A 57671-nucleotide genomic window follows, 5' to 3' on the forward strand; every position below is an offset into this window, starting at 1 on the left:
GAAAATCAAGTCTCGTACGAGCCTATGGCCCCTGTGATCACCGCCGCTACCGAAAACTTCACCTATTCTCGAGATACGGTCCACCTCGCTTCAGAGGAGGACAACTGTGGAGGGGCAGCAATGAGCAAGTCGACGAACAACGACAGCGGGCGTATCGAGAAGGTCCTCGTTTCCGTTCTCGACAACGGAAGCCGCCTGCAAGCGCCCGCAGTGGCCAAGTACGTCAACCATGTCCGTAAGGCTCACCCCGACGAGTCACCCGCTCAGATCGTCGAGCGGATGGAGAAGATGTTCATTCTCGCCGTCACCGGAAGCGGCAGTGCCGTCGGTGCCACGGCCGCGGTACCGGGAGTCGGAACGGTGGCGTCCATCGCTGCCGTCGGCGCGGAATCGGCCTTCTTCCTCGAGGCGTCGGCGCTGCTGACACTGGCAATCGCGTCGGTGCACGGCATCTCCGTGCAGGATCACCAGCAACGACGCGCCTTGGTCCTGGCAGTCGCCCTCGGCGAATCCGGCATGGAGATCGTCCAGAAGGCCACCGGCATCACGGCCAAGAACTGGGGGACGGCAATCACCAGCAAGATTCCCGGACCCACGATGAAGGGAATGAACAGCACCCTCGTGCGTAAGTTCGTGACCAAATACGCCGCGAAGCGCAGCGCACTGATCCTCGGCAAGCTCGTGCCCGCCGGGATCGGTGCCGTCATCGGTGGCGCAGGTAACCGAGCCATCGGCAAAGGCGTCGTCAAGAACGCACGTGAAGCCTTCGGGCCCGCTCCCGCCAGGTGGACCGATCACCTGATCGTGATGCCTGCCGACGAGCCCGCTCCGGCGCCCGCTTCCGAGACACGCCGGGCCATCCGCAGATAGCTGTCCGGGCCGTAGGCTCGCATCACGTATTCGCCGCCGACCCGGGAGCAGCATTGACGAACACCGCAATGGGATCCTTCTCTGCCCCCATCGAGATTCGTGGGTTGACGAAGACGTTCAAGGCGGCGCGCGCGGTCAACGACCTGAGCTTCGACGTTCAGGCGGGCTCGATCACCGGGTTTCTCGGCCCCAACGGTTCAGGCAAGACGACCACGTTGCGGATGCTCCTCGGGCTGGTGTCGCCGACTTCGGGATCGGCCACGATCAACGGCACTCCGATGCGTTTGCTGCCCAATCCGGCACGGACCGTCGGCGCAGTACTCGACGTCGGCAGTCTCCATCCGAAACGAACGGCGCTCGGACACCTCGAGATCTACGCGGCCGCTATCGGCATGCCGACTCAGCGCGCAGCGCAGGTTCTGGACATGGTCGGTCTGAGTTCGGTCGGAGCCCACAAGACCGGCACCTTTTCACTCGGGATGCGCCAACGCCTGATCCTTGCCACCGCGATGCTCGGTGATCCCGAGATCCTCGTCCTCGACGAACCCGCGAACGGACTCGACCCCGAAGGCATGGCGTGGCTACGTCAGTTCCTACAGACGTTTGCCGGTTCCGGCCGAACGGTTCTGATCTCGAGCCACGCGCTTCGTGAAGTGGAAGCGACCGTCGACAGCGTGGTCATCGTCAGCGCTGGCTCACTCGTCTACCAAGGGACCATGGACGAACTTCGTCGCTCCCAGCGCAGTCGACTGCTCGTCTCGTGTTCCAACCCAGCGCTCCTCGCCACGGCATTGGCCGCTCGGGGAATCATCGACGCCCAGATCACCCAGGACGGACGGCTCGCCGTGGGCGGCACCGACACGTCGGTGCTCCCACCGGTGGCATCCGCCGCCGGTGTCACGATCTTCGGTGTCGCGACCGAAGGCGCAGATCTCGAACAACTGTTCCTCGCGATGACAACACCGCAGTACGTGGTTCCCCAGGTCGGATACCACCGCCCACCCGGTCCCGGTTCCGGACCGGGCTATTACGGCCCTGCCGCATACGGACCTTCCGGAGGACACAGATGACCACGCTCGTGCGCTCGGAGACACTCAAAGTTCTCACCCTGCGCTACTGGTGGGCACTGGCCATCGCACCGGTGGTCGTGGCCGTGCTGATCGCTGCCTCGACTCGGACGTTCGTCGAAGTCGTAGCCGATTCGGCAGACACCACATTCGACGTCGATGTCGTGTCCACCGGCGTCAGCCTCGGTGTCTCCAACACGCTTGTCCTGGTGTTCGCGGCCGTCTTCGGAGCGCTCACCGCCGGATCCGAATTCGGCTACAAGACTCTCACCACAACGTTCCTCACAGCCCGCGGCCGCGACGGAGTTCTCGGCGCAAAACTTGCCGTCGTCGCTGTATTCGCCGTCGGCTACGCACTGGCGGTCGAAGTAGTCAGCATCGGCGCGATGTTGCTCTTCGGCCGGGACTTCAGCTTCACCACCGATCTCTTCTCCATCTGCGCCGCAGGCATTCTGGCGTGTGCGCTGTGGGCACTACTGGGCGCCGGGGTGGCCCTGCTCACCGGTTCGTCGATGGCCGGTGCCCTCTCGGTCATCCTGTGGTTCGTCTTCGGTGAATGGATCGTCCGCGCAGTGCTGCTCGCGATGGATCTCGGTGGGATCGGGGCCGCGCTTCCGGTATCGGCCACGATCGGCACGATCGTCAATGCGGCACCGTCGATCGACGTCAACGCTTTTGCGTCCTGGCCGAGCGGCCCGATGATGCTGGCGGCTTGGGTGGTCCTGTTCTGCGGGCTCGGTTGGCTGCGAACCCGGACCCGCGACATCACCTGAAAAAGCTGTCTGGGGCCGGGTCTACCGTGGATCTCGATGAACACGATCAACACGGACAGTCCGGTAGCTGGAGAGGTCGATCGAACTCCGGGCTGGATCCGCCGCTTGGCCCACGCATGCTGGTTGCACCGAAGAGTTGCGATCGGCGCGCTTCTCGTGACCGTCATCGCTTCGGCGATCGACATCTCGTTTCCGCTTCTGACCCGCTATGCGCTCGACGCCGCCGGACAGGAGAACCCTGGCAAGGTGATCGGCTTCGTGGCGTTGGCGATCGCAGTGCTCGCGATCGTGCGGTTCGCGTGCCAGTACGGCCGACGGATGCTGGCCGGCCGACTCTCGCTCGACGTTCAACACGACTTGCGACTCGCCCTGCTCGGCTCACTCCAACGTCTCGACGGACGCGGACAGGATCAGATCCGCACAGGCCAAGTGGTTTCCCGGTCCATCACCGATCTGCAGCTCGTCCAGGGTCTGCTCGCGATGGTGCCGATGTCGGCGGGCGCGCTCCTGCAATTCGTGCTCGCGATCGGCATCATGGCTTGGCTCTCGCCGTTGCTGACTCTCGTCGCCGTCGCCGTCATCCCCGCGGTGGGACTCGTGGTGTTCCTGATGCGACCGATGCTCTTCGCCGCCACGTGGTCCGCGCAGCAGCGGGCCGCCGATCTCGCCCAACACGTCGAGGAAACCGTCACGGGCGTTCGCGTAGTCAAGGGATTCGGGCAGGAACAACGAGCGGTCGACCAACTCGAAAAGCACAGCCGCACGCTGTATTCGGAGCGCCTTCGCGCCGCGTGGTTGAACGCGAAATTCGCGCCGACCATGGCCGCCTTGCCCCAGCTAGGGCAGGTGGGAGTGATCGCCCTCGGCGGGTATCTCGCATTGCACGACAAGATCACCGTGGGAACGTTTCTCGCATTCGCCACCTATATCGTGACAATGACCGGTGTCACCCGAACTTTGTCGTCTGTCATCGTCATGGCACAGCTGGCGCGCGCGGCTGTCGAGCGCGTCTACGACGTCATCAACGCTCAACCCGACATCGCCGATCCGGACCATCCGGTGGACCTTCCCGACGGTCCACTGGGCGTCACTTTCGACGACGTGGCATTCGGGTTCGACACCGAACGCGACGTCCTGACCGGACTGAACCTCCGCATAGAACCCGGCGAGACCGTCGCCGTCGTGGGTCCGGCCGCATCGGGCAAGACCGCGTTGTCCTTGCTTCTCCCCCGGTTCTACGCCCCGACTTCGGGTCAGGTCAGCGTCGACACCGGTGGCCAGAGCTTCCCCATCGGCGAACTGCGCAGTGAGCAGCTTCGTGCCGCCGTCAGCCTCGTCTTCGACGAACCTTTCCTGTTCTCCGACACCATCGCCGCCAACATCGCATTGGGTCGCGAGGACGCCTCCGACGAGGACATCCGCGCCGCGGCTGCATTGGCACAGGCAGACGCCTTCATCGAGGCACTTCCGGACGGATACGACACCATTGTCGGTGAGCGCGGACTGACGTTGTCCGGTGGACAACGTCAGCGCATCGCGCTTGCGAGAGCTCTGCTTGTCGACCCACGGATCCTGGTACTCGACGACGCCACCTCCGCCGTCGACGCGGCAACCGAAGCGGCGATCTTCGACGCTTTCCGCGCCCGACGACGGCAGACCACGCTGATCCTCGCTCACCGGCGATCCACCCTGACGCTGGCCGATCGGGTAGCAGTTCTCGACGGCGGACGGATCATCGACTCCGGCACCGTGGACGAGTTGGAAGGGCGATGTCCGCTCTTTCGCGCCCTGTTCTCCTCGCCTCCGGAACTCCCCGACCAACTCGACGAGGTCGGCCCCGATACCTTCGGACGCGACGACCGCGAACCGACAGCCGAGCAGTTGTGGCCGCAGGCACCGGAATCCGAAGCCGACAACACCGCGGCTTCGACGCAGGGTGCAGGCGGACCGATGGCCGGGGCACTCAGCGGAATCGCGGTGACGCCCTCCCTGAGGGCAGCAGTCGACGCGCTCCCGCCCGCGCGCGAAGATCCCGGAATCGCTCCCGAGAGCCTGCGCGAATCGAATCCACAGTTCTCCCTCGGACAGATATTGAGGCCCGTCCGCTGGGTCCTGCTGGCAGTTGTCGTCTGTCTTGCTCTGGACTCGGCCGCAGCGATCGCGTTCCCCTCGCTCGTCAGATACGCCATCGACCACGGTGTCGTGACCGCGGACAGCAGCACGCTGTGGATCGCGACGGCATTCGGAGCGCTCCTGGTTGCCGCCGACTGGGTCATCGTCGCGGTCATGACGGTCATCACCGCCAGGGCCGGCGAACGCGTGTTGTTCGGGCTCCGCGTACGCAGCTACGCACACCTGCAGCGCCTGGGTCTGGACTACTACGAACGTGAATTGTCCGGACGCATCATGACTCGCATGACCACCGACGTCGACGCGCTCTCGTCGTTCATCCAGACCGGCATGTCGACGGCGATCGTGAGTGTCCTGACGGTCGGCGGAATTTCGATCGCGCTCCTCGCGACCGACGTGACGCTCGGCCTGGTGGCGCTGGCCGTCATCCCACCGCTCGTGGTTGCGACCGTGATCTTCCGCAAGATCTCCTCGGTTGCCTACAGTCAGTCCCGCGAGCGGATCTCGCTCGTCAACGCCGACTTCCAGGAGAACATCGCCGGCCTGCGAGCGGCTCAGGCATACCGCCGCGAGGAAGGTGCCGCGCGCAGGTTCGCCGAACGCTCCGAAAGCTACCGCCGATCGCGGATGCGGTCACAGCGAGCCATCTCGATCTACTTCCCGTTCATCTCGTTCCTGTCCGATCTCGCGTTGGCCGCGGTCGTGTTCGTCGGTGCGCACCAGATCGCCAACGGATCGACGTCGCCCGGCGTACTGATCGCTTTCGTGCTCTACCTCGGCCTGCTGTTCGGACCGATTCAGCAACTCTCACAGGTCTTCGACGGTTACCAACAGGCAAACGTCGGATTGCAGCGAATCGGCGATCTGCTGCGCACTCGCAGTTCGATCGAGACCGCCGACAGCGAGGATCTGATCCCGATCTCCGGACGGCTGGACGGCGCCGTCCATCTCGACGGTGTCGGGTTCCGGTACTCGGGAGCGGACGTCGACGCGCTCTCCGAATTCGATCTGCAGATCCCGCCGGGCACGACGGTCGCTCTGGTCGGCCGAACCGGCGCCGGGAAGTCGACAGTGGTGAAATTGCTCGCCCGCTTCTACGACCCGACGTCCGGATCCGTCGACGTGGACGGCACCGATATCCGGAACTTCCATCTCTCGCAGTACCGCCGTCGCCTCGGCGTGGTCCCGCAGGAAGCACATCTGTTCACCGGCACGGTCGCCGACAACATCGCGTACGGCAGGCCGTCGGCTTCGCACGAGGAGATCGAGGAAGCGGCGCGTTCCGTCGGCGCACTGAATTCGATAGCCGACATGCGTGGAGGCATGAACCATCCCGTCGGCGAGCGTGGCCAGGGGCTCTCGGCGGGCCAGCGCCAACTGATCGCATTGGCCCGTGCCGAACTGGTCGACCCGGACCTACTTCTCCTCGACGAGGCGACCGCGACGCTGGATCCCGCGACCGAACGAATGGTGCTCGAAGCAAGTCGGTCGGTCACCCGGAAACGGACGTCGGTCGTCGTAGCTCACCGCCTCGCCACTGCCGCCCGAGCAGACCTCGTTGTCGTAGTTGACCGGGGACGTATCGTTGAATACGGCCCGCACGATGTTCTGCGGTATGCCGGTGGTCACTACTCGGGACTCTGGGATGCATCGCAGGCGCGTGAGGGGAATAATCTGACGTCGAGAACTGTCATCGAAGGCAACCCCGTCGCGTGACAGTCGGCACGGATTTGTACCGCCGAGAGGGAGTACGTGATCGCAAGATCACGGACTTCCGTGAGACAGCTCACAAATTGTGTGCCGCACAATTGCTCGTCACACGCTCGGGCTAATCTCATGTATATAGGCGCTCTGATCGGGTACCGAAATAGAAACGAGGCGAACACCTGCCGTGAGCAGCAGTTCTACATCCCAATTCGGACAGAACCAGTGGCTGGTTGACGAGATGTACCAACGCTTCCAGGACGACCCGTCGTCCGTGGATCCCAGTTGGCACGAATTCTTGACCGATTACTCGCCGGACTCGGCGAACACGGGAGGTGGAAACGGGACTGCCTCGAACGGCAACGCGGCTGCACCCGCCGCTGTTGTAGCTCCGCCTGCTGCTCCCAAGGCCACGCCTCCCGCCCCCAAGACCGCACCCCCTGCGCCGCCTGCCAAGGCTGCTGCACCGGCCCCCGCGAAGACGGCAGCGCCCGCCGCGAAGGCCGCCCCGGCCAAGCCCGCAGCAACAAAGCCCGCGGCCGCTCCCGCAAAGCCCGCCCCCGCCGGTGGAGCCGAGGAAACCAAGGTTCTGCGCGGCGCCGCAGCCGCGGTCGTCAAGAACATGTCGCTCTCGCTCGAGATCCCGACGGCAACCAGCGTGCGTGCCATCCCCGCGAAGCTGATGTTCGACAACCGCATCGTCATCAACAACCACCTCGCACGTACTCGCGGCGGCAAGATCTCGTTCACCCATCTCCTGGGTTACGCGATCGTCCAGGCAGTCAACGCGTTCCCCAACATGAACCGGCACTTCGCCGAAATCGACGGCAAGCCGAACGCGGTCACACCCGAGCACACCAATCTCGGACTCGCGATCGACCTTCCCGGTAAGGACGGCAACCGCTCACTGGTGGTTGCCGCCATCCGAAACACCGAGTCGATGAACTTCGTCCAGTTCCACGCGGCATACGAGGACATCGTCCGCCGCGCTCGTGAGGGCAAGCTCACCGGCGAAGACTTCACCGGCGTCACCATCTCGCTGACCAACCCGGGCGGCATCGGCACGGTTCACTCCGTTCCGCGCCTGATGAAGGGCCAGGGCGCCATCATCGGTGCCGGCGCGATGGAATACCCCGCCGAGTTCCAGGGCGCCAGCGACGAGAAGCTGGCCGAGATGGGCGTCGGCAAGCTGATGACCCTCACCTCGACCTACGACCACCGCATCATCCAGGGTGCCGAGTCGGGCGATTTCCTGCGCACGATCCACAACCTGCTGATCAGTGACGAGTTCTACGACGAGATCTTCCACGCGCTCGGCAACCCGTACGAGCCGGTGCGTTGGCGCAAGGACGTGCCGGAAGGCGCCGTCGACAAGAACACCCGCGTTCTCGAACTGATCGCTGCCTACCGCGACCGCGGCCACCTCATGGCCGACACGGACCCGTTGCAGTTCGTCAAGGACAAGTTCCACAGCCACCCCGACCTCGACGTCATCAGCCACGGCCTGACGCTGTGGGATCTGGACCGCGAGTTCAAGGTCGGCGGCTTCCACGGCCAAGAGAAGATGAAGCTGCGCGACGTGTTGAGCGTGCTGCGCGACGCGTACTGCCGCCACGTCGGTGTCGAGTACACGCACATCCTCGAGACGGATCAGCGTCAGTGGATCCAGGACCGCGTGGAGGGCCATCACGCCAAGCCTTCGGTCGCTCAGCAGAAGTACATCCTGAGCAAGCTCAACGCCGCCGAGGCTTTCGAGACGTTCCTGCAGACCAAGTACGTCGGCCAGAAGCGCTTCTCGCTCGAGGGCGCCGAAGCCGTCATCCCGATGATGGACGCCGTGATCGACCAGGCCGCCGAGCACCAGCTCGACGAGGTCGTCATCGGCATGCCGCACCGTGGTCGACTCAACGTGCTGGCCAACATCGTCGGCAAGCCCTACTCCAAGATCTTCACGGAGTTCGAGGGCAACATGAACCCGGCGGCCGCTCACGGCTCCGGTGACGTGAAGTACCACTTGGGTGCCAGCGGCACGTACATCCAGATGTTCGGTGACAACGACATCGCTGTATCGCTGACCGCCAACCCGTCGCATCTCGAGGCCGTCGACCCGGTTCTCGAAGGCCTGGTTCGCGCCAAGCAGGACATCCTCGACAAGGGTGAAGAAGGCTTCACCGTCCTGCCGCTCATGCTGCACGGCGACGCTGCATTCGCCGGTCAGGGTGTTGTCGCCGAGACGTTGAACCTCTCTCTGCTGCGCGGCTACCGCACCGGCGGCACCGTGCACATCGTCGTGAACAACCAGGTCGGTTTCACCACCGCCCCGGAACACTCACGTTCGTCCGAGTACTGCACCGACGTCGCGAAGATGATCGCCGCACCGGTCTTCCACGTCAACGGCGACGACCCCGAGGCGTGCGTCTGGGTTGCTCAGCTGGCCGTCGACTTCCGTGAGAAGTTCGGCAAGGACGTCGTCATCGACCTCATCTGCTACCGCCGCCGCGGTCACAACGAGGGCGACGACCCGTCGATGACCCAGCCGGCCATGTACGACGTCATCGACACCAAGCGCAGTGTTCGTAAGAGCTACACCGAGTCCCTCATCGGCCGCGGTGACATCTCGCTCAAGGAAGCCGAAGACGCACTTCGCGACTACCAGGGCCAGCTCGAACGGGTCTTCAACGAGGTCCGTGAACTCGAGAAGTTCCAGCCGGAACCGTCCGAGTCCGTCGAACTCGACCAGACTCCGCCGGCTCGCCTGACCACGGCTGTGGCTCCCGAGGTTCTCGAGCGCATCGGTGATGCGTTCGTCAACGTCCCCGACGGTTTCACCGTGCACCCGCGCGTCAAGCCGGTTGCCGAGAAGCGTCGTGAGATGGCTCGTGACGGGCATGTCGACTGGGCGTTCGCCGAGTTGCTCGCTTTCGGTTCGCTGGCCGAGCAGGGTGCCTTGATCCGCCTCGCGGGTCAGGACTCCAAGCGCGGAACGTTCACCCAGCGTCACTCGGTTCTCATCGACCGCAAGACCGGCAACGAGTACAGCCCGATCGCCAAGATCGCAGCCGACGCCGAAAACGGCGGCAAGTTCATGGTCTACGACTCCGCCCTCACCGAGTACGCGGGTCTGGGCTTCGAGTACGGCTACTCGGTCGGTAACCCCGACGCTCTGGTCCTGTGGGAAGCGCAGTTCGGTGACTTCGTCAACGGCGCGCAGACCATCATCGACGAGTTCATCTCTTCGGGCGAGGCCAAGTGGGGTCAGCTCTCCGACGTCGTGCTGCTCCTGCCGCACGGTCACGAGGGTCAGGGTCCGGACCACACCTCCGGTCGCATCGAGCGTTTCCTTCAGCTGTGCGCCGAAGGCTCGATGACCGTTGCGGTTCCGTCCACCCCGGCAAGCTACTTCCACTTGCTGCGTCGCCATCACCTCGACGGCATCCGCCGTCCGCTGGTGGTCTTCACGCCCAAGTCGATGCTGCGTAACAAGGCTGCAGTCAGCAACGTCGAGGACTTCACGACGGGCAAGTTCCGTTCGGTCTTCGAGGAGCCGGCATACGAGAGCGGCGAAAGCGCTCGCGAATCGGTCAAGCGGGTTCTGCTGGTCAGCGGCAAGCTGTACTGGGAGCTCCTGGCGAAGAAGCACAAGGACGAGCGTGACGACATCGCCATCGTGCGCATGGAGCAGCTCTACCCGGTGCCGAAGCGTCGCCTCAAGGAGACCCTGGACCGTTACCCGAATGCGGATCAGTTCCGTTGGGTCCAGGAAGAGCCCGCCAACCAGGGCGCGTGGCCGTTCCTCGGACTGGCACTGCCGGAGCTTCTGCCGGAGACCTTGACCGGCATCAAGCGCATCTCGCGTCGTCCGATGTCCGCTCCCTCTTCGGGATCGAGCAAGGTGCACGCGGTGGAGCAGCAGGAGATTCTGGACGAGGCGTTCCTGCCGACCAACTGAGCAGTGGCGTTCCTGCCGACCAATTGATCAGTGGCGTTCCTGCCGACCAAGTGATCTGACATAGCGTTACTCGAGGCCGGGCCCCACATTCCGCAAGGAGTGTGGGGCCCGGCCTTTCTGCGTTCACGTCAATTCGATTGCAGCAGACCCAGATCCGGCCCGGCGTCGAAGCCGACGGCAGCCAGCGCCAACGCAGGCAACGACTGAACCGTCAGGTCGATCAGTTCCTCGCGGGTGATGGCCGGCGCACGGAGCCAACTGATGGTGGCTTCCTCGACGAACGCGATCCAACCGCGAACGGCCAGCTCCACCTGAGGCGTTCGAGTCAGGCCGATCTTCGGGAGCTGATCGAGGGTTCTCTTGGCCATGATGTCGCGGGTCTGCTCGAACACCTCACGCATCTGCGGATCTCCACTGGCGGTCCCTCGGAGCAGTGAGACGTAGGTATTGCGGTTCTCGGTCACGTAGTCGACGTACGACGCCAGCACCGAGCGGAGGGTGAGCATCGGGTCGTCCGATTCACTCGGTTCGGTGCGTTGGAGCATCTGTTCACTGCTGTGTCGGACGATGGCCAGGTGGAATTCGCTTTTCGACGCGAAGTAGTGGAACAGAAGCCCCCGCGAGACACCGGCCTGATCGGCGATGTCCTCGACGGAAATCTGTTCGAGCGGCCGTTCGGCCAGCATGCGCGCGCCGAGGTCGATGAGTTGCGCTCGGCGTTGCGCAGGGTCGAGTCGCGTTCGCTTCACTGCGTCCATGCCAATAGACTACTGAATATTCGTCAATAAGCTATTGACCGTGACTCAATAAAGGCATATCGTTCCCTACATGAGTCTTCCAGTTACAGATACCTCAGCACCTGCCGCGGATACTCGCCACGTCGGCACACTGATCATCGGCAGTGGTTTCGCCGGTCTCGGTGCGGCGATCAAACTGGCACAGGCCGGCATCACCGACTACGTCGTTCTCGAGCGCGGCAACGACGTCGGCGGAACCTGGCGTGACAACAGCTACCCGGGCGCCGCGTGTGACGTGCCGTCGCATTTGTACTCGTACTCTTTTGCACTCAATCCGGAGTGGACGCGCTCCTTCTCCACTCAGCCCGAGATCTACAAGTACATTCAGTCGGTGGCCAACCGCCACAAGGTGCTCGACAAGCACATCTTCGACTGCGACGTTCTCTCCGCCCGGTGGGACGAGGCGTCTGCTCGGTGGCACGTCAGCACCAACAAGGGTGAATTCGTCGCAAAGATCGTCGTCTCGGCCGTCGGCGCACTGTGTGAGCCTTCACTTCCGGACATCAAGGGCATCGACGGATTCAAGGGCGAGATCTTCCACTCCTCGCGCTGGAACCACGACGCGGATCTGACCGGCAAGCGCGTGGCCGTCATCGGAACCGGCGCCTCCGCCATCCAGATCGTGCCGGCCATCGGCAAGAAGGTCTCGCATCTCGACGTGTACCAGCGCACGGCGCCGTGGATCCTGCCCCGCGCAGACCGCGAGTACACCAAGATCGAGCACCTCGCGTTCAAGTACCTTCCCGGCTTCCAGAAACTGTGCCGTACCGGCATCTACTGGATGCGAGAGACGCAGGTCGTAGGCCTGGCCAAGGCGCCGGTGTTCATGAAGCCGCTGCAGTTCGCCGCCGAGCGTCACCTGAAGGCTCAGATCAAGGACAAGGATCTTCGTAAGAAGGTCATGCCCAACTTCCAGATCGGCTGCAAGCGCATGCTGATCTCGAACAACTACTTCCCCACTCTCGCCCAGGACAATGTCGATCTGGTGACCGAAGGCATCGAGGAGGTCACCGCCAACGGGATCGTCTCGAAGACCGGCACCACGCGTGAGATCGATGCCATCGTCGTGGCGACCGGTTTCCACGTCACCGACTCCCCCACCTTCGCGGGAATCTTCGGCAAGGACGGGCGCTCGCTCGCCGAGGTCTTCGAAGAGACCGGCATGCAGGGGTACAAGGGCGCGGCAGTTGCCAACTTCCCCAACATGTTCTTCCTCGTCGGACCCAACACCGGCCTCGGACATTCGTCGATGGTCTTCATGATCGAGTCGCAGATCAATTACCTGGTCGACGCGATCGCCACCATCGACAAGTACGACATCGGCACCATCGAGGTGCGCAAGGACAAGCAGGACAAGTACAACAAGGACCTGCAGGCAGCTATGTCCAAGAGCGTCTGGAACAACGGCGGTTGCGCCAGCTGGTACATGGACAAGCACGGAAACAACACCACCCTGTGGCCGGGTTTCACCTTCCAGTTCCGCAATGCCACCAAGCATTTCGACCTCGCGGCATACCGCAGCGTCGCCACCTCGGATCTCGGCGCCGTCGGCACCGCGACCACTTCACAGATCGACCTCGACGACGAGAAGGCAGTAGCACAATGAGTGATTTTGCAGGCAAGGTCGTAGTCATCACCGGAGCAGGATCGGGCATCGGTCGCGCTCTCGCACTGAACCTGGCCGGCCAGGGCGCCAAGTTGGCGATCTCCGACGTGGACACCGTCGGTCTGGCCGAGACAACGCGTCTGGTGGAAGCCATCGGCGCCGAGGTGAAGTCGGACCATCTCGACGTCACCCAGCGCGAAGCCGTTCTCGAGTACGCCGACGCAGTCGTCGCCCATTTCGGCAAGGTCAACCAGATCTACAACAACGCCGGAATCGCGTACCACGGCACCTTCGAGAAGTCCGAGTTCAAGGACTTCGAACGCGTCATGGACGTCGATTTCTGGGGAGTTGTCAACGGCACCAAGGCATTCCTCCCCCACGTCATCGCCTCCGGCGACGGGCACATCGTGAACGTGTCGAGCCTCTTCGGCCTGCTGTCGATGCCCGGTCAGAGCGCCTACAACTCGGCCAAGTTCGCCGTTCGCGGCTTCACCGAGTCGCTTCGCCAGGAAATGCTGATCGCCAAGCATCCGGTGAAGGTGACCTGTGTGCACCCGGGCGGAATCAAGACGGCCATCGCACGCAACGCCACCGCAGGACCGGGCGAAGATCTTGCCGTCTTCTCCGAGTTCTTCGACCGCAAGCTCGCGCGCACCACTCCGGAGGACGCGGCCAAGACGATCGTCAACGGTGTTCGCAAGAGCAAGCCGCGAGTTCTCATCGGGATGGACGCAATCGCATTCGATGCCTGGGTTCGCCTCGTAGGATCGGGCTACCAGCGCATCGTCGCGATCGTCGCCGGTCGAATGATGCCCAAGTCCAGCTGAGTTCGTTTACAGCGCAGTTCGTATACAAAGTCAGGAGCCCTGCCGGTGAGCACGTTCACCCTTCCGCTGCCCGTGGTCGCGTTCTTGTTGAAGCCGTACTTCCGTCTGGCTTTCAACTCGAGACTGCCGTATCGGATTCAACGTCTGCTGCTCGAGGCCGGGGCACCACTACAGCAGGTCCCAGCGGGCGCCGTCGTGCGCCCGCTGGAGCTGGCTTGCCGACCGGCGGAGAAGATCACCGTCGGCGCAACCGAGCGCCCCACTGCAGTTCTCTACCTGCACGGCGGGGCATACACGCTGGGTTCGCTGGCCACACACCGTTCTCTCGCAGCGCATCTCGCACGTGAGTCGTCCAGTGCGGTCTTCACGCTGGACTACCGTCTCGCACCCGAGAACCCGTATCCCGCCGCGCTCGACGACGCGGTCTCTGCTTTCATGCAGTTGGTCACCGAGTTCGACTATTCGGAGGACCGCGTTGCCATCGCCGGCGATTCGGCCGGTGGCGGTTTGGCCGCCGCGACCGCTCTGCGTCTGATCGAGCGCCACGGCGTGACCCCCGGCGCGCTTGCGTTGATCTCACCGTGGGTCGATCCGGGCGATCGGGGTGCCACCAAAAAGGCCGACCTCGTCGTCAACACCGCGTGGTCCTTCGATGCCGCCGACGCTTACCTTGCCGGTGGCGATCGCACCGATCCCGGCTACGCACCGATGCACGGCAAGCTCGACGGGTTGCCACCCACCAGGATTCACGTCGGGTCGGAGGAAGTTCTCTACCCGCAGATCATGACGTTCACCGACAAACTCGCCGCTGCCGGCGTCGACGTGTCCCTGGTCGAGTACGCACGACTGTGGCACGTGGCTCACGCCCAGGCGTCACTGGTCAAGGAAGCAGCAGACGCCGTTGCCGACCTCGGCCAATTCATCGCCTCGAAACTGATTCGCGCCAAGGATGATTCGAGTTCAGCGGTGGGATCGAGCGCTCACTGACGGGTGGCCGACTCCGTCTATGTCACTGACGGGTGTCCCACCAGGTGCGGGCGACTTCCGAGGCTGACGCGTTGCCGGCCCGCACCTGCTCGATCATCGTGGCGAGGTCGGTGGTGGACAGTTCACCGGCGACGACGCTGAGCGCCTTGACAGCCGAATCTCCCAGTGCGCCCGTTCGGAAAAGCGGAACGACGTTCTGCGCAGCCAGAACGTGATTCGAATCAGCGAGCACTGTGACGGCATCGGATTGTGCCAGTGCTGACAGCGTCGTGGTTCCGAATACTTGTGCACCGGGCACGTCGACCGGTGTTGTCAGATCGACCCCGGCGAAGACACACTCGGCGCCCTCGGCCAACTGTTCCACTGCCCCGTCCTCGACGAATCTCGCGGAGACGAGGGGCGTTGCCGCGGCACATGAAGGGGCAAAGGCCTCTATCGTCTTCGCTCCCAACGACTGTGCGTATGCGGTGTCGAGTGCAACGACCGCACGGTCTTCGGCCATCGCATAGTCGGAGACCGAAAGACCCTCCGGCAGAGAGCGACTCAAGGCTTCGAAGACGTCGTCGGCCTTGCGGGCCGGGGATGACGGGTCGTAGTGATCGAGCAGCGCACCGGTGAACTCGGGTACCAGCGTGACTCGCGCTGCGTCCAGAGCCTCGAGTGATTGGTTTCGGCCACCACCCACCGATTCGACGCGAGCCGACAGGCCGGACGAGGAGAGCACCGTCGAATACACTTCGGCCAACACCGAACTCTCCACTGATGCGTCAGCAGCCACCACGATCTGCTCGCGAGACTCCGCTCCGGCGCCCTCTACCACCGAATCACCGTTTGCGCATCCGCTGAGAATCGGCAGGACCATCAGTGCTGCAACAACAGTCGAATACTTCGTGCGTGTGCTCTTCACCGAAATCCTCACATCCAATCCCATGGATCGAAAACCGTGCCATGTCGGTACCTATCGTTACACTTGTCGGGCGATGCGCGGTAACCAGTCCTGACGCTGCCACTCGGTGGCGGCGCCGTCGAAGTCACCCAGGTGGCTTCGCCACAAGGGATGGTCACCGACGCCCGAAACACGGGACGCCCGAAAAACCGGAAGGACGCTCATGCGCACCTCACGATTTCGTTCCAACCGTTGGCTCGTAGCCGCGGCAACTGTCGTCTCTCTCACTGCACTGACAGCGTGCGGTAGCAGTGACGGTGACTCCAACAGCGATCCCAACGCGGTCGTCGTCGGCTCCGCCAACTTCACCGAATCCGAGACGATCGCCAACATCTACGCCGAAGCACTGCGTGTCAACGGGTTCGATGTCTCCACGTCGTTCAACGTCGGCAGCCGTGAGGCGTACATTCCGGCGCTCAAGGACGGGTCGATCAGCGTAATTCCGGATTACACGGGAAATCTCCTGCAGTACTTGGATCCCGACAGCACGGCCACCAGCTCCGCTGACGTCCTCGCCGCCCTTCCCGCAGCTCTCGGGTCGGAATTGGCAATTGCGACGCCTGCATCCGCCGAGGACAAGGACGCCGTCGTCGTCACGAAAGAAACCGCCGACAAGTGGAACCTGAAGACGATTGCCGATCTGGCTCCGCATTCCGCCGAAGTCAAGTTCGGTGCTCCGGCCGAGTTCCAGGAACGTCCAGCCGGATTGCCCGGTTTGAAGTCCAATTACGGGCTCGACATCTCGGCTGCCAACTTCGTTCCGATCGCCGACGGCGGTGGACCGGCAACCGTGAAGGCGCTCTCGTCCGGTGACATCACCGCAGCAAACATCTTCACGACGTCGGCCTCCATCCCGGCGAACAACTTCGTGGTTCTCGAAGACCCGAAGAACAATTTCCCGGCTCAGAACGTGGTGCCGGTGCTGCGTGCCTCGAAGTCTTCCGACAAGCTGAAGACGGTCCTCGATGCGGTGTCCGCCAAGCTCACCACCGAAGAATTGTTGGCTCTCAACGTCCAGGTGTCCGGCGACACCAAGACGGAGCCGGCAGCGGCGGCCAAGGCGTGGGTGACGGCGCAGGGCCTCGACAAGCCGGTCTCGTAGTCACGTGATCACCTTCGAGGGTGTCACCAAGCAGTACCCGGACGGCACCACCGCCGTCGACCGTCTCGATCTCACCATCGAGGCCGAGTCGTTCACGGTGTTCGTGGGGCCGTCCGGGTGCGGCAAGACGACGTCGATGCGCATGATCAACCGGATGATCACACCGACGTCGGGCAAGATCTTCGTCGACGGTCGTGACATCGCCCAGACCGACGCGGTGAAACTGCGTCTCGGCATCGGGTACGTCATTCAGAATGCCGGCCTACTTCCCCACCGCACCGTGATCGACAACGTCGCAACGGTTCCGGTGCTGCGTGGTGAGTCCCGCCGCGCCGCACGTAAAGCCGCGTTGGGTGTTCTCGAACGAGTCGGTCTGGACATTTCACTTGCCACTCGCTATCCCGGGCAACTCTCGGGTGGGCAACAGCAACGGGTGGGAGTAGCCCGTGCGCTGGCAGCCGATCCGCCGATCCTGTTGATGGACGAGCCCTTCAGCGCCGTCGATCCCGTGGTGCGTGAGGATTTGCAGACCGAAATGCTCCGTCTGCAAAGCGAACTGAAGAAGACGATCGTCTTTGTCACCCACGACATCGACGAGGCAGTCAAACTCGGTGATCACATTGCCGTCTTCGGCCCCGGCGGACGGCTTCAGCAGGTGGCGGCGCCTCGCGACGTGTTGGCCGCACCGGCAACGGATTTTGTCGCCGGATTCGTCGGACGCGATCGCGGCTATCGGGGATTGTCGTTCCGTGCTGCCGACGAGGTCCCGCTTCACCCGGTCCGTACGGCCGTCGAGAACGAGTTGAAGGCTCTGCGTCTCGAATTGGGCGAGTGGGTTCTCGTGGTCACGGACAACGGAAGTCCACAGGGATGGATCGACGTGACCGGCGTCGAAGGTCTGCGCTCGGGACGCACTCTTGCGCAGTCGACGTCGGCCGGAGGTTCGTTGTTCTCCCCCGGCGGCGATCTCCGCCAAGCACTCGATGCGGCAATCTCTTCCCCTTCCGGTATCGGTGTTGCCGTCGACGCAGAGGGCGCGGTGATCGGCGGGATCCTCGGTTCCGAAGTCGTCGCGAAATTGGCAGATCAGCGTCGACGCGAGGACGAGGAACGCAACCGAGTCGCCTTCACCGAGGGATTCGGGGCGTAGCGGCATGCGCTGGCTCATCGACAATTTCTCGACGGTCGTGGATTACTCGAAGACCCATCTGTATCTGGCGCTGCTCCCCTTGCTGATCGGTCTCCTGATTGCCGTTCCGGTCGGTACAGCGATCCGCAACGTCAGGTGGCTGCGCCGAATCACGTTGACCCTGGCGAGCATCGCGTTCACGATTCCGTCGCTCGCGCTGTTCGTCACGATTCCTCAGTTGTTCGGCCTCAAGACCCTTGATCCGCTCAACGTGGTGATCGCACTCAGCGTGTATGCGACGGCACTGCTCATCCGGGCTGTGCCCGAAGCACTCGACTCGGTGCCGGACAACGTCATCGACGCCTCCACCGCCGTCGGATTCACGCCACTACGACGCGCCCTGACGGTCGAGTTGCCGTTGGCGCTGCCGGTCATGATCGCGAACATCAGAGTTATTGCCGTTACCAATATTTCGCTGGTGTCGGTCGGATCACTGATCGGAATCGGCGGGCTGGGAGTTCTGTTCAAACAGGGTTACGACCGCGACTACCCGGACCAGATCGTTGCCGGCATCATCGCGATCGTCGTGCTGGCACTGGCGCTCGATCTGATCCTGTATCTGATCGGCCGATTCCTGACCCCGTGGACCAGGACCTCGACCTCGACCTCTTCGAAGGTTCCCGCCGTCCTGTCAGCCGAGGGGGAACCCGTATGAGCATCTTCACCGGAGCCTGGGACTTCATCGTCGATCCCGGAAATTGGAGCGGCGACACCGGAATCGGCACACGCATTCTCCAGCACCTGTGGTACAGCGTTCTGGCCGTGGCACTTTCGGCCGTGATCGCGGTGCCCATCGGATTGCTCATCGGCCATCTACGCCGCGGTGAGATCGTGGTCGTCAGTCTGGTCAACGCACTGCGGTCGTTGCCCACACTCGGCCTGCTGACGTTCCTCGTTCTTCTCATGGGACTCGGGGTGATGCCGCCGATTCTCGCGCTCGTGATCCTCGGCATTCCCCCACTCCTCGCCGGCACGTACGCCGGAATCGCCAGCGTCGACCGTGGCGTCGTCGAGGCCGCGCGGGCGATGGGTATGACCGAACTCCAAGTACTCTTCCGCGTCGAGATACCCAATGCGCTGCCATTGATTCTCGGCGGACTCCGCAACGCCACACTGCAGGTGATTGCCACAGCGACGGTCGCTGCCTACGTCAACCTCGGCGGTCTCGGCCGGTACATCTTCGACGGTCTCGCTCTCTACAAGTACGACCGAGTTGTCGTCGGCGCAATCCTGGTCGCGGTGGTGGCTCTCGTCGTGGACGGCCTACTGGCACTGGTGGTCTGGGCATCGGTTCCCGGCACCGGCAGGCTGCGTCGAACACCCGACCTCGCTCGTCTGTAGCGCGAGAATCCCACGAAAAAGCCCCGATCGGAACCTTGTGTGCGGGTTCCGATCGGGGCTTTCGTAGTCCCTCTTAGCTGGTCACGCCCTCAGCATGCGCTGCGGCCGCGACGGCTTCCGCTACTGCGGGTGCCACGCGAGGGTCGAGTGGGCTGGGGACGATTTTGTCCGCTGCCAACTCGTCGCCGACCACCGACAGGATTGCCTCGGCGGCAGCGAGCTTCATACCTTCGGTGATGCGACGGGCGCCGGCGTCGAGCGCGCCCTTGAACACACCGGGGAAGGCGAGAACGTTGTTGATCTGGTTCGGGAAATCACTGCGACCCGTAGCCACGATCGCCGCATACTTCGACGCGGTCTCGGGGTGAATCTCCGGATCCGGGTTGGAGAGCGCGAACACGATCGACTCGGGAGCCATCGAAGCGATGAGCTCCTCCGGGATCTTGCCCGCCGAGACACCCAGGAACACGTCAGCACCTTCGAGTGCCTCGATGGCACCACCGTGCAGGTCGCGGGGATTGGTGCGGGCTGCGAGTTCTGCCTTCACGTCGTTGAGGTCGCTGCGCTCACCCGAGATGATGCCCTTCGAGTCCAGCACGATGACGTCGCTGATTCCGGCGGCGAGCAGGATGTTCGCGCAGGCAACACCCGCAGCGCCGGCGCCGGAGATGACGACCTTGAGTGTGGTGATGTCGCGGCTCTGGACCTTGACAGCGCCCTTGAGGGCAGCGAGGACCACGATGGCGGTTCCGTGCTGATCGTCGTGCATGACGGGGCAGTCGAGGGCTTCGATGACGCGCTTCTCGATCTCGAAGCAGCGCGGTGCCGAGATGTCCTCGAGGTTGACCGCGCCGAAGCTCGGGCGCAGACGGATGAGCGTCTCGACGATCTCGTCGGGATCCTTGGTGTCGAGAACCAGCGGAATGGAGTTCAGTCCGGCGAAGTTCTTGAACAGTGCCGACTTGCCCTCCATGACGGGCAGCGATGCGCGCGGGCCGATGTCGCCGAGCCCGAGAACCGCGGTGCCGTCGCTGACCACCACGACGAGTCGGTTGGTCCACGTGTATCGATCGGCGAGGGTTTCGTCTGCAGCGATGGCGCGGCTCACCTGAGCAACACCCGGCGTGTAGGCGATCGAGAGGGCCCGCTGCGTATCGAGCGGTGCTGTGGTCTCGACCGAGAGCTTGCCACCGACGTGAGCGGCAAAGATTTCTTCGTCGGTCAACTCGACCTTGGGTACGTTGATGGCTTCAGTCACGAGGGACACGATGACACTCCTGATTAGTCCAGCCTCAAGCGGGGCTGGGTTACTGGGAAGTAATCCTTCGGACCGCTGCGAAACCACGTTCACAACGGTCAGAGATCATTTCTTCCGCGAACGACTACTGAGAAGAAGAGCATTCGGCGTGCGCGAGAAAGTGGGCCGCAATACATCCGAAGCGTCATGGTGTGGGGCGGGTGAGCCCTGGCGTATCCATGCAATCTAGGTTTCGGGAGAAATTCTGACGAAACCTGCACTTCGGGGCCGGGCTGTGGCGCCGCCTCGAAGTAACTCCAGTTTGCCACCAGAGTCGGATCACAATCAAATCCTCCAAGCGGTCGGATTCCTCACCACACTCAAACCTGAGCCGTCATCCCCACGGTGTCATCCCCACCCAGTCATCCCCACCACTGCGTCACCAACAACAGCCCCGCCACCACGAGCACGACCACCGATCCGGCAACCGCCGCGATACCCCGCCTGCGGTCGCACCAGATCTGCGCGGCCAAAGCAACCACCGAGGCCGCAATGTGCGCGGCGATCGACGTTGTTCCCGGTCCCGGGAATCCGCGGTTGCCGCCCAGATAAGCCGAACCGATGATCACGAGTGTCAAGACCACGATTCCGGCCGCCACGGTGCCACTCAGGGCGCGTAGAGCGCGGACCAGCAGCCATTGCCGTTTGTCGGCGGGATAGTCGTAGTCGTCTTCGTACTGATAATCCTGATAATCCTGGTACTGGTAGTCGTCCTCGTACCTGTCGTTCCGGCCGTACCTGTCGTCGTATGTCATCTCTTACGCTCCCGCGACGAATCCGCGGACTGATTCCGCAATGAGTTGAACCGCGATGGCGGCGAGCAATAGACCGGCGATGCGTGCCAGCAGACTGATGCCACCCTCGCCCAGTATCCGGATCAGTGCCGTCGAGAAGCGCAGGACCACGAACAGCACGAGGTGGATGGACAAAATCGCCAACGCGATCGCCAGATACGACGCCGCTTCACCGTCGGCCTGGGCGACAAAGACGATGACGGCCGCAATCGCACCGGGACCAGCCATCATCGGCGTGCCCAAAGGAACGAGTGCGACGTTGACGTCGTCGGCTCCCTGCGGACGGTTCGAGGCCTTTCCGGTCAGCAGTTCGAGTGCGATGAGAAGGAGGAGTAGTCCGCCGGCGCCCTGCAATGCCGGAATACCGATGTGGAGGTAGTTGAGGATCGCCTGACCGCCGATGGCGAAGACCGAGATGACCGCAAGGGAGACGGCGGGGGCCTGCCATGCCGCTCGATTGCGATCTTCACGGCTTTTGCGGCCGACCAGTGACAGGAACACCGGGATGACTCCGGGCGGGTCCATGATCACGAACAGCGTGATGAACACGGTGAGGTAGAGCGTGGTGTCGAGCATCAGCGCCCAAGTACCTCCACGCCGGTGGCAGCCGAGACGAGTTTGTCGAACTCCGCCTCGTCCGTGAGCTCGTCGCCGAGTCCGATCGTCTTGTTCTCCCCGTGGTAGTCCGAGGATCCGGTGACTGCCAGACCGAGGTCGACGGCCAGGCGGCGCAGGACGTCGCGATCGTCGCTGCGATGGTCCGGGTGATCGACTTCGAGACCCCCGAGACCCAGCTCGGCCAGATCACGGATGTGGTCGAGCGCAAGCAATCCGCCGCGCGAACGCGCCCGTCCATGCGCAAGGACGGTCACTCCCCCGGCTGCTGCCACCAGTTCGACGGCGTACTCGAGCGGAGTGTCGTACTTGGGAACGTCGTATCGCCCGCGACTGGACAACAGGTCGGAGAAGGCCTCGCTGATGCTCGACACCACTCCCGCTCGCATCAAGGCCGCTGCGACGTGCGGGCGTCCGACAGACGGACCGGCGTCGGCCAGGATCTGATCGGGATCGACGGGCAGACCGTCACGAGCCATCATCGTCGTCATCACCCGGATACGTTCGACGCGTTCGGCGCGCAGTCGCTCACGTTCTTTTGCGAATTCGGGGTGCGTCGGATCGAAGAGGTATGCCAGCAGATGAACGGCCACCGGCCAACCACGTTCACCTCGCCCCTCACACGACATCTCCATCCCGCGAACGAGGCTGACCCCGCTCGGCAAGGCCTGCGCCGCCTCGGCCCAGCCCGAAGTCGTGTCGTGATCGGTGATGGCGACGACGTCGAGTCCGGCGTCGGCTGCGGCGCGCATGAGGGCAGCCGGGGTATCGGTGCCGTCCGATGCGTTGGAGTGGGTGTGAAGGTCTATTCGCACTGTTCCAGTGTGTCAGCAATCGGCAACTTCATCGCGCTCCGGTAGGCGAGCCGGAAGCTGACGTACGATTACGCCGCAGCGGCAGCGCAATTCGATCAGGTGTCGCTGTAGTGCCGTTACTGCATCACAGGTTCACTGCACTACAGACCGAGAAGGAGCGAGCGTGCCAACCATGCCGTCACTGCCGAATTGGTCGAACGGCAAATCGACGCAAGCGGGTGCACCCAAGATCCCCGTCCCGGCAGCCCGCGCGATCGTCGACTGCGCGGTCTACGTGGACGGCGTGCGGTTGCCGGGCAAGTACACGCATCGCGCCGCGTTGGCCGAGGTCCGTAGTCGCGACAACGCATTCGTCTGGGTGGGCATGCATGCACCCGACGAAGGCCAGATGCAAGATGTCGCAGCAACTTTCGGACTCCACGAGCTGATGGTCGAGGATGCCGTCCATGCACACGAGCGCCCGAAACTCGAACGCTACGACGACGTCATGTTCCTGGTGCTGCGCACGGTCGTCTACGTACCGCACGAGTCCGTGGCGACGGCGAGCGAGATCGTCGAAACCGGCGAGATCATGGTGTTCGTCGGTCCCGACTTCGTAGTGACCGTCCGGCACGGGGATCACTCCGAACTGGCAAGCGTGCGCAAGTCGCTCGAACAGAATGCCGAGCGTCTCTCCATGGGACCGTTCGCGGTGTTGCACGCGATCACCGACCACGTCGTCGACAGCTATCTCTCCGTCATTCAGCTGGTCGAACAGGACGTCGACAGCATGGAGGAGTTGGTGTTCAACCCGCGGAACACCGTTGCCGTCGAGCATATCTACCTACTCAAACGTGAAATCGTCGAACTACGACGCTCGGTCACTCCTCTCGGATTGCCACTGCTCCAGCTCACTCAGCCCGCGGGCGGCCTCGTCCCGAAGGAGATCCGGCGATACTTCCGTGACGTACGAGATCACCACACGATCGTGGCCGAACGAATCTCGGAATACGACGAGGTGTTGAGTTCTCTGGTCGATGCCGCACTCGCGAAGATCGCGGTGCAGCAGAACACCGACATGCGCAAGATCTCGGCGTGGGTCGCTATCGCCGCCGTGCCAACCGGCGTTGCCGGTATCTACGGAATGAACTTCGAGAACATGCCGGAACTCGGTTACAAGTACGGCTATCAGTCCATCCTGTTCCTCATCGCGTCGGTGTGTGTCGGCTTGTTCTTTCTCTTCCGCCGCAACAACTGGCTGTGAATCGCTCACCCTGACTCCCTGTACTTGCCACCGTCGCAGGCGGACAATGGATATGGGTACGCATTTTCATTCCGTTCCCGAAATCCATTTTGCGACAAGCAAATTCAGATCCAAAGAGAAGTGGAGGAGCAACCATGCCTACAGTCGAGCAATCCGTAGAGATCGCGTTGCCACCCAAGGACGTCTGGGAGTACATCGCCGTCGCCGAGAACTGGCCCAACTGGGAGAATTCGATGGTCGAGTGCACACAGATCACCGACGGCCCGATGGGCGTGGGAAGCCGTTGGCACGGTGTCTCGAGAATCCTGGGCAAGCGTCTCGAGTGGACATCCGAATTCACCGAGTACGACCCACCGAGATCGTCGAAATCGACGTCCGTCGAAAGTCCGGTCAGCTTCTCCCAGACCACGACCTGCGAAGAAGTCGGTGACGGGACTCGGGTCACCTACCGACTCGACAGCGAAAGCGGACTTGGAGGCGTATTCGGCAAGATGGCCGACCCGATCGTCACGAAAGCATTTTCACGGACGGTTCGGGTGAGTCTCGAGAACCTGGCAGACATACTCGTGCACGCCGAATGATCTGACCGACAAAACGCCAGGGCAACCGGAACCACAGAGGCCGCCGGAACCCTAGAGCGAGGCGGCGGAACGGTGCGGATCGCGAATGTCGATCCCCGCCTCGGTCCACGCTTCCCGCAGTGCCTCCGCGCCGCGCAGGCGCACCCAGGCGGCTTCGGTACCGGTCAGGGGGACCACGCCGAGGAAGCGAACCGGATCGAACGGCTCCGGCAGCGTCAGGTCGGCGATCCCGCTCTCACCGAGAAGCACCGCCGTGAACGCGGTGTCCTTCCACAGCGGCTCGCCCAGGTCCAGCAGTGCGTCTTCGAGCAGCACGACCCCTTCGACGGACGGCGCCGCAGCCAGCACCGCGAGCGTCCTGGCCACACCTGACGCAACACCCGTGCCACCGCGCAGGGTGAGCACCAACTCGGCGCGAGGACCGCGTGTGGGGTCTGCGACCAGCTCGTTGGGGTCGCCCATCGGATGACGTGAGCACCCCAGCGTGGCGTAGCGAACCAGGCCGTCGGGTGACTCGAAACGCAGTACGTCCAGCGGTTCGACCCCGAGGAACGTCACTGAGGCCGCGGTGGGGTCCGGCCCCTCGATACTGCTGACGAGGTGGGCCCGGACGGAAGATACGACGCTGTCTGACACTCGTCCATCTAAACACCGTGCCCGCGAGGTTCGCAGCGCAGATACCTCGCGGTGGCGGTAGCGTCGTCGAAATGGTCTCCGTTCTCGCTGTCAGCGACGAGACCGTCGAATTCCTGTGGAGCAGTCAGGTTCGTTCACTCGAAGTCGACGTGATCCTCGGCGCAGGCGATCTGCCGTTTGCGTATCTGGAGTACCTGTCCGATCAACTGAATGCGCCCTGCGTGTTCGTTCCCGGGAACCACGACGTCGATCTGTCCGGATATTCGAACAAGAGATCGGGTTGGATGCGGGCCGGGATGCCGGCGCAGTGGCCCGGGCCGACCGGCGCGGTCAACGCCGACGGACGCATCGTTACCGTCGCCGGTCTGCGGATCGCCGGCCTCGGCGGTTCCATCCGATACAACACGGGCCCCAATCAGTGGACCGAGCGCCGGCAGAGCCGACGCGCCCGCTCGCTCACCTGGCGAAATGCCTGGCAATCGCGACTTCCCGGCGGTCGGGCGGGAGTCGATGTGCTGCTCACACACAGCCCTGCCCGCGGTGTCGGCGACGCCGAGGATCGGCCACATCGTGGGTTCGAATGCTTCACCTCCTTGATCCGCACCCTCGATCCGACAGTCATGATCCACGGACACATCCACCCGCACGGGCGAACACCTCTCGATCTGGAGGTAGGCCGGACTATCGTGCTCAATACCGTCGGCTTCACGCTGATGGAGATTTCTCCAGGTACTCCGCCGACGATCGTGAGGCGCCGACATGGCTCGTGACACCGGATTTCCCACAGCCGACGCGGAAAACGATTTCGCTCGTCAGCGTCGACGTGCCGACGTTGCACGTCTGGTCAGTTGGCTACGACGCGAACCGGACGACGTCAACGCGATTCTGCCGTTCGACGAAGTTGTCGCAGCGCTCGGCAAGGTCGGCGAGAAGTCTCTGGGTCTGCAGGTCGTCACCATCGAATCGATAGTCGGAAGTGTCGACCGCACAGGTGATTTCGACAGGTACTTCCGTCCGACGTCCACTCACTCGCGCGCTCGTTGGGAGCGACTTGCGGTGGCGCAACGACGCGGCGAATCGGTGCCACCTGTTCAGTTGTATCGCGTCGGCTCCATGCACTTCGTGATCGACGGGCACCACCGAGTGTCCATTGCATGTGCGATGCACCAGAAGACTATCGACGCGTACGTCACCGAGATCATCACTCGTATCTCGCCGGAAGGCATCACTCAGCGCGCCGATCTGCTCATCAAGGACCATCGCCGACTCTTCCTCACCCGCGTTCCGCTGCAGGGTTCACAACGCGAAGCCGTCCAGGTCACCGACCCGTGGGAGTACGCCGAACTCAGTGAGTGTGTGGAGGCGTGGGGTTTTCGGCTCATGCAGGAGAAGGGCGAGTTCCTCGGCCGAGACACGGTCGCCCGACGCTGGTTCGGCGAGGAGTTTCTCCCCGTCGTGCGGATGCTGCGGGGCGCCGACATGTTGCCCGAGCACACCGACGCCGAGGCGTACTTGTGGATCGCCCGGGAGCGGTACCGACTGGTGCGGCGTCACATGTGGAATGACGAGATCGTGGCCGAACTGCGCGATCGGGCACCACGAAAGCACAAGCCCGCTACGTAGCGACAGCGAACCGCACTTCGCGGTTCACGATATTCGGGTGCATGAACTTCAGCAACGAACGCGCTTCTTTCTCGATGGCCGTGAGCGCGGTCTTCGCTTGCTGCGCAAACAGAGTCGCGCCCAACTCGACCGTCTCATTGTCCGGCGTCACTGTCGCGAATCCCACCACCTTTCCGCGCACCAGGATGGCGGGCTTGATGATGCCGTTGACGGTGAAGACACGAGTTCGGTACTGCTCGTCCATGATTCGCGAGCGGTCGGCGTGCGAGAGCAGGATGTTGTCGAACGGAGCAAGGATTCTGACCGGCGGTGTTCCGGAGGTCGGTCGTGGCGCGTCCGGTAGATCGAATACCTCGGTCCCATTCTCGTTGACAAAGGTGATCAAGCCGGGGCGTAGCCTCTCGAAGACCTCGGCGAGTCTCGTAAGCCCTGACCACGCTTGCGCATCTTTCGCACTCGCGGGCCCGAACGCAGCCAGATAGCGCAGCACCAACGCGTCGGGATCGGGAGATGAACTCACTTCTGTGCCAAGCCAATTCTCCAAGGTTGTCAGTGCCGGTGCTCCGGATCGTCCCCACAGACCTCGCGGTGGGACCTGGACCATCGGCAGAAGCCCTCGAACGCCGTGCGCCAGGCCCTCGGCCGCGTGGCCGGGAAAGCGCTCTGCCAGTATCGGTCTCATCTGCATCTGGGTGAGCGGCCCGTCCGCTACCAGTTCGCGTCCCGCCTGCGCCAGCGCCTCGAGATCCAAACCGGTGAGCGCCGCACGCTGAGTGCTGTTGGTGTGGAGATCGCGTTCCATGATCGTCTGCACCGTGGCCCGGAAGGGACCCGCATCGGCGGCCGAGAGAGCAAAGACCGTGCCTCGCATGGCAACCAGCCGCACCACCTGGCGATTCTCGACAAGGGTGGAGAGGTCTTCTGCCGCAAAGTTCTTCAGCCGCGCCCACAGTGCCAGGTAGGGCGGATTCGGCGCCTGAGCCTGCAGTCCTGCCAGGTGCTCGATCGCATCCAACGCGCTTACCTCGGCGCGTCGAAGCAGGAACTGCCTCGCCAGAGTCGCCAGGTTGAGCTCGCGATCGGTGATCAGTGCAGCCATCGACAACTCCTCAACGATCACGGTCGGTGGCAGCGGCGATCTGGAACGGTATCTCGACTCGCGCGAGAGTTCCGGACTCTTCACCCGGTCCGACCGAGAACGACCCACCCGCGGCAACCACACGCAGTTCGTGCGAGAGCAGTCCGATGTGACCGGCGGCTCGTCGTTCGGCAATCCGATCAGCGCTGATCCCCCGGCCGTCGTCCGAAACCACGAGCACCGCACGGTGGTCCAGCCGTGCAAGCTCGATCCGAACATTGTGCGCGCCGGCATGTTTGACGACGTTGCCCAGAAGCTCTCGAGCGGCGCCGAACAGGACGTCGTCCGCGGACGTGCGTAGATCGTCTTTCCAGCCTGAAGTGTCGACGTCGACCACTACTCCGCCGCGTCCCTGTGCCGAGCGCGCGAGGTCCCCGATCGCGCGGGCAAGGCCCACGTGAACGAGAACTGTGGGATGCAGTTCCGAGACGGACGATCTCAGCAGCGTTGTCGCTTCACCGAGCGCTTTCCCCGCTCGCGCCAACGCGACGGGCTCCGCACTGCCTGCCAATTCGTCGAGATCCATCCGCGCCGCGAGAACGTACTGGAGCGCCCCGTCGTGCAATTGCTCGGACAGTTCTGTGCGCTCACGCTGCTCCAACCCCATGAGCTCGGCCAGAAGGCTCGTGCGATGCCCGACGAGGTGCCCGATGGTCAACACACGCGATCGTTGGATCCGGGTCAGTCCGATTGCGCCCGCACCCACCCCGACCAAGGCCATGGTGCTCAACAGGATCGACGGCCACGGCTCGGAATTCGAAGTCATCGTTGCCCAACTTGAAACGAAGAACACACCGATCGTGCAGGCAACGACGCCGACACACACGTCCGTCCGAAGCTGAGTACACGCCAGGACCGGTATGACGAAGAGCCCGTTGCTCAAGATGTCGGCGGTCCAACTCTGCTCGGCTGCGAGACCAGTCAGCAATGTCAGAGTTGCGAGAACGGCGAGGTCGACGAACAATCCGAGCCAGATCATGGTCACCGGGCCGGTGCCGCCCTTGCGGATCCACAGCGCCACGGCTGCCGACCAGAGCGCATACGCGCCCAGAATCGCGAAACACCATCCCGCATCGTTCATCGGCGGGACGAAGATCAGTGTCAGGGCGATGAACAGCACCAGAGCGCCGCGCACCGTCAGCTGCAGGTACGCACCGCGGTAGGCGTGTTCGCGCAGTATCCGTTCGAGGTCCGGGCCGCCGGGCAGGTGCTCGGTTCGTACCGAGGATCCGTTCATCTGTCCTCCTGTGCCGCCCATCCCAGTTCCCTGTGAATGAGCTTCGCACACGAGATTTCACAATCAACCCGCAATACCGTGAATGGCACAGCATTCACCGAACCTCGACACCACGCAGGAGTGCTCATGATCTCGACCCGAGCAAGCAAGCGCCGCATCGCCACTCGATTTGCCGTCGCCGGCGCCCTGGCAGCGGCGCCGATCGCCGTGGTGGCCGGGACAGCACAAGCTGCCCCGGCCTCCACCCATCACGAACAGTTCGGCCGGTTGATCCCCCTGCCCGAGCCGGCCGACGTCACACCCGGCCCCGAACAGGTACCGCTCCCCTGGGGCACGACGTATTCGGTCACCTTGCCCGGGTAGAGGTTCACAGCAGCAGATTGGCTCCCGTACCGCCGTCGAACACCGCGATCTTGGCGGGATCGAACCACAGATCGATCGACCTGCCCTGAGCCACCGTGGACTCGGACGAGAGCCTGGCGACCAGCTGGCCGCCACCAGCGACGGCGGTTCCCGAATCGGCGGCGAGTTCCTCGAGTTCACGAGAATTGACGGCGGGGCCGCCGGCGAGGAAATACGCGTACTTGTCGGAACCCATCGATTCCAGCACGTCGACGTCGACGGTGAACGTCCCGCCGTGCGGCTGCTGCGCTGCATCGACCAGCGCCACGTCCTCGAAATGCTCCGGCCTGATTCCGACCACGACGTCCTTCCCCGAGCCGCTGCCCGCGATCTTCGACTGCGCCGCCGCGGGCAGTCGAACTTCGCCGATCGGCGTGCTGACTCCGTCGGCCGTCAACTGTCCGGGGAAGAAGTTCATGGACGGGGATCCGATGAATCCCGCCACGAACAGATTGTTGGGACGATCGTAAAGCTCCTGCGGCGCACCGATCTGTTGCACGATTCCGCCGCGAAGCACGACCACCCGGTCGCCGAGTGTCATCGCCTCGGTCTGGTCATGGGTCACGTAGATCGTTGTCGTGCCGAGCCGCTGCTGCAGGCGGGCTATCTCCGTCCTCATCTGCACGCGCAGTTTGGCGTCCAGGTTCGAGAGCGGCTCGTCCATGAGAAACGCCTTGGGGCTGCGCACGATGGCGCGTCCCATCGCGACACGCTGACGCTGACCACCCGACAGGTTCGCCGGTTTGCGATCGAGATGCTGGGTGAGGTCGAGCACCCGCGCCGCGTCGTCGACCTTGGCGTTGATCTCGTCCTTGGACATCTTCGCCAATGTCAAAGGGAACGCGATGTTCTGGCGCACCGTCATATGCGGATACAGCGCATACGACTGGAACACCATCGCGATGTCGCGGTCCTTGGGGGCGCGTTCGTTGACGCGTTCACCAGCAATCCTCAGCTCGCCGGTCGAAATGTCTTCGAGCCCGGCAATCATGTTGAGCGTCGTGGATTTTCCACAACCGGACGGGCCCACGAGAATGATGAATTCTCCGTCGGCGATGGTGATGTCGACATCACTGACCGCCTTGGCTCCGTCCGGGTACAGCTTGGTCACCTTGTCCAGCACGATCTCGGCCACAGGTTTATCCCTTCACTGCGCCGGAAGTAAGCCCGGCCACGATACGACGTTGGAAGAACAGAACAAAGATGATGATCGGAATGGTGATGACCATGGCGGCCGCGGCGATCGACCCGGTGGGCTCCTCGAATTGTGAAGCGCCGGTGAAGTTCGCGATGGCAGCAGGGGCGGTGATGGAGCGTTCGGTCGACGTCAACGAGATCGCGAACAACAGATCGTTCCAGCAGAAGATGAAAACCAAGATGCCCGCAGTGACGATGCCGGGCGCGGCAAGTGGAGCCACCACCTTCCGGAACGCTTGACCCGGCGTCGCGCCGTCCATCTGCGCCGCCTTCTCGAGTTCCCACGGAATCTCCTTGAAGAACGCCGAGAGCGTGTAGATCGCCAACGGCAACGCAAAGGTGATGTACGGCAGGATGAGCCCGGCCCAGGTGTCGAAGAGTCCGAGTCGTCGTTCGATGTCGAAGAGCGGGCTCACCAACGAAATCTGCGGGAACATCGCGATCAACAGGGCGACACCCACCAACAGTTTCTTGCCCGGAAAATCCAAGCGCGCAATGGCGTACGCCGCCATCGTCCCGATCACCACGGCGATGACCGTCGAGATGAGTCCGATGCCGATGGAGTTGATCAGGGCACTGGTGAAGGCGCTGGTGTCGAAGATTCCTCGGTAGTTGTCCAGCGTCCACTTCTCCGGAATGAACTTGCCGTCCTTGATGGTTCCGGCAGGCTTGAAGGACAGGCTGGCAATCCACAGGACGGGAACCAACGCGTACAACAAGACCAGAAGGTTGACGACGGACCAGCTGATCTTGAGTCTGGGAGTCACGGTCATGTCAGCGTCCTTCCGTGTCGGATCCGGGAGCCGAGGCACCGAAGAGTTTGATGAAGACGAAGGCGATCAACGCCACACACACGAAGATCAGCACACTGATCGCCGATCCGATGCCCAGGTTGAATGCCTTGAACAGGTTGTCGTACCCCAGGATCGACACCGATCCGGTGTCGTTCGCTCCCTTCGTCAGCACGTAGATGTTGTCGAAGATGCGGAACGCGTCGAGTGTGCGGAACAGCAGTGCTACGAGGATGGCGGGTTTCATCAACGGAAGGATGATGCGTACCAAACGAGTCCACGCGCCGGCACCGTCCACCTGTGCCGCCTTGAGGAGGTCGTCCGGAACCAACGCCAAACCGGCGAGCAGGAGCAGCGCCATGAACGGCGTCGTCTTCCACACCTCGGCAAGGACGATGATCGCGAGCGACGGGATCTGGTCGGTGAGCGGCGCACTGCCGTCGGGCAGGAGATTGGCGAGGTAGCCGGTGCCCGGCGTCCACGCGTAGTACCAGCTGTAGGCCGCGGCGACGGTGACGATGCCGTACGGGATGAGCACAACGGTGCGGACGAGGCCTTTACCCACGATCGTTCTGTGCATCACCAGCGCGATGGTCAGTCCGAGAACGAACTCGATGACGACCGAGACAACCGTGATGGACGTCGTCACCGCGAACGCTTGCCACCAGTATCCGTCGGTCAGCACCGACACGTAGTTGTCGAACCAGACGAACTTTCGTTGATCCGGGAAGCGTAGGTCGTAGCGCTGCAAACTAAGCCAGACGGCGTAGACCACCGGATATGCGGTCACCGCGATCATGAGAATCGCGGCCGGGGCCACCAGCCACAGGCCGAGTCGACGCTCGGCGGCCTTTCCGTCCGACATCTTCGACTTGGCGGAGTGCTTCGGCTCCGGCGAAGGCGTCGCAACTGTTGGTGCAGCTCCCGAATTTTCGCTGTCGATCGTCACGGAATCAGCCCCTCGGAATTGACTGCCTTACGTACCTGCTCGGCAAGATCGTTCACGGTCGATTCCGGATCGATGTTTCCCACAGGGTTCAGCGTGGCAGTGATGAGCGTCGAAATACTCTGATAGGCAGGAGAAACGGGGCGGACCGAGGCGGTGTCCAGGCTGTCGCGAACCTCACGCCACGCCGGGTACGCCTCCTGGAACGCCGGGTCGTCGTAGAGGCTCTCGAGTGTCGGCGGGACACCACCGGCGACTGCATTGTTGCGCTGATTCTCCTCGTTACGCAGGCAGGTGAGTGCCTCGAAAGCGAGATCCGGATGCTGACTGGTCTTTGCCACCGCGACGTTGAAGCCACCGATCGTGACTTCCGCCGGTTTGCCCTCGATGACCGAAGGATAAGGAGCGGCAAGGAAATTCCGTTCACCGTTTACCGTGAGAACCGTATTTCCGGTGTTCTGGCTGGTGACGTTTCCCTTGTCGTCGATGTAGGGAAGATCGCCCTTCTCGGCGTTCTCCAGGATGCCCGGCAGCACGAACGGCCAGTTGACTTGGAAGGCAGATTTGCCGCTCTCCATACCCAGGCGTGACGACGCTTCGTCCCCCTGCGAGATCGAGGGGTCCGCACCCTTCGCGGTAGCCACACGCTTCATGACGGTCAGCGCCTGCTGGGCAGCATCACCGTCGGCGACTGTCACCGTGGTTCCGTCCGGCCCGACCACCGAACCGCCCGCACTGGCGAGAAGGGTGTTGAACCAGACCATCAGTCCTTCGTACTGCTTGCCCTGCACACCGATCCAGCTGGGGCGCCCCTCCGCGGCCAGTCCTTCGGAGATGTCGATCATCTGATCCCAGGTTTGGGGTGGTTGCCCGTCCGGCATCAAATCCTTGCGATACCAGAGCAATTGGGTGTTGGTGTTCAATGGCGCCGCGTAGAGCTGGTCCTGCCACTTCGCCGACTCCAGCGGCCCCTCGAGAGTCCCGTTGCTCACCTCGGCCGCCACGTCGTCAGGAAGCGGCAATGCCCAACCGGCTTCGGCGAATTCGGCGGTCCACACCACGTCGAGCGTCATCAGGTCGAGTGACTTGTCGGTGCCGGTCAGCCGCCGCGCCAACTGAAGCCGCTGATCGTCGGCACCCTTGGGCAGAGTTTTCTGCTCGACCCGGTACGCGCCGTTCGACGCCGCCGAACAGTTGGCGGCGGCCTCTGCATACTGCTCGGCGCCGTCCGCGGCGGTGTAAAAGGACAGCACCACCCCGTCCTCGTTGTCCGATCCACACGCAGTGAGCAAGGGCGCCAACAACAATGTCGCCGCGCCGAGCAGCCCCACCCGCAATTTCTTCTTCTGCCCCGCCCGCAATCTCTTGTTCTGCACAGCCGTCCTCCTCGGGCGGCGAGACGGCGCAGTCGTTACGGCTGGCCGACACACCACACATCGGCACTTCTGCCGGAGAAGGGACCTATTTCCTTGTCCGGCAAACGGTCACGGGGAAGTGAGTGTCACCTCGCCCGCGTGTACACAAAGTAACCGAGATCACACGAATTGGCAGCCCGAGCAAGAATGTCAGATGGCGAGCTTGGCAAGTAGGTCGCGCGCCGACTCCGCCGTCTTGGGCTCACACAGAACGTCGTATCGTCCGGCGACCAACTGCATCGTCGAGGCGAAGTCCCGCTGCCCACGCGTCGCGGCATACGGAATGGTCGTCGAGATGACGCCGAAGATGATGCCGCCCACGATGCCCGCGATCAACGGCGCGAGGAACCCACCGGTGACGATCCCGAGCACCAGACCGAAGAAGACGCCGAGCCAGGCGCCGGACACGATGCCGCCGCCGATCACCTTGGCCCACGTCAACCGACCGAGAACTCGCTCGACCTGCATCAGGTTCACGCCGACGATCGTGACGTCCTGAACCGGGAATTCCTGGTCGGAGAGGTAGTCGACTGCGCGCTGCGCCTCGGCGTAGGTGGGGTACGACCCGATGGGCCATCCCGAAGGCGGTGTCGGCAACGCTCCACGGCGCGACCCATTCGACGATTGACCGAGCGGATTGGACATGGCTGGCTGCGCTCCTCTTTTCGGGCACGTCATCCACGCGGACGACGCAAGTACATCTACCCCTATTGTGCCCTTTACAGACCTGATTCGTTCGGCTATGCGAGCGTCAGGCGTGTTCGGGTGGGGTGAATTCCGACGTACGCGTCATCCCCGCAGCACGCCCCTTGGCCGAAATCACCAGCGCCATTTTGCGACTCGCCTCGTCGATCATCTCGTCGCCGAGCATGACGGCGCCCCGTCCTCCCCCGGCGGCCGAGGTGTGGAATGCGTACGCGTCCAAGATGAGTTCCGCACGGTCGTAATCGGATTGGCGCGGACTGAACACCTCGTTGGCTGCCTCGATCTGCGTGGGATGCAGAACCCACTTGCCGTCGAAACCGAGCGCTGCCGTTCGCGCCGCCGAACGAGTGAAAGCGTCGACGTCACGGATCTGCAGGTACGGGCCGTCGATCGCCTGGACGCCATGCGCACGCGCGGCCATCAAGATGGTCATCAGAATGTGGTGATACGCGTCACCGCGGTCGTAGCCGTCCGGTTGCTCGCCGACGACCAGAGTTCGCATGTTCAGGCTCGCCATGAAATCCGCCGGGCCGAACACGAGCGCCTCGACGCGGGGGCTCGCGGTGGCGATCGCGTCGATGTTGGTCAATCCGATCGCGTTCTCGATCTGCGGTTCGATTCCGATCTTGCCGACCTCGAGACCGTTGGCCTTCTCGACCTGCGTCAACAACAAATCGAGCGCCTGGACGTGGCTCGCGTCGGGCACCTTGGGCAGCAAGATGGCGTCCAGATGCGCTCCGGCGCGGCCGACCACCTCCACGACGTCGGCATACGTCCATTCGGTGGTCCAGTCGTTGACCCGGACGACCTTGACCTGTTTGCCCCACCCGTCCTCGGCCAACGCGTCGCCGATCGACTCCCTGGCCGCTTGCTTCGCCAACGGCGCCACCGCATCTTCGAGGTCGAGAAAGATCTCGTCGGCGGGCAATCCCTTCGCCTTGTCGATCATCTTCCGACTGCTGCCGGGAACTGCCAATACCGATCGACGGGAACGGTTGCGTGAAGTCATTGCGGACTGCCCTTCTCGATTTTCGGTGGCGCCGTTGCAGATTTTGACGCTGGACGAATTAGCCTTGCAATCATGGCAGCAGCAGGCAAGGTATTTGCAGCCAGGCTTGCCGGCCTGGTTGTACTCGGCCCGGACGGCGAATCGATCGGTCGTGTGCGCGACGTCGTCATCACGGTCCGTATCGGACGCCAGCAACCCCGCGTTCTCGGTCTGGTGATCGAAATGTTCACGCGCAAACGTATTTTCGTTCCGATGCTCCGCGTGACGGCCATCGAACCGAGTGCGGTCACCCTCACCACGGGCAACGTCAGTCTGCGGCGTTTCAACCAGCGCCCGGGCGAAGTGCTCGCTCTGGCGCAGGTACTCGATTCGCATGTGCGCGTGGACGACCCGGAACTCGAGGAGCTTCACGGCGTCGACACGATTGTGGTCGACCTCGGGATCGAATCGACTCGAACCCGCGACTGGGTCGTCTCGAAGGTCGCGGTTCGCGGCCATCGTGGACGCCTCGGTCGACGCGCGGCGATTCACATCGTCGACTGGCAGCACGTCGCGGGCCTCACGCAGAGCGATCTCTCACTCCCCGGTCAGGGCGTCGCTCACCTCCTTCTGCAGTACGAAGGCATGCGACCCGCCGATGTCGCCAACGCCATGCGCGAACTGCCGGAGAAGCGCCGTCACGAACTGGCCGTGGCCCTCGACGACGAACGCCTTGCCGACGTCGTCCAGGAACTGCCGGCGGACGACCAGACCGATCTGCTGATGCACTTGGAAGTCGAACGTGCCGCCGATCTACTCGAGGCCATGGATCCCGACGACGCCGCCGACCTGTTGGGCGAGCTGCCCGAGACCGAAGCCGAATCACTGCTGCAGTTGATGGACCCTCAGGATTCCGAACCTGTTCGACGCCTGCTCGAGCACTCCCCGGACACTGCCGGTGGTCTGATGACGCCCGAACCGGTAGTACTGACGGCCTCGACGACCGTCGCCGAGGCCCTTGCCCGCGCCCGCAACTACGACGTGACCCCGGCGCTGTCGAGCATGGTCTTCGTCGTACGTCCGCCGACCGCGACTCCGACCGGGCGGTATCTCGGATGCGTCCACTTGCAGAAGCTTCTCCGCGAGCCTCCCGCGAGCCTGGTCGGCGGAATACTCGACACCGATATGCCCAGGTTGGCTCCGGATGACTCGTTGGCGTCGGTCACCCGATATTTCGCTACCTACAACTTGGTGTGCGGGCCGGTCGTGGACGACGAGAATCACCTGATCGGGGCCGTCACGGTCGACGACGTGCTCGATCACCTCCTGCCGGAAGACTGGCGCGAGGATTACTCCGACGACGAGGAACTACTCCGATGAGCGAACGGGCGTCGAGCACGACCGCACGGCAACGACTGGAAACGCCTCGCGGAAGCCGCCGGTTCAATCTCGATTTCGACGTCGAAGCTGTCGGACGCGTCAGTGAACGCATCGCCCGCTTCCTCGGTACCGGGCGTTATCTCGCGATCCAGACGATCATCGTGATCGTCTGGATCCTGATCAACGTGTTCGCGGTGGCTCTGCAGTGGGACCCGTACCCGTTCATTCTTCTGAACCTGGCCTTCTCCACCCAGGCCGCCTACGCGGCGCCGCTGATCCTGCTGGCACAGAACCGTCAGGAGAATCGCGACCGGGTCTCGCTCGAGGAGGACCGCTCGCGCGCCGAGCAAACCAAGGCGGATACCGAATTCCTCGCCCGTGAACTCGCAGCTCTGCGTATTGCCGTCGGCGAGGTCGCCACCCGCGACTACCTGCGGCGCGAGCTCGAAGAGATCAAGTCGATCCTTGCTGCCGACGGCGAACCGACCCCGAAGAAGAAGCACCGTGACTCGAATACTGCGAAACAAAGTCACAACTAGCTGAGCGTTCGCTGAGTTTTGCTGCACGCACCGTGACCGATATGTAACGTAAGTCACAGCAATATGGATATCACGGTGGGTACTCCGGAGCGGGAGCGCCAGCAAAGGGGAATCGTGCGAGTACGCGGAATGATTGCAGCATCCACACTGGTGGGGGGACTGCTTGTCGTAACAGGTCCAGCGGCCCTCACGGCCGGAAGCGCACCGTCCGGTGGGTCGCAGGTCCCCATCGCCCTCGCAGGCTCCGCCTCCGCTGCGCAGCCGGACTCTGTCGACTTCCTCCCGACGCCCCGCACCGTCCGAACGCAACGATCGGCCCCACCCAGCGATACGGTCGCCGGCGCTCCGGCAGCGCCCAACGCCGCGGCCGTCGTCCTCACCTCTCTGGGCATCCCCGAGATCGTTCTGAACGCGTACCGCTCCGCCGAACTGGTGATGATGACCGAGGCGCCGGGTTGCGGCATCCCCTGGCATCTCCTGGCCGGGATCGGACGCATCGAATCCGGTCACGCCAACGGCGGCAAGACGACCTCGGTGGGAACGACGGTCACCCCGATCCTCGGACCCGTCCTCGACGGCCGTCTGGCGGGCAACGAAGTCATTCGAGACACGGACAAGGGCGCGATCGACGGCGACCCCACTCACGACCGCGCCGTCGGGCCGATGCAGTTCATTCCGGCCACCTGGGCCGGATATGCCAGCGACGGTAACGGGGACGGAATCAAGGACCCCAACAACGTCTTCGACGCGGCGCTCTCGGCAGCGAAGTACCTCTGCAGCGGCGGACTCAACCTGCGCGACGTCGCCCAGGAGACCAAAGCTGTTCTGCGATACAACAACTCGGCCGCTTACGCAGCGAACGTGATCATGTGGTCGACGGCCTACAAGAACGGCGTCATCCCTTCCGGTCAGCTGCCGTACACCTCCGGCATCAACACCGGCAGCTCGGCGATCAACGCCGCCGCCTCGGCGGACTCCGCAGCTTCGGCCGTTCTCGCTGCTGCTGCCGCTACCGACCCGGCGGCCGGTGACAAGGAATCTGCGTCGACGACGCCGACCCCGACCACCACTCCTCTCTTCCCCGGCCTGCCCGACATGCCGGCGCTCTCACCCGAAATCCAGGCACTGATCCCACCTGGAGTCATGCCGACCAGCCCCACTCCGGGACCCGACGCCGCCCGGAACGCAGCTCCCGGTCCGATCATCCCGCTCCCCGTCCTCACCTCACGGGGTCTCGTCTGGCCGATTCTGACGGCTGAGGGATGGCGCTGGCCCGACGACATGTGTGTGATCCTTCCGGACCCCGCAGCACTGGACGCCTTGCAGGACGGCATCCTTCTGCCGTGCACCGTCCCGGGCATGGCAGTGGCCGCCACGGCACCCGTCACCACCGACGCAGCCCCCGCGGAATCTTCGCCGCCCGCCGCGCCCGCGCCTGAGCCAGCTCCGGCACCCGCCCCGGCTCCCGCGCCGGAGCCCGCCCCGGCGCCTGCGCCGGCATTCGTTCCGTTCTTCCCGGGCCTGCCCGGCATGCCCGCTCTGTAACCGAAAAATCACGAAAGAACAGTGCATATGCCCCAAACTGCCCTTCTAGATCACGGTTGAATAACGGAAACGCAACAAATCAGGTAGCCTCGACTCCGTCAGTTGAACGGAAAACCTCCTCGCGGAGGTTCAGGAGGCATACACAGTGGGTCGGCACAGCAAGAAGACAGATTCGCACATCCGTCGAAATTCGGTCATCGCGCTCACCGGACTCATCCCTATCGGACTCGTCACCGCAGCCAACACGGCCGGCGCCGCTCCCAAGGTTCCGTTCTTCAACACCAGCTCCGCAGAAACGGTGGACACTGCCGCGCAAGCCACGCAGGAACCGCAAGCCCAGATTCTGCCCGCCGTCGAAGCAATCGCCGAACCGGCACCCGCCCCCGCGCCGGAGCCCGCACCGTTGGCTCCCGTGCAGGCGACTCCCCCGCTCCCCGCCTCCATGGCCGAGGGCGCACTCGGAATCCCGAGCGTGAGCGTCGCCGCGTACCAGAACGCCGAGCGAATCCTCGCCGTCGAGAAGCCCAACTGCAACATGCACTGGACACTCCTCGCCGGAATCGGTCGCGTCGAATCGGGCCACGCGAACGACGGCAAGGACGCCGACGCGAACGGCAACCTCTACAAGCCCGTGATCGGCCTGCCGCTCAACGGCAGCCTGCCCGGCCAGGCCGTCATCATGGACACCGACGGCGGCGCCCTCGACGGCGACACCGTCTACGACCGCGCCGTCGGCCCCATGCAGTTCATTCCGTCCACCTGGAACCAGTACGCCGGCGACGGCAACGGTGACGGAATCGCCGACCCCCAGAACCTTTTCGACTCCGCACTGACCACCGGCAAGTACCTGTGCGACGGCGGACTCGACATGCAGGACGTCACCCAGGTTGCCTCCGCGATCCACCGCTACAACAACTCGGCCGCCTACGTCGCCAACGTTCTGGCCTGGTCGCTCGGGTACTCCACCGGCATCGTGCCCGCCGCATCGGACCTGCCGCGCATCCACTGACCTACCTGGACTTACCATGGAGTCATGTCTGTACTGACCGAGTCCGACGTTCGCTCCGCGCTCGCGCGAGTTCTGGACCCAGAGATCCGCAAACCCATCACCGAACTGGGGATGGTCAAGGGGATCACTCTCTCCAGTGACAACAGCGTCGACATCGGCATCTATCTCACGACCGCCGGTTGCCCGATGCGCACCGAGATCACCGAACGCGTCACCAAGGCCGTCGCCGACGTCGCCGGTGTCGGCGCGATCCGCGTCGAACTCGACGTCATGGACGACGCTCAGCGAACCGAGCTCCGCAAGTCGCTTCGCGGCGATTCCGCCGAGCCCGTCATCCCGTTCGCCCAGCCGGGTTCACTCACCCGCGTCTACGCCGTGGCCTCCGGCAAGGGCGGCGTCGGAAAGTCCAGTGTGACAGTCAATCTCGCGGCAGCCATGGCTGCTCGCGGATTGTCCGTCGGTGTCCTCGACGCGGATATCTACGGTCACTCCATCCCCCGCATGCTCGGTACCGACGCCAAGCCGACTCAGGTCGAGCGCATGATCATGCCGCCCGTCGCACACGACGTGAAGATGATCTCCATCGCGCAGTTCACCCAGGGCAACACTCCCGTCGTCTGGCGCGGCCCCATGCTGCACCGCGCGCTCCAGCAGTTCCTCGCCGACGTGTTCTGGGGCGATCTGGACGTGCTGCTGCTCGATCTGCCGCCCGGCACCGGTGACATCGCAATCTCGGTGGCTCAGCTCATCCCGAGTGCGGAAATCCTCGTCGTCACCACACCGCAGCAGGCTGCCGCCGAGGTCGCCGAGCGCGCCGGCGCCATCGCCCTGCAGACCCGTCAGCGCGTCGCCGGCGTCGTCGAGAACATGTCGTGGCTCGAACTTCCCGACGGCACCCGCATGGACGTCTTCGGTGAAGGCGGCGGGCAGACCGTCTCCGATCGCCTCACGAAGGCCGTCGGAGCCAAGGTTCCGCTTCTCGGACAGATTCCGCTGGATCCGTCCGTCCGCGAGGCAGGCGACGCCGGGACGCCGATCGTTCTCAGTGCTCCCGATTCACCCGCCGCGATCGCACTCAAGGACATCGCCGACAAGTTGGCCGTCCGTCAGCGTGGGCTGGCCGGAATGTCGCTCGGTATCAATACGGTTCGCAACCTGTAGAACGCCCTCATACGAAAGGGCGCCTGTCACCGATCGGTGACAGGCGCCCTTTCGTATGTCGAATCTAGGTTGCGTCGAAGTCCACAGGAGGACGTTCGCCCGCGGTGAGTGGCTTGTCCTTCGACAGCGTCTTCGGCTCCTGCACTCCACTCTGCGGCTTCTTGTCGAAGTTGCCCGTGAAGATGGAGTCGTCGCCGTCGAGAAGGTGTTGGGTGATCACGGCGCGCGGCGTCATCCCGCGCAGCTTGTTCAGATCTGCGAGTGGTTTACGCAGATCCTCGAAATCGGTACCCAGTTCTTCCTTGAGCTGATTGGAAGCGCCCGAAGCATATTCGCGCACCTGCCTCAGGGATTTCGTGACCCAGGAGACCGCACCAGGAAGCCGCTCAGGTCCCAAGATGACCAGAGCCGCTACGAGGAGGATCATGAACTCGCCCCAACCGATGTTGCCAAACACAGGGTCAGCCTACTGTGTGCTCGCTCGGTGCGCGCATGTCCGGATCAACCTCACAGGAAGATCGCAGGGTCCGATCAGTCGGACACCGGCGTGACCGAAATGTCGACCTGCCGTCCGTCGCGGATCAACTGGACGTTGACCGGCTGATCGACAGTCGTCGCGTTGACGGCAACCACCAATTCGTCGGCACTGGTGACCGGGCGGTCACCGACCTTGACGATGACGTCACCCTCGACGATCCCCGCACGTTGCGCTGGGCTGCCATCGCGGACGTTGGCCACGGCAGCGCCGCTGGTCGCGTCGTTGACCGCGGTACGGGCATTCACGCCGATGTCGGGATGATGAACCTTGCCGTCGCGGATGATGGTCTGCGCCACCTCGGTGACCGTGTCGATCGGAATCGCGAAGCCGAGCCCGACCGAACCACCGGACTCGCTGAGCATTGCGGTGTTGATGCCGATGACGCGGGCTTCGTCGTCGACGAGCGCACCACCGGAGTTGCCGTGGTTGATCGCCGCGTCGGTCTGAACGGCGTCGATGACGGCGTTGGTGTCGGTGCCTTCACCCGACAACCGCAGCGGCCGATTCAACGCACTGACGATTCCGCGAGTGACGGTCTTGCTCAACCCGAGCGGTGAGCCGACGGCGACGACGTCGTCACCTACCTGGACGTCTTCGGATTTTCCGAGCTGGGCGACCGTCAGATTGTTGGCCGAGACTTTGAGCACCGCGAGGTCTGTCTTGACGTCTCGGCCGACGATCTGGGCGTCGGTCTTGGTTCCGTCGGAGAAGATCACCTGGATCTTCGCGTCTTGTGCCGGCGGTACGGCCGAGGAGATCACGTGGTTGTTGGTGACGATGTATCCCTCACCCGAGATGACAACACCGGATCCGGTACTTCCCTGGTCACCGACGGCGACCTGAATCGACACCACGGAAGGCAGCACCGCGTCGGCGACCTTCGCCACCTGCGACTCCGGCTGTTCGCCGCCGCCGGATTGAACGAGCGTGACACGTGAGCTGGTGAGCGAACTGCGATCGGCAGTGATGACCGTGGCGAGTAACCCGCCGACGAGCGCGATGACCAACGCCATGCCTGCAAGCGCGGCCAGTGCCGAAGGGGCGACCTTGCGACCGAACAACAACTCACGCACATCGAGTTTCTGGGCGGGAGGCAACTGCACCGGCGCCTCGGACGCTGCTGGATTTCCCAGTGAGACCGCGGATTCAGGATCGCGCCACGGATCGCTCGGCGGTTCTTCGTCGGGAGTGCTGTCGGCCGACGCCTCGGGATCGCGACCGATCGACTCGGTTGCGTCTGCGGGTCGACCGAACGCTTCGGCCAGAACCGGATCCGGAGTCCCGATCACGACGTCGGAAGACGGGGTCGATCGCGCGGCAACCGGAGTGAACGAGCCCTCGACTCCGCTCGGCCGACCGAACACCTGGCGCGAGGCCGGATCGATCTGAGGTCGGTACACCGGGCGGGGGTCGAGTACCGGCGCATCTGCCGGTCGATCCACCGAACCGTTTGCCGAAGAATCCGAGCTCACTCCGGAGTGCCCCCTTTTTCCGTCAGTCACGTCGTCCAGTATCACTGATCCGCGCCGGGAAGCAGGCGCGCGGCGTCATTTGCGCCAGCGACGGGACAACCGCTTGCTGATGGTGGAGAAGCCCGCAGGCTGATTACCGACGGAACTGTCGGCGTTTTCCGAATTTGGTCCGGTACTCGGACTGTTGCACGAGGGAATCTGACTGAGAAGTCCCACCAGGGACAACGGCATCGTCATCTCGCCGCTTCGACGCAGTGCACCACGTGCCTGCTGCTGAGCATCGACGGCCGCAGCGCACTCGGCGCAGATCGAGATGTGATGCGAGGCCCGCAAGTAGGCCTGCATTCGGAGTTCCCCGTCGACGTAGGCAGCGATTGCCTCGCTGGCCAGATGTTCGGTCGAACCGAACTGGCGATGTGCCCGCGCCTCCGTCATTCGTCCCTCCAGGTGATTGACCACGTCCCGCTCTGTAGCTCGAACCCGACCGTCAGAAACCGACGAGTTCGGATTCGGCTGCGCGCTGCGCTGCCAGATGATCACGAATCGCCTGTCGCCCACGATGGATACGGCTACGAACCGTTCCGAGCTTCACTCCCAGTGTGGCACCGATTTCCTCGTATGACAGACCTTCGATGTCACAGAGCACGACAGCAGCGCGAAATTCAGGTGCGAGTGAGTCGAGCGCGGCCTGCAGACCTGCGTCGAGGCGCGCGTCGTGGTAGATCTGCTCGGGGTCCGGGCCGGGTGAGGGAACACGGTCGTAGTCCTCGGGCAGTGCTTCCATACGGATGCGGTTGCGTCGGCGAACCATGTCGAGGAACAGATTTGTCGTGATGCGGTGCAGCCAGCCCTCGAACGTTCCGGGCTGATAATCGGAGAGCGAGCGGAACACCCGAATGAAGGTGTCCTGCGTCAAGTCCTCGGCGTCCTGGGCATCGCCTGACAACCGGTAAGCCAGGCGGTACACCCGGTCACCATGTTGACGCACGAGTTCGTCCCAAGACGGCATGGAGGACTTCTCACCAGTTGCATCGAACACAGCTGTGCCGATCAATTCGGAATCCACAGCCGATTCCGTCGTCAAAACTTCCGACTCTCGAGGGCGAGGCTCGTCGTTGACCTGGTAAATAAGTTGATCCTCCTGCTCGGGATCGCGTAGTTCGATCACCGCGTTGTCCGAATCACGTGATGCGCGATATTCGGGAGAACCAGCCGATGCTGTGATTTGTTCCCGATCACCGAGCTGCGAAAGACCAACTTGGTAGAAATCGATACCGCCGTGCGATCTTCGATCCGGCGATGTATACACCTTTTCTCATCGCGGTGTGCACGCCATATGAGGAGCCTGAGGGATTCCTGAGAATCCTGGTGACTGCGCGCCTTGCAGCGACAATCCGAACCGCCCGATAACCTCATGAGCGTGACCCACGCCGAACAGATACTCCGCCACGTCGAGGACGTAGTTTCCGAGGACGAGATTTTGACCGCGGCGCGAGATCGAGCGCTGGATCTCGGAGCCCATCCGGTGACGCCTGCCGTCGGCGCGACTCTCGCGATGTTCGCGAGAATGCTCGACGCGAAGACGGCCGTCGAGGTGGGTACCGGAGCCGGCGTGAGCAGCCTGTGGCTTCTGCACGGAATGCGTGACGACGGCGTTCTGACCACGATCGACAGCGAACCCGAACATCAGCGTGCAGCCAAGCTGACCTTTCGCGAAAGCGGCATCGCTCCGGCACGCACTCGCCTGATCAACGGACGGGCTCTCGATGTCCTTCCCCGTCTCGCCGACGGTGGCTACGACCTGGTCTTCGTCGACTGCGCCGCAATCGACCACCCGCATTACGTCCGCGAAGGTGTCCGGTTGCTGCGCTCCGGCGGTGTCATCGTTCTGCACAACGCCCTCGCCGACGGCCGCGTTGCCGACAGCTCCGCCCGCGACGCGACAACTGTCGCGGTCCGAGAAGCGGCAAAGGCCGTAACCGAGGACGAGCGACTCATTCGAGTCCTGCTCCCCCTCGGCGACGGCCTCCTCTGCGCGAGCAAGCTCTAGATCCAGACGCCCTTACCGATGGCGACGACGCCGCCCTGACTGACGGCGAATCGTTCGCGGTCACGTTCGAGGTCGACACCGATGATTTCGCCGTCACCGACGACGACGTTCTTGTCGAGGATGGCACGCCGCACGACGGCGCCCTTGCCGATGCGCACACCCGGCATCAGCACACTGCCCTCGACCGTCGCGCCGTCTTCGATCATGACGTTGGAACTGAGCACCGAATTGCGCACGGTCGCGGCAGAGAGGATCGACCCCGCACCGACCACCGATTCCTGTGCGAGTCCGCCCTTCACGAACTTGGCGGGCGCGAGATTCTCGGTGGCGCCGCGGATGGGCCAGCGGCGGTTGTAGAGGTTGAAGATCGGGTGCACCGACACGAGGTCCATGTGAGCGTCGTAGAAGGCGTCGAGGGTACCGACGTCACGCCAGTAACCGCGGTCGCGATCGGTGGCACCGGGAACGACGTTGTCCTTGAAGTCGTAGACCGACGCCTCACCCGCAGCGACCAAGGCGGGAATGATGTCGCCGCCCATGTCGTGATCGGAATCGGAGTTCTCCGAATCGGCGCGGATGGCGTCCACGAGCACCTTGGTGGTGAACACATAGTTACCCATGGACGCGAACGTCGAATTGGGGTCGTCCGGTGTCCCGGGAGGATGGGCGGGCTTCTCGAGGAACTGGGTGATGCGTCCGGACTCGTCGCTGTCGATGCAGCCGAAAGCAAAAGCCTCGCTTCGCGGTACACGAATACCGGCGACCGTCACCCCTGCCCCGGATTCGATGTGGTGCTGCACCATCTGTTCCGGATCCATCCGGTACACGTGGTCGGCACCGAAAACCACGATGTACTCGGGGTCCTCGTCGTAAACGAGATTGAGCGACTGCAGGATTGCATCGGCGCTGCCGGTGTACCAGCGCGGCCCGAGCCGCTGCTGGGCCGGGACCGGAGTGATGTACTCACCCGCGAACCCGGACAATCGCCACGTCTGCGAAATGTGGCGGTCGAGTGAATGTGACTTGTATTGCGTCAACACACAAATACGCAGATATCCCGCGTTGACAAGGTTGCTCAACACGAAGTCGATAAGTCGATATGCACCTCCGAAGGGCACTGCGGGCTTCGCTCTGTCCGCGGTCAGCGGATACAAGCGTTTGCCCTCGCCCCCGGCGAGCACGATTCCAAGCACATGCGGCTGGCTTCTCACACCGCTAACCTATCCGCACTGGTGAACTCCCGCTAGCGAAGCAGTCCGAGAGGTCCGATCGTGTCCCCTCCAGGCGGACGGGGTTACGTTCGATCGGTAGCCGGATCGACCACGGGCGGTTAGGTTTAGCGCGTGCGAGTCGCGATGATGACCAAGGAATACCCGCCGGAGATCTACGGCGGCGCAGGAGTACACGTAACCGAGCTTGTCGCTCAGATGAAGCGGTTGTGCGAGGTCGACGTGCACTGCATGGGCGCCCCGCGCGAAGGCGCGATCGTCCACTCACCCGACCCCGCTCTCGCCGGATCCAACCCCGCCTTGACGACGCTCTCCACCGAGCTGCGGATGGCGGATGCCGCAGCCGGCGTCGACATCGTCCACTCCCACACCTGGTACACCGGACTGGCCGGGCATCTCGCCTCGGCGCTCTACGACGTACCGCACATCCTCACTGCCCACTCACTCGAGCCCAGACGCCCGTGGAAGGCCGAACAGCTAGGTGGTGGCTATCGGATCTCGTCGTGGTCCGAACGCAACGCCGTCGAGCACGCAGACGCGATCATCGCCGTCAGTTCCGGTATGCGACTCGACGTCCTCGACGCGTACCCCGCTGTCGATCCGAGTCGCGTGCACGTCGTACGCAACGGAATCGACACCGAGGTTTGGCATCCCGGTGGAGCGGCACCGGGAGCGCAGTCCGCACTCGCGTCGATCGGCGTCGACCCGGCGAAACCCGTCGTGGCCTTTGTCGGACGGATCACGAGACAAAAGGGCGTCGGGCACCTCGTCGCAGCAGCACACCACTTCGATCCGGAGATTCAACTCGTGCTGTGCGCCGGTGCGCCCGATACACCGGAGATCGCCGCCGAGACCGAGAAGGCGGTGGCCGAACTCGCCAGGCACCGGGGCAATGTCTTCTGGGTGCGCGAAATGCTACCCACGGAGCAGATCAGGGAAATACTCTCGGCAGCAACGGTATTCGTCTGCCCTTCGGTCTACGAGCCCCTCGGGATCGTCAATCTCGAAGCCATGGCGTGCGAGACCGCCGTGGTCGCTTCCGATGTCGGCGGCATCCCCGAGGTGGTCGCCGACGGCGTGACCGGACGACTCGTGCACTACAACGCCTACGAGCCGATCGCATTCGAGGAGTCACTCGCGGCCACCGTCAATGCCGTTGTCGCCGACCGAGAAGGCGCAGACGCGATGGGTCGTGCAGGCAGAATCCGTGCGATCGACGAGTTCTCCTGGGCCGAAATAGCCAAGCAGACGCTCGAGGTCTACGCGGACGCCGTCACGAGACGCTGATCCGCGTCAGATCTTGCGATAGGTCGAGACCGTCGCCGACGCGGTGACGGTGCTCGGCTGTGGCAGTTTCGCCACGGCGGCAGCCAGATCGGCGGGCGTCAGGTGTCTCGCCGACGGTCCCATCCCCACCAGGTCGAGAACATCCTGGTGCGAGAGCGACATCGTGAACTCGACCTCGTCGCTACTCACGCGCTCGAAATAGCCGGCCATCGACGATTCGAGACGTTCCACCTTGCGATCGTCGACCTTGACCATTGCGAGAATGTCGATCAGCTCACGCAGATGCCTGTCAGTGGGCGTCAAGACCACCAGAACGCCGTCATCGGCGAGAATTCGATGGGACTGCGGACCGTTGCGTGGTGCGAACACACAGAGCACGTGAGAGAGCGCTCCGTCCCGAATCGGCAGTGGTTGCCAGACGTCCGCGACGATCGAGCCGATCCTTTCGTGGACCTTCGCTGCTCGCCGTGCCGCAAATTTGGACACGTCCAAGGCTATCGCCCGAGAATCGGCAAGCGAATCCACGACGTGTGCGAGGTATTGTCCTGTGCCTGCACCGATTTCGACAATCCGCGCCGGTTCCGACCCTGCCGTCGTCACGCAGGCCCGCGAGACGGCATCCATCAGCGGACCGAAGTGGCCGGCGCCGAGCAACCGTGCACGCGCGGCGATCATCTCGGCACTGTCGCCGGTGAACTTCGTGGCACCGCCACTGATCAGGCTCACGTAGCCCTGGCGAGCGACGTCGAATCGATGTCCGCGGTCGCACTCGACGGCGCCGTCCACCAATTCCAACTCGGCAGCACACTGCGGGCAGGACAGAAGATCGATCACGGTGGCAAGCATTGATCCGTCCTTTCGGCTACCGGTGGTGCGCACACACTTCAGGCCCCGTACCGAATCGGATACGGAGCCTGCGTGCAATCACGTGCTGTTGTTCGTACTGCTACAACCTGGACCCGACTAGCTGGTGACGTTCGTGAGTTCCACACCGAGCGCTGCAGCTTCATCCGGGGTCAGCTCGACGACGAGGCGTCCGCCACCCTCGAGTGGAACCCGCATGACGATTCCTCGTCCCTCTTTGGTTGCTTCGAGGGGACCGTCCCCGGTCCGGGGCTTCATGGCCGCCATCCTCTGCTCCCTCCAGATCTGCGCTGCATTGCTCTGCGCCTCGACTAACGGTGCGCCCCGCCAACAATCAGCGAGGCTCGTACCCTCCATTGTTCCCTATGGATGCGGGAACCGGGAATCTGAGTCACATTTAGGGGTGTTCAGTCGACCGTCACACCTGCGCCGGAACCCAGCAATCAGCCACGTGATCGTCGACCATTCCGGTAGCCTGCATGAGCGCATAAGCCGTGGTAGGACCCACAAACTTGAACCCGCGCCGCTTGAGTTCCTTGGCCATGGCAGTCGACTCGGGAGTGACCGCCGGAACCTCTGCAATTGATGTCAGTCTTCTGGTGCGTCGAGGCGGCGAGAACGACCAGAGTAACGAATCGAGGTCCAGATCGGGTGAATTCACGAGCACTCGGGCGTTGGAAATCGTCGCCTCGATCTTCGCGCGATTGCGGACGATCGCGGCATCGGAGAGCAGTCTCTCCACGTCCGCAACTCCGTACGCTGCGACCTTGTCCGGATCGAACCCGTCGAAGGCTTCGCGAAACGCCTCGCGTTTACGCAGAATCGTGATCCACGACAGTCCCGATTGGAATGCTTCGAGGGCGAGCCGCTCGAACAGTTCGTCGCGCCCGTGCAGCGGACGCCCCCACTCCTCGTCGTGATAGTCGCGGTACAGCGTGTCACCGGGCGTCTCGACCACCCAGCCGCACCGAACCAGTCCGTCTGTCATCAGCCCTGGGAATCCTTCGATTCGGATTCGGTCGCAGGCGCCTCCTGCGATGCTTCGGCCTTGGCCGGAGCATCCGCCTTCACCAGGACCTCAGACCGCTCGTCACGGCCCAGTTGTGCACGCAGAGAATCGATTTCCAACCCGAGGCGATGCAGGGCCCAATCCACTTCACTCGCCTTGTAGCCGCGCAGCACCTGCTGAAAACGCAGAGCGTCGACATCCGCACCGGTGACATCCTCTGCCGGGAGTACGGTCGCCGTCGTGCCAGGAGGCAGCGGCGGCAGCTCTTCCGAGCGCCCGAACACAGCACTGGCGGCGAGGAAGATCATCGCGCCGACCAGTGCCATGACAATCAGGTACAGGAGGATCGTCATCATGGACCGATACTCCCATACCCGAGTGTGAGCGGTCAGACCCCCGCGGTGCGCACTATCGAATTCATCGGGGGTCGATCGAGCAGCGATACCTCCGTGGTCTCGGGCACGAAAGAATCACCGTCGACCAGGAATTGGGTCAACCCCGCGCCCGAATCCTCGATCCCGCACCGCCTGAGCATCGTTCCGATGATCTGCCGACTCATCACGCCGAGATCGGCGAGCGGCCGGTTGCGATGCTTGCGCACACCGAGATTGACCTGACCGATCGCCGCCAGTCCCAACGTGTCGTACGTGTCGAGCAGCAAGCCGATCTCGACGCCGTAGCCGGGGGCGAACGGGACAGCCGAGAGCAACTCACGGGTGCCGGCGTATTCACCGCCGAGTGGTTGCAGTACGGACGTGAGTTCGGGCCGCAGCGCAGCCAACATGGGCCGCGCAACCAATTCCGTGACTCGTCCGCCGCCATTGGCGTCTTCCGTGCCGCTCACGCGCAGCGGGCGGCGGTAGTAACCCTTCACCAGATGGATGCCGTCCACCGTGAGCAACGGGCCCAGCAGTTTGGGCACGAACGCCGGATCGGGATTGATGAGGTCGGAATCGACGAATGCGATCAGATCGCCCGTCGTTGCGGCGACCGAACGCCAGAGCACCTCACCTTTGCCTGCGGTCGGCGGGATGGACGGAACTGCGCTCTCACGACTGATCACCGTCGCTCCGGCCGCGCGCGCACGCTCGGCAGTACGGTCGGTGGAACCGGAATCGAGAACGATCAATTCGTCGACCAAGCCCCCGAGCAAGGGATGAATGGTGTCGACCACCGCAGCAACGGTGTCTTCTTCGTTGAGCGCGGGCAACACCACCGAGACGGTTCGGCCGCCCTTCGCCCGTTCGAGTTCGGCGACCGTCCAACTCGGATGGTCCCAACTGTTGGCTTCTGCCCATACGCGGGTCGGGCCCGCACCGGTGATACTCATGCCAGACCTCGAACCGTACGTACCGGGGCGCGGCGTCCCTGGATCGCGGCCACCATGTCGACTACTCGACGGGTGGACGCCACCTCGTGAACACGGAACACCCGGGCGCCGCCCGCCGCGGCCATTGCTGTCGCTGCCAATGTTCCCTCCAACCTCTCGGAAAGCTCCACACCAAGAGTCTCCCCGATGAAGTCCTTATTACTCAGCGCCATCAGCACTGGCCACCCGGTGTTTACAAGAACGTCCACTTTCCGCAACAACTCGAGCCCGTGGAAGGTGTTCTTACCGAAATCGTGGGTGGGATCGATCAGAATCGCATCGCGCGGAACTCCGAGCGCCAAGGCGCGTTCTGCTGCCGACACCACCTCGGTGACCACATCTGCGACGACGTCGTCGTAGCGGACACGGTGGGGGCGCGTGCGCGGAACTGCGCCGCCGGTGTGCGAGCAGACGATTCCGGCACCCGTCTCGGCGGCGACCACGACGAGTTCGGGATCCGCACCAGCCCACGTGTCGTTGATCAGGTCGGCACCTTCGTCGCGTGCCAGCCGTGCGACGCCACTTCGCCAGGTGTCGACGCTGATGATCAACTCGGGGTACTTGGCTCTGATCGCGGCGACGAACGGAACGACTCGCCTGACCTCTTCGTCGGCGTCGACGAGGTCACCGGGCCCGGCTTTCACTCCCCCGATGTCCACCAGATCGGCGCCTTCGTCGACGGCCCGATCGACGGCAGCCATCGCTGCCGAGTCCGAGAACGTCGCGCCCTGGTCGTAGAAGGAATCGGGAGTGCGGTTGACGATCGCCATCACCAATGCACGGTCGACCGCGACCGGACGCCCACACAGGGTGGGCGCCGGGCCTGGCTGCGCGGTCGAACCGGAGAGTGAAGACATGCCACTCATACTGGCATGACGGAACTCGGTCTAGCCCTTGGGTACCGAGCCTGCCGCGACCTTTCCGACGTATTCGTCGTACGAGTCCACATAACCACCCTCGCGGCCTTCGAGAACGTGCAGAGTGTCGGCGCCGACGTCGTAACCTTCGTTGCGCAATTCCACCTTGCGCGACTTGAAAGTGCTGGTGTGTTCGAGTGAGTCGACGATGCGGATGAACAGCGGGACCGCGTAGTTGGGGAGCTTGCCGTAGAGGTGAGCCGCGACTTCGGTGCCCTCGAAACTCCCGCCGTCCCGCAGCTTGACCGCTGCCATGCCCGCGCGACCGTCGGTGCCCGGAATCTCGACGCCGTAGACAACTGCTTCCTCGACGGCCGGGTGCGAACTCAGCGCGCCCTCGACCTCCGTGGTGGCTACGTTCTCACCCTTCCACCGGAAGGTGTCACCGAGGCGGTCGACGAAGGCGACGTGGCCCCATCCCTGCTTGCGCACCAGGTCTCCGGTGTCGAACCAGGTGTCGTCGTCCTTGAATCCGCCACGTACCAGCTTGCTGTTGCTCGCCGCTTCGTCGGTGTAGCCGTCGAAAGGTGCTCGGTCGGTGACTTTGGACAGTAGGAGCCCGACCTGACCCGTGGAAACCTTGCGCAGTCGACCATCGGCTCCCCGCAACGCTTTTCCGGTGTTCTCGTCGAACTCCACCACGGCGTGCGGCAACGGGCAGATACCTGCTGTCTTGTCCACGTTGAGTGCGTTGACGAACGCGATGTTGCATTCGCTCGCACCGTAGAACTCGGCGACGCGGGGAATGCCGAACCGCGCAGTGAACTCGGCCCAGATCTCCGGGCGCAGACCGTTACCCACCATCAGCCGAACTGCGTTGTCGCTGTCGGTCGGCTTGGCCGGCTGGTTGAGCAGATAGCGGCACAGTTCACCGATGTAGGTGAATGCGGTCGCCTTGTTGAGTGCGATGTCGTCCCAGAACCGCGAGGCGGAGAACTGACGTCCGATCGCGATGGTCGCACCGGACGCGAGCACCGACGACAGCGATACCGTCAACGCGTTGTTGTGATAGAGCGGCAGGCAGCAGTACAGAGTGTCCGAGCCCCGCAAGCGCACGCCCATCAACCCGAGACCGGACATCGACTTCAACCAGCGGAAGTGAGTCATCAAGCTCGCCTTGGGCATTCCGGTGGTGCCCGAGGTGAAGATGTAGAACGCCTTCTCCTCCGCCAGCACCTCGGCGGTGACCGCCGGGTTGGCCGGATCAGCCGTCTTCGCCAGATCGGAGAGTTCGCTGACAAGAAGTTGATCGGGCCCGGTAAATCCGGCGGGCAACGATTCGAGGGCTTCCTCGCACTCGTCGGCGACCACCAGGACGCGAGCGTCGAGCAGCGTAAGGCTGTGTGCCAGAACGTCGTCGCGCTGGTTGTAGTTCAGCATTCCTGCCGCGGCACCGAGCTTGACGGCAGCGAGTGCAACCAACAGGGCTTCAGGAGTGTTCTTTGCCAGAACGCCGACGACGTCTCCGCGGTCGACGCCTCGGCCACGAAGTACATCCGCGTAGCGATTGACCAGTTCGTTGGCCTCCGCGTAACTGGTCGCGTGGCCCTCGAACCGGATGAACGGGCGCGACGGGTGCGCGTGCGCGGCCTTCTGGAAGATCAACCCGATCGATTCCTTGGCCGAAGGCTTGCGTGTGAGCCCGGCGGCCCCCCGCGCCAGGATCGGCACCTCGGTGATCATCGACGGCAGTTTTGCCGCCAGATCCAGCAGGCCGACGGTCGAACGGGCTTCCGAACTCATGGCTCCCCTAACACGTATCCGGCGCCCATTCGGCCGCCCAGTCTGCGGCCACCTTACTGCACGGTAATAAAGCCCGCCATGCCCCAGGTCAGCCTTTCACGCACGCGTCGAGCGCGGCCTCCACATCCGTTCTCACCAGCAGGGTGTCCAGCGCCTGACGCCCGACGAAGCCGGTCCCGTCGAGCTTGTTCAGCCACTCGAGCAGGCCGGTGAAGTGTCCGACGGGATCGAGCATCACCACCGGCTTCTCGTGCATCCCCAGGTAACCCGCGGTCCACGTCTCGAACAGCTCCTCCAGCGTCCCGATCCCGCCGGGCAGCGTGATGAACGCGTCGGCGTGATCTTCCATCAGCTTCTTGCGCTCGCGCATGGTGTCAGTGACGATCAGCTCGTCGGCATCGACGTCGGCAACTTCCTTGTGTACCAAGGCCTTCGGAATGACGCCGACGGTCCAAGCGCCCGCCGCGCGAGCGGACTCGGCGACAGCGCCCATCATCGAGACATTGCCGCCGCCCGAGACCAACTGCCATCCGCGTCGACCGATCGCGGTGCCCACCTCCGACGCCAACGCCAGGAACGATTCGTCCACCGGACCTGACGCGCAGTAGACGCAGATCGAGTACTTCTTGTCGGAATCGGTCACCATTCTTCTTCTTTCCCCAGATCTGCGGCCTCGTCGACGCCCTTGTCGGCGTTGAGGACGATTCGTACTGCTTCTTCCACGCTGTCGGTGACGTGCAGCAAGTTCACGTCGCCTTCGGAAATCTTGCCGTCACGCTCGAGGGTGCCGCGAATCCAGTCGACGAGTCCGGACCAGTACTCGGTACCGAACAGGACGATCGGGAAGCGCGTGACCTTGTGGGTCTGCACCAGAGTCAGTGCCTCGAACAGCTCGTCGAGTGTGCCGAAGCCGCCCGGCAGGCAGATGAATGCCTGGGAGTACTTCACGAACATCGTCTTGCGTGCGAAGAAGTAACGGAAGTTGATTCCGAGATCCACCCACTCGTTGAGTCCCTGCTCGAACGGCAGCTCGATGCCGAGGCCGATCGAGTATCCACCGGCCTCGCTGCAACCGCGGTTGGCAGCCTCCATGACTCCTGGTCCACCGCCGGTGATGACGGCGTACCCGGCTTCGGCCAACGCGGTTCCCAGCTCACGGCCGGATTGGTACTCGGGATGATCGACCGTGGTGCGTGCCGAACCGAACACCGTCACCGCACGCGGAACCTCGGCGAGCGCGCCGAAACCTTCGATGAATTCGCTCTGGATACGCAACACACGCCACGGATCGGTGTGGACCCAGTCCGTGGGTCCGCGCTTGTCGAGCAAGCGCTGATCGGTCGTGGTCTTCTCGTCCTTGCGCTTGCGGCGAAGCTGTACGGGCCCGCGGTGCTTGATCGACGAGCTCTGCTTCTTCGAAGCCGAATTCTTCTCTGGTGCCATGCGGCAAGGCTAACGGTCAGGCCGACAGATATTTCCTCAGCACGGCCGCGACGTCGGTGATCTGTTGCACCGGAACATGCTCGTCGCGCTTGTGCGCGAGGTTCGGATCCCCTGGTCCGTAGTTCACCGCGGGAATGCCGAGTGCCGAGAATCTGGACACATCGGTCCACCCGTACTTCGCGCGGAACTGACCACCTGCCGCCTCGATCAAGGCGGCAGCAGACGGGTTCGCCAAACCGGGGAGTGCGCCGGGCGAGGAGTCGGTGACCTCGAATCCGAGGCCCAGGCCGTCGAACACTTCGCGCACGTGCGCCTCGGCTTGCGCCTCGTTGCGATCGGGCGCGAAGCGGAAGTTGACGTCCATCTCGGCTTCGTCCGGGACCACGTTTCCGGCGACACCGCCGGATATCCGCACCGCCGACAATCCCTCGCGGTAACCACAACCGTCGATGTCGACCGAACGCGGCTGGTACACCGACAACCGCTCCAACGCTCCGCCGAACTTGTGAATGGCGTTGTCCCCCAGCCAGGACCTGGCCGAATGTGCGCGTGTTCCCGAAGCCGTCAACCGAACCCGCATCGTGCCCTGGCACCCGGCCTCGATGAAACCGGCCGTCGGCTCACCGAGAATTGCGACGTCGGCGGTGAGCCATTCCGGAATCTCGCGTTCGATCCGACCGAGGCCGTTGAACGTCGCGGCGATCTCTTCGCAGTCGTAGAAGACGAGAGTCAGGTCGTGGGCCAAGTTCTCGATGGTGGCCGCCAGGTGCAGGAACACCGCATCGCCCGACTTCATGTCCACGGTCCCGCAGCCGTGCAGGATGTCGCCGTCGCGTCGCGAAGGAACGTTGTCGGCAATCGGCACCGTGTCCAGATGTCCGGCGAGCATGACGCGGCTCGGCAGCCCACGCGACGTACGCGCCAACACGGCGTTGCCGTTTCGGATTATCTCGAAGCCCGAAGTCTGCTCACGCAGCGCATCCTCGACGGCCTGCGCGATGACGGATTCGTCGTGCGAGACGCTGGGGATGTCGACCAGGGCGGCCGTCAAGTCGATGGGGTCCGAAGCAAGATCGAGGATGCTCACACACACCAGCTTAGGCCGGTGCACCCACCACCCAGTAATCTCTAGTCCCGTGAGCGCACAGGGAGCAACAGCAGTAGGTATCGCCAACGTGACCGCGGACGGAACCGTCCTCGACACCTGGTTCCCGGCACCGGAGCTGGGAACATTCGACAAGACCGGTACCGAGAACGTCGAGGGAACAGACATTCCTTCCGATCTTGCACTGCTGGCAGGCACCGACGACGCTCGCGAGGTCTCGCAGGTCGTCGTCCGCACCACCATCGCCGATCTCTCCAAGGCGCCCGTCGACGCACATGACGTCTACCTGCGCCTCCATCTGCTCTCGCACCGCCTCGTCGCGCCCCACGGCGTTAACCTCGACGGTCAGTTCGGCCTGCTCAGCAACGTCGTGTGGACCAACTTCGGTCCGTGCGCCGTCGAAGGCTTCGAGCAGGTTCGCTCGCGTCTGCGCATCCGCGGAGTCGTCACAGTGTTCAGCGTCGACAAGTTCCCGCGCATGGCCGACTACGTCGTGCCGTCCGGAGTTCGCATCGGTGACGCGGACCGAGTCCGTCTCGGTGCACACCTCGCCAGCGGAACAACCGTCATGCACGAAGGCTTCGTCAACTTCAACGCCGGCACCCTCGGCAACTCGATGGTCGAAGGCCGCATCTCCGCGGGCGTCGTCGTCGACGACGGATCCGATGTGGGCGGCGGCGCCTCGATCATGGGCACCCTGTCCGGCGGCGGCAAGGAAACCATCTCCCTCGGCAAGCGCTGCCTCCTCGGCGCCAACGCCGGCCTCGGCATTTCACTCGGCGACGACTGCGTCCTCGAAGCGGGCCTCTACGTCACCGCGGGCACCAAGGTCACCGGCCCGGACGGCACCGTCGTCAAGGCCAAGGAACTCAGCGGAAAGTCGAACCTTCTCTTCCGTCGTAACTCGGTCTCGGGTGCCGTCGAGGTCGTGCCGTGGAAGGGCACCGGCGTCGAACTGAACGCTGCTTTGCACGCCAACGACTGATGACTGACACCGACGTCTCCGACGGAACAACCACTGCTCTCGGCCACGGTCTCAAGGTCCGACATCTGACGATGATGGGCCTGGGCTCGGCCATCGGCGCCGGCCTGTTCCTCGGAACCGGCGTCGGTATCGCCAAGGCCGGCCCGGCCGTCCTGATCTCCTACATCCTTGCGGGCGCCGTCGTGGTGTTCGTGATGCGCATGCTCGGCGAAATGGGCGCAGCGATTCCGGCCAGCGGTTCCTTCTCGCACTACGCGCGCCTGGGGATCGGCGAGTGGGCCGGCTTCGTGATGGGCTGGCTCTACTGGTTCATGC

Annotated in this window: 57 protein-coding genes (1 of these 57 cut by a window edge); 26 read left to right on the forward strand and 31 right to left on the reverse strand. The window is 63.6% G+C overall.

Translation table 11 applies throughout. The annotated features are described in order from the left end of the window. Nucleotides 1–120 precede the first annotated feature (120 nt). The 5 genes from I7X09_RS28865 (at nt 121) to I7X09_RS28885 (ending at nt 10493) form a co-directional block, all read left to right on the forward strand. Entirely contained in the window at nt 121–870 is a 750-nt protein-coding gene (locus I7X09_RS28865; RefSeq protein ID WP_200314877.1) for a hypothetical protein, read from the forward strand. A gap of 68 nt (nt 871–938) precedes the next feature. Beyond that, nucleotides 939–1940 carry an ABC transporter ATP-binding protein gene (locus I7X09_RS28870; RefSeq protein WP_200318141.1) on the forward strand — a complete coding sequence of 334 codons (1002 nt, stop codon included), beginning with the start codon at nt 939–941 and terminating at the stop codon, nt 1938–1940. Beyond that, nucleotides 1937–2710: an ABC transporter permease gene (locus tag I7X09_RS28875; RefSeq protein ID WP_200314879.1), complete on the forward strand. Its 774-nt coding sequence runs from the start codon at nt 1937–1939 to the stop codon at nt 2708–2710. The genes I7X09_RS28870 and I7X09_RS28875 overlap by 4 nt, the downstream gene beginning before the upstream one ends. 36 nt (nt 2711–2746) lie before the next feature. After that, on the forward strand, nt 2747–6556 hold the full coding sequence (locus I7X09_RS28880; RefSeq protein ID WP_200314881.1) for an ABC transporter ATP-binding protein: 3810 nt from the start codon (nt 2747–2749) through the stop codon (nt 6554–6556). Between the two features lie 175 nt (nt 6557–6731). After that, nucleotides 6732–10493, forward strand: coding sequence for a multifunctional oxoglutarate decarboxylase/oxoglutarate dehydrogenase thiamine pyrophosphate-binding subunit/dihydrolipoyllysine-residue succinyltransferase subunit (locus I7X09_RS28885; RefSeq protein ID WP_200314883.1), 3762 nt, complete (start codon nt 6732–6734; stop codon nt 10491–10493). Nucleotides 10494–10621: 128 nt separating this feature from the next. Here the strand turns inward: I7X09_RS28885 and I7X09_RS28890 are convergent, their stop codons facing one another. After that, nucleotides 10622–11251: a TetR/AcrR family transcriptional regulator gene (locus I7X09_RS28890; RefSeq protein WP_007736130.1), complete on the reverse strand. Its 630-nt coding sequence runs from the start codon at nt 11249–11251 to the stop codon at nt 10622–10624. A 70-nt stretch (nt 11252–11321) separates the two neighbouring features. Between I7X09_RS28890 and I7X09_RS28895 the strand changes: the two genes are divergently transcribed. From I7X09_RS28895 to I7X09_RS28905, 3 genes are read left to right on the forward strand one after another with little or no spacing between them, the layout of a single operon-like run. Then, complete coding sequence (locus I7X09_RS28895) at nt 11322–12896, forward strand: flavin-containing monooxygenase (protein ID WP_003945071.1); 1575 nt, start codon at nt 11322–11324, stop codon at nt 12894–12896. Beyond that, on the forward strand, nt 12893–13723 hold the full coding sequence (locus tag I7X09_RS28900) for an SDR family NAD(P)-dependent oxidoreductase (RefSeq protein WP_200314885.1): 831 nt from the start codon (nt 12893–12895) through the stop codon (nt 13721–13723). The genes I7X09_RS28895 and I7X09_RS28900 overlap by 4 nt, the downstream gene beginning before the upstream one ends. A gap of 45 nt (nt 13724–13768) precedes the next feature. Then, a complete protein-coding gene (locus I7X09_RS28905; RefSeq protein ID WP_200314887.1) occupies nt 13769–14710 on the forward strand; it encodes an alpha/beta hydrolase fold domain-containing protein in 942 nt (313 codons plus the stop codon). Nucleotides 14711–14732: 22 nt separating this feature from the next. On the opposite strand, the gene I7X09_RS28910 is transcribed toward I7X09_RS28905, so the two are convergent. Continuing rightward, nucleotides 14733–15617: an ABC transporter substrate-binding protein gene (locus I7X09_RS28910; RefSeq protein ID WP_200314889.1), complete on the reverse strand. Its 885-nt coding sequence runs from the start codon at nt 15615–15617 to the stop codon at nt 14733–14735. 57 nt (nt 15618–15674) lie between these two features. After that, nucleotides 15675–15821 (reverse strand): hypothetical protein, encoded by a 147-nt coding sequence (locus I7X09_RS28915; protein WP_166813451.1) that lies wholly within the window; start codon nt 15819–15821, stop codon nt 15675–15677. Between I7X09_RS28915 and I7X09_RS28920 the strand changes: the two genes are divergently transcribed. Genes I7X09_RS28920 through I7X09_RS28935 form a run of 4 tightly spaced genes read left to right on the forward strand, consistent with a single transcriptional unit; the run spans nt 15820 to nt 19288 of the window. Further along, entirely contained in the window at nt 15820–16758 is a 939-nt protein-coding gene (locus I7X09_RS28920; RefSeq protein WP_019749336.1) for an ABC transporter substrate-binding protein, read from the forward strand. The two genes, I7X09_RS28915 and I7X09_RS28920, sit on opposite strands and share 2 nt — an antisense overlap. Before the next feature lie 4 nt (nt 16759–16762). After that, nucleotides 16763–17908 carry an ABC transporter ATP-binding protein gene (locus I7X09_RS28925; RefSeq protein ID WP_124569910.1) on the forward strand — a complete coding sequence of 382 codons (1146 nt, stop codon included), beginning with the start codon at nt 16763–16765 and terminating at the stop codon, nt 17906–17908. Between the two features lie 4 nt (nt 17909–17912). Further along, nucleotides 17913–18602 carry an ABC transporter permease gene (locus I7X09_RS28930; RefSeq protein WP_200314890.1) on the forward strand — a complete coding sequence of 230 codons (690 nt, stop codon included), beginning with the start codon at nt 17913–17915 and terminating at the stop codon, nt 18600–18602. Continuing rightward, entirely contained in the window at nt 18599–19288 is a 690-nt protein-coding gene (locus I7X09_RS28935) for an ABC transporter permease (RefSeq protein ID WP_095972891.1), read from the forward strand. Before I7X09_RS28930 ends, I7X09_RS28935 begins: the two co-directional genes overlap by 4 nt. Nucleotides 19289–19361: 73 nt before the next feature. Here the strand turns inward: I7X09_RS28935 and I7X09_RS28940 are convergent, their stop codons facing one another. From I7X09_RS28940 to I7X09_RS28955, 4 genes are all read right to left on the reverse strand, one after another. Then, nucleotides 19362–20555, reverse strand: a complete 1194-nt coding sequence (locus I7X09_RS28940) for an NAD(P)-dependent malic enzyme (protein WP_003945072.1) — start codon at nt 20553–20555, stop codon at nt 19362–19364. A gap of 392 nt (nt 20556–20947) precedes the next feature. Next, complete coding sequence (locus I7X09_RS28945; protein ID WP_200314892.1) at nt 20948–21340, reverse strand: hypothetical protein; 393 nt, start codon at nt 21338–21340, stop codon at nt 20948–20950. A gap of 3 nt (nt 21341–21343) precedes the next feature. Next, the gene (locus I7X09_RS28950; RefSeq protein ID WP_164490628.1) at nt 21344–21958 is read right to left on the reverse strand and encodes a MarC family protein; all 615 of its coding nucleotides are present in this window, start codon (nt 21956–21958) and stop codon (nt 21344–21346) included. After that, the gene (locus I7X09_RS28955) at nt 21955–22809 is read right to left on the reverse strand and encodes a PHP domain-containing protein (protein WP_095972893.1); all 855 of its coding nucleotides are present in this window, start codon (nt 22807–22809) and stop codon (nt 21955–21957) included. Before I7X09_RS28955 ends, I7X09_RS28950 begins: the two co-directional genes overlap by 4 nt. 172 nt (nt 22810–22981) lie before the next feature. Here I7X09_RS28955 and I7X09_RS28960 point away from each other — a divergent pair, with 172 nt between their 5' ends. Further along, nucleotides 22982–24052 (forward strand): magnesium and cobalt transport protein CorA, encoded by a 1071-nt coding sequence (locus I7X09_RS28960; protein ID WP_095972894.1) that lies wholly within the window; start codon nt 22982–22984, stop codon nt 24050–24052. A 134-nt stretch (nt 24053–24186) separates the two neighbouring features. Further along, nucleotides 24187–24633, forward strand: coding sequence for an SRPBCC family protein (locus I7X09_RS28965; RefSeq protein ID WP_054187353.1), 447 nt, complete (start codon nt 24187–24189; stop codon nt 24631–24633). Between the two features lie 51 nt (nt 24634–24684). Here the strand turns inward: I7X09_RS28965 and I7X09_RS28970 are convergent, their stop codons facing one another. Then, nucleotides 24685–25269, reverse strand: a complete 585-nt coding sequence (locus I7X09_RS28970; protein ID WP_095972896.1) for a suppressor of fused domain protein — start codon at nt 25267–25269, stop codon at nt 24685–24687. A 71-nt stretch (nt 25270–25340) separates the two neighbouring features. Between I7X09_RS28970 and I7X09_RS28975 the strand changes: the two genes are divergently transcribed. Continuing rightward, on the forward strand, nt 25341–26039 hold the full coding sequence (locus tag I7X09_RS28975; RefSeq protein WP_095972897.1) for a metallophosphoesterase family protein: 699 nt from the start codon (nt 25341–25343) through the stop codon (nt 26037–26039). Continuing rightward, nucleotides 26029–26892 (forward strand): hypothetical protein, encoded by an 864-nt coding sequence (locus tag I7X09_RS28980; RefSeq protein ID WP_003945080.1) that lies wholly within the window; start codon nt 26029–26031, stop codon nt 26890–26892. The genes I7X09_RS28975 and I7X09_RS28980 overlap by 11 nt, the downstream gene beginning before the upstream one ends. Here I7X09_RS28980 and I7X09_RS28985 read toward each other — a convergent pair. Together I7X09_RS28985 and I7X09_RS28990 are read right to left on the reverse strand one after the other, a co-directional pair. Continuing rightward, nucleotides 26885–27991, reverse strand: a complete 1107-nt coding sequence (locus I7X09_RS28985) for a winged helix DNA-binding domain-containing protein (RefSeq protein ID WP_200314895.1) — start codon at nt 27989–27991, stop codon at nt 26885–26887. The genes I7X09_RS28980 and I7X09_RS28985 overlap by 8 nt on opposite strands. A 10-nt stretch (nt 27992–28001) precedes the next feature. Then, entirely contained in the window at nt 28002–29267 is a 1266-nt protein-coding gene (locus I7X09_RS28990; protein WP_200314897.1) for a sensor histidine kinase, read from the reverse strand. 126 nt (nt 29268–29393) lie between these two features. On the opposite strand from I7X09_RS28990, the gene I7X09_RS28995 reads away from it, so the two are divergent. After that, nucleotides 29394–29630 carry a hypothetical protein gene (locus tag I7X09_RS28995; RefSeq protein ID WP_206029912.1) on the forward strand — a complete coding sequence of 79 codons (237 nt, stop codon included), beginning with the start codon at nt 29394–29396 and terminating at the stop codon, nt 29628–29630. A 4-nt stretch (nt 29631–29634) separates the two neighbouring features. On the opposite strand, the gene I7X09_RS29000 is transcribed toward I7X09_RS28995, so the two are convergent. From I7X09_RS29000 to I7X09_RS29025, 6 genes are all read right to left on the reverse strand, one after another. Continuing rightward, nucleotides 29635–30804 (reverse strand): ABC transporter ATP-binding protein, encoded by a 1170-nt coding sequence (locus I7X09_RS29000; protein WP_124569915.1) that lies wholly within the window; start codon nt 30802–30804, stop codon nt 29635–29637. A gap of 4 nt (nt 30805–30808) precedes the next feature. Beyond that, on the reverse strand, nt 30809–31639 hold the full coding sequence (locus I7X09_RS29005) for a carbohydrate ABC transporter permease (protein WP_019749348.1): 831 nt from the start codon (nt 31637–31639) through the stop codon (nt 30809–30811). Nucleotide 31640: 1 nt separating this feature from the next. Next, nucleotides 31641–32522, reverse strand: coding sequence for a carbohydrate ABC transporter permease (locus I7X09_RS29010; protein ID WP_172436712.1), 882 nt, complete (start codon nt 32520–32522; stop codon nt 31641–31643). Nucleotides 32523–32602: 80 nt separating this feature from the next. Beyond that, on the reverse strand, nt 32603–33940 hold the full coding sequence (locus I7X09_RS29015) for an ABC transporter substrate-binding protein (RefSeq protein ID WP_200318143.1): 1338 nt from the start codon (nt 33938–33940) through the stop codon (nt 32603–32605). Between the two features lie 228 nt (nt 33941–34168). Continuing rightward, a complete protein-coding gene (locus tag I7X09_RS29020; protein ID WP_003945065.1) occupies nt 34169–34663 on the reverse strand; it encodes a general stress protein in 495 nt (164 codons plus the stop codon). A 106-nt stretch (nt 34664–34769) separates the two neighbouring features. After that, nucleotides 34770–35732 carry an HpcH/HpaI aldolase/citrate lyase family protein gene (locus I7X09_RS29025; RefSeq protein ID WP_095972901.1) on the reverse strand — a complete coding sequence of 321 codons (963 nt, stop codon included), beginning with the start codon at nt 35730–35732 and terminating at the stop codon, nt 34770–34772. 72 nt (nt 35733–35804) lie between these two features. Between I7X09_RS29025 and I7X09_RS29030 the strand changes: the two genes are divergently transcribed. The 5 genes from I7X09_RS29030 to I7X09_RS29050 all read left to right on the forward strand — a co-directional run bounded on the left by I7X09_RS29030 (nt 35805) and on the right by I7X09_RS29050 (nt 41345). Then, complete coding sequence (locus I7X09_RS29030; RefSeq protein ID WP_019749352.1) at nt 35805–37091, forward strand: magnesium transporter MgtE N-terminal domain-containing protein; 1287 nt, start codon at nt 35805–35807, stop codon at nt 37089–37091. Next, nucleotides 37088–37630 carry a DUF1003 domain-containing protein gene (locus I7X09_RS29035; protein WP_003945067.1) on the forward strand — a complete coding sequence of 181 codons (543 nt, stop codon included), beginning with the start codon at nt 37088–37090 and terminating at the stop codon, nt 37628–37630. The genes I7X09_RS29030 and I7X09_RS29035 overlap by 4 nt, the downstream gene beginning before the upstream one ends. A gap of 75 nt (nt 37631–37705) precedes the next feature. Beyond that, nucleotides 37706–39175, forward strand: coding sequence for a lytic transglycosylase domain-containing protein (locus tag I7X09_RS29040; RefSeq protein WP_234036751.1), 1470 nt, complete (start codon nt 37706–37708; stop codon nt 39173–39175). Nucleotides 39176–39320: 145 nt separating this feature from the next. Beyond that, the gene (locus tag I7X09_RS29045; protein ID WP_095972903.1) at nt 39321–40184 is read left to right on the forward strand and encodes a lytic transglycosylase domain-containing protein; all 864 of its coding nucleotides are present in this window, start codon (nt 39321–39323) and stop codon (nt 40182–40184) included. A gap of 24 nt (nt 40185–40208) precedes the next feature. Continuing rightward, nucleotides 40209–41345, forward strand: a complete 1137-nt coding sequence (locus tag I7X09_RS29050; protein WP_095972904.1) for an Mrp/NBP35 family ATP-binding protein — start codon at nt 40209–40211, stop codon at nt 41343–41345. Between the two features lie 64 nt (nt 41346–41409). Here I7X09_RS29050 and tatB read toward each other — a convergent pair whose 3' ends face one another. From tatB to sigE, 4 genes are all read right to left on the reverse strand, one after another. After that, nucleotides 41410–41802: a Sec-independent protein translocase protein TatB gene (tatB, locus tag I7X09_RS29055; RefSeq protein WP_003945177.1), complete on the reverse strand. Its 393-nt coding sequence runs from the start codon at nt 41800–41802 to the stop codon at nt 41410–41412. A gap of 74 nt (nt 41803–41876) precedes the next feature. Continuing rightward, nucleotides 41877–43355, reverse strand: coding sequence for a S1C family serine protease (locus I7X09_RS29060; RefSeq protein WP_200318145.1), 1479 nt, complete (start codon nt 43353–43355; stop codon nt 41877–41879). Between the two features lie 75 nt (nt 43356–43430). Next, nucleotides 43431–43790 (reverse strand): RNA polymerase subunit sigma-70, encoded by a 360-nt coding sequence (locus I7X09_RS29065; RefSeq protein WP_095972923.1) that lies wholly within the window; start codon nt 43788–43790, stop codon nt 43431–43433. 52 nt (nt 43791–43842) lie between these two features. Beyond that, complete coding sequence (gene sigE / locus I7X09_RS29070) at nt 43843–44439, reverse strand: RNA polymerase sigma factor SigE (RefSeq protein ID WP_029255812.1); 597 nt, start codon at nt 44437–44439, stop codon at nt 43843–43845. Between the two features lie 330 nt (nt 44440–44769). On the opposite strand from sigE, the gene I7X09_RS29075 reads away from it, so the two are divergent. Next, nucleotides 44770–45405, forward strand: coding sequence for an O-methyltransferase (locus I7X09_RS29075; RefSeq protein ID WP_007736091.1), 636 nt, complete (start codon nt 44770–44772; stop codon nt 45403–45405). Here I7X09_RS29075 and glgC read toward each other — a convergent pair. After that, entirely contained in the window at nt 45402–46616 is a 1215-nt protein-coding gene (glgC, locus tag I7X09_RS29080) for a glucose-1-phosphate adenylyltransferase (RefSeq protein WP_003945185.1), read from the reverse strand. The genes I7X09_RS29075 and glgC overlap by 4 nt on opposite strands. Before the next feature lie 132 nt (nt 46617–46748). Here glgC and glgA point away from each other — a divergent pair, with 132 nt between their 5' ends. Continuing rightward, nucleotides 46749–47921 (forward strand): glycogen synthase, encoded by a 1173-nt coding sequence (gene glgA, locus I7X09_RS29085; protein ID WP_200314899.1) that lies wholly within the window; start codon nt 46749–46751, stop codon nt 47919–47921. A gap of 6 nt (nt 47922–47927) precedes the next feature. Here the strand turns inward: glgA and I7X09_RS29090 are convergent, their stop codons facing one another. From I7X09_RS29090 to dapE, 10 genes are all read right to left on the reverse strand, one after another. Next, nucleotides 47928–48767 carry a putative RNA methyltransferase gene (locus I7X09_RS29090; protein ID WP_200314901.1) on the reverse strand — a complete coding sequence of 280 codons (840 nt, stop codon included), beginning with the start codon at nt 48765–48767 and terminating at the stop codon, nt 47928–47930. Between the two features lie 117 nt (nt 48768–48884). Then, nucleotides 48885–49052, reverse strand: a complete 168-nt coding sequence (locus tag I7X09_RS29095; protein ID WP_003945169.1) for a DUF3117 domain-containing protein — start codon at nt 49050–49052, stop codon at nt 48885–48887. A 151-nt stretch (nt 49053–49203) separates the two neighbouring features. Beyond that, nucleotides 49204–49773, reverse strand: coding sequence for a DNA-3-methyladenine glycosylase I (locus I7X09_RS29100; RefSeq protein ID WP_166813459.1), 570 nt, complete (start codon nt 49771–49773; stop codon nt 49204–49206). Then, a complete protein-coding gene (locus I7X09_RS29105; protein ID WP_124569919.1) occupies nt 49773–50150 on the reverse strand; it encodes a DivIVA domain-containing protein in 378 nt (125 codons plus the stop codon). The genes I7X09_RS29100 and I7X09_RS29105 overlap by 1 nt, the downstream gene beginning before the upstream one ends. 32 nt (nt 50151–50182) lie before the next feature. Beyond that, a complete protein-coding gene (locus tag I7X09_RS29110) occupies nt 50183–51124 on the reverse strand; it encodes a glucosyl-3-phosphoglycerate synthase (RefSeq protein ID WP_019749363.1) in 942 nt (313 codons plus the stop codon). After that, nucleotides 51121–52020 (reverse strand): dihydropteroate synthase, encoded by a 900-nt coding sequence (folP, locus tag I7X09_RS29115; RefSeq protein WP_095972909.1) that lies wholly within the window; start codon nt 52018–52020, stop codon nt 51121–51123. Before folP ends, I7X09_RS29110 begins: the two co-directional genes overlap by 4 nt. A 30-nt stretch (nt 52021–52050) precedes the next feature. Next, a complete protein-coding gene (locus I7X09_RS29120) occupies nt 52051–53823 on the reverse strand; it encodes a long-chain-acyl-CoA synthetase (protein WP_166813461.1) in 1773 nt (590 codons plus the stop codon). 88 nt (nt 53824–53911) lie between these two features. Beyond that, nucleotides 53912–54469 (reverse strand): TIGR00730 family Rossman fold protein, encoded by a 558-nt coding sequence (locus I7X09_RS29125; protein WP_095972911.1) that lies wholly within the window; start codon nt 54467–54469, stop codon nt 53912–53914. After that, nucleotides 54463–55266: a TIGR00730 family Rossman fold protein gene (locus I7X09_RS29130; RefSeq protein WP_003945176.1), complete on the reverse strand. Its 804-nt coding sequence runs from the start codon at nt 55264–55266 to the stop codon at nt 54463–54465. Before I7X09_RS29130 ends, I7X09_RS29125 begins: the two co-directional genes overlap by 7 nt. A 16-nt stretch (nt 55267–55282) precedes the next feature. Continuing rightward, nucleotides 55283–56353, reverse strand: a complete 1071-nt coding sequence (gene dapE, locus I7X09_RS29135) for a succinyl-diaminopimelate desuccinylase (protein WP_185564996.1) — start codon at nt 56351–56353, stop codon at nt 55283–55285. Nucleotides 56354–56402: 49 nt separating this feature from the next. Between dapE and dapD the strand changes: the two genes are divergently transcribed. Continuing rightward, the gene (gene dapD, locus I7X09_RS29140) at nt 56403–57356 is read left to right on the forward strand and encodes a 2,3,4,5-tetrahydropyridine-2,6-dicarboxylate N-succinyltransferase (protein WP_200314903.1); all 954 of its coding nucleotides are present in this window, start codon (nt 56403–56405) and stop codon (nt 57354–57356) included. Beyond that, nucleotides 57356–57671: the 5' end (the start) of an amino acid permease gene (locus I7X09_RS29145; protein WP_200314905.1), read on the forward strand. Its footprint extends 1067 nt past the window's final position; only the first 316 of its 1383 coding nucleotides appear in the window; the start codon lies at nt 57356–57358; its stop codon lies beyond the right edge, outside the window. The genes dapD and I7X09_RS29145 overlap by 1 nt, the downstream gene beginning before the upstream one ends.

Origin of the sequence: Rhodococcus sp. P-2 (genome assembly GCF_016598535.1) — a bacterium.
GTDB lineage: Bacteria > Actinomycetota > Actinomycetes > Mycobacteriales > Mycobacteriaceae > Rhodococcus_F > Rhodococcus_F baikonurensis.

Excerpts from the sequence above, each read along its gene's own strand:
- I7X09_RS28880 (WP_200314881.1), top strand. The coding sequence starts at position 2,747 with ATGAACACGATCAACACGGACAGTCCGGTAGCTGGAGAGGTCGATCGA.
- I7X09_RS29025 (WP_095972901.1), bottom strand. The coding sequence starts at position 35,732 with ATGACTTCACGCAACCGTTCCCGTCGATCGGTATTGGCAGTTCCCGGC.
- I7X09_RS29050 (WP_095972904.1), top strand. The coding sequence starts at position 40,209 with ATGTCTGTACTGACCGAGTCCGACGTTCGCTCCGCGCTCGCGCGAGTT.
- I7X09_RS28875 (WP_200314879.1), top strand. The coding sequence starts at position 1,937 with ATGACCACGCTCGTGCGCTCGGAGACACTCAAAGTTCTCACCCTGCGC.
- I7X09_RS28865 (WP_200314877.1), top strand. The coding sequence starts at position 121 with ATGAGCAAGTCGACGAACAACGACAGCGGGCGTATCGAGAAGGTCCTC.
- I7X09_RS28995 (WP_206029912.1), top strand. The coding sequence starts at position 29,394 with ATGATCTCGACCCGAGCAAGCAAGCGCCGCATCGCCACTCGATTTGCC.
- I7X09_RS28895 (WP_003945071.1), top strand. The coding sequence starts at position 11,322 with ATGAGTCTTCCAGTTACAGATACCTCAGCACCTGCCGCGGATACTCGC.
- I7X09_RS29090 (WP_200314901.1), bottom strand. The coding sequence starts at position 48,767 with ATGCTTGCCACCGTGATCGATCTTCTGTCCTGCCCGCAGTGTGCTGCC.
- I7X09_RS29010 (WP_172436712.1), bottom strand. The coding sequence starts at position 32,522 with ATGTCGGACGGAAAGGCCGCCGAGCGTCGACTCGGCCTGTGGCTGGTG.
- I7X09_RS28985 (WP_200314895.1), bottom strand. The coding sequence starts at position 27,991 with ATGGCTGCACTGATCACCGATCGCGAGCTCAACCTGGCGACTCTGGCG.
- I7X09_RS28900 (WP_200314885.1), top strand. The coding sequence starts at position 12,893 with ATGAGTGATTTTGCAGGCAAGGTCGTAGTCATCACCGGAGCAGGATCG.
- I7X09_RS28990 (WP_200314897.1), bottom strand. The coding sequence starts at position 29,267 with ATGAACGGATCCTCGGTACGAACCGAGCACCTGCCCGGCGGCCCGGAC.
- I7X09_RS28920 (WP_019749336.1), top strand. The coding sequence starts at position 15,820 with ATGCGCACCTCACGATTTCGTTCCAACCGTTGGCTCGTAGCCGCGGCA.
- I7X09_RS28915 (WP_166813451.1), bottom strand. The coding sequence starts at position 15,821 with ATGAGCGTCCTTCCGGTTTTTCGGGCGTCCCGTGTTTCGGGCGTCGGT.
- folP (WP_095972909.1), bottom strand. The coding sequence starts at position 52,020 with ATGTCTTCACTCTCCGGTTCGACCGCGCAGCCAGGCCCGGCGCCCACC.
- I7X09_RS29075 (WP_007736091.1), top strand. The coding sequence starts at position 44,770 with ATGAGCGTGACCCACGCCGAACAGATACTCCGCCACGTCGAGGACGTA.
- I7X09_RS28960 (WP_095972894.1), top strand. The coding sequence starts at position 22,982 with ATGCCGTCACTGCCGAATTGGTCGAACGGCAAATCGACGCAAGCGGGT.
- I7X09_RS29020 (WP_003945065.1), bottom strand. The coding sequence starts at position 34,663 with ATGTCCAATCCGCTCGGTCAATCGTCGAATGGGTCGCGCCGTGGAGCG.
- I7X09_RS28890 (WP_007736130.1), bottom strand. The coding sequence starts at position 11,251 with ATGGACGCAGTGAAGCGAACGCGACTCGACCCTGCGCAACGCCGAGCG.
- I7X09_RS29130 (WP_003945176.1), bottom strand. The coding sequence starts at position 55,266 with ATGGCACCAGAGAAGAATTCGGCTTCGAAGAAGCAGAGCTCGTCGATC.
- I7X09_RS28870 (WP_200318141.1), top strand. The coding sequence starts at position 939 with ATGGGATCCTTCTCTGCCCCCATCGAGATTCGTGGGTTGACGAAGACG.
- I7X09_RS28935 (WP_095972891.1), top strand. The coding sequence starts at position 18,599 with ATGAGCATCTTCACCGGAGCCTGGGACTTCATCGTCGATCCCGGAAAT.
- I7X09_RS28965 (WP_054187353.1), top strand. The coding sequence starts at position 24,187 with ATGCCTACAGTCGAGCAATCCGTAGAGATCGCGTTGCCACCCAAGGAC.
- I7X09_RS28945 (WP_200314892.1), bottom strand. The coding sequence starts at position 21,340 with ATGACATACGACGACAGGTACGGCCGGAACGACAGGTACGAGGACGAC.
- I7X09_RS29120 (WP_166813461.1), bottom strand. The coding sequence starts at position 53,823 with ATGAGTTCGGAAGCCCGTTCGACCGTCGGCCTGCTGGATCTGGCGGCA.
- I7X09_RS29100 (WP_166813459.1), bottom strand. The coding sequence starts at position 49,773 with ATGACAGACGGACTGGTTCGGTGCGGCTGGGTGGTCGAGACGCCCGGT.
- I7X09_RS28980 (WP_003945080.1), top strand. The coding sequence starts at position 26,029 with ATGGCTCGTGACACCGGATTTCCCACAGCCGACGCGGAAAACGATTTC.
- I7X09_RS29110 (WP_019749363.1), bottom strand. The coding sequence starts at position 51,124 with ATGAGTATCACCGGTGCGGGCCCGACCCGCGTATGGGCAGAAGCCAAC.
- I7X09_RS29125 (WP_095972911.1), bottom strand. The coding sequence starts at position 54,469 with ATGGTGACCGATTCCGACAAGAAGTACTCGATCTGCGTCTACTGCGCG.
- I7X09_RS29105 (WP_124569919.1), bottom strand. The coding sequence starts at position 50,150 with ATGATGACGATCCTCCTGTACCTGATTGTCATGGCACTGGTCGGCGCG.
- I7X09_RS29005 (WP_019749348.1), bottom strand. The coding sequence starts at position 31,639 with ATGACCGTGACTCCCAGACTCAAGATCAGCTGGTCCGTCGTCAACCTT.
- I7X09_RS29030 (WP_019749352.1), top strand. The coding sequence starts at position 35,805 with ATGGCAGCAGCAGGCAAGGTATTTGCAGCCAGGCTTGCCGGCCTGGTT.
- I7X09_RS29035 (WP_003945067.1), top strand. The coding sequence starts at position 37,088 with ATGAGCGAACGGGCGTCGAGCACGACCGCACGGCAACGACTGGAAACG.
- I7X09_RS28975 (WP_095972897.1), top strand. The coding sequence starts at position 25,341 with ATGGTCTCCGTTCTCGCTGTCAGCGACGAGACCGTCGAATTCCTGTGG.
- I7X09_RS28930 (WP_200314890.1), top strand. The coding sequence starts at position 17,913 with ATGCGCTGGCTCATCGACAATTTCTCGACGGTCGTGGATTACTCGAAG.
- I7X09_RS29065 (WP_095972923.1), bottom strand. The coding sequence starts at position 43,790 with ATGACGGAGGCGCGGGCACATCGCCAGTTCGGTTCGACCGAACATCTG.
- I7X09_RS29095 (WP_003945169.1), bottom strand. The coding sequence starts at position 49,052 with ATGGCGGCCATGAAGCCCCGGACCGGGGACGGTCCCCTCGAAGCAACC.